Source organism: Streptomyces sp. NPDC005423, assembly GCF_040606415.1.
Taxonomy (GTDB): domain Bacteria; phylum Actinomycetota; class Actinomycetes; order Streptomycetales; family Streptomycetaceae; genus Streptomyces.
On the sequence record NZ_JBEXET010000011.1, the window covers coordinates 1 to 57,106 of the forward strand.

At 72.8% G+C, this 57,106-nt stretch carries 50 protein-coding genes (1 of these 50 cut by a window edge); 15 read left to right on the top strand and 35 right to left on the bottom strand.

Translation table 11 applies throughout. From position 1 onward, the window contains the following. Nucleotides 1-114: 114 nt before the first annotated feature. Nucleotides 115-1,350 carry a family 10 glycosylhydrolase gene (locus tag ABZT12_RS14645; protein WP_356382840.1) on the bottom strand — a complete coding sequence of 412 codons (1,236 nt, stop codon included), beginning with the start codon at nt 1,348-1,350 and terminating at the stop codon, nt 115-117. 177 nt (nt 1,351-1,527) lie between these two features. Here ABZT12_RS14645 and ABZT12_RS14650 point away from each other — a divergent pair, with 177 nt between their 5' ends. Beyond that, nucleotides 1,528-2,400, top strand: a complete 873-nt coding sequence (locus tag ABZT12_RS14650) for a 3-hydroxybutyryl-CoA dehydrogenase (RefSeq protein WP_356382842.1) — start codon at nt 1,528-1,530, stop codon at nt 2,398-2,400. Between the two features lie 205 nt (nt 2,401-2,605). Then, nucleotides 2,606-2,863, top strand: coding sequence for a hypothetical protein (locus ABZT12_RS14655; protein ID WP_356382844.1), 258 nt, complete (start codon nt 2,606-2,608; stop codon nt 2,861-2,863). Nucleotides 2,864-2,892: 29 nt separating this feature from the next. Here ABZT12_RS14655 and ABZT12_RS14660 read toward each other — a convergent pair whose 3' ends face one another. The 10 genes from ABZT12_RS14660 to infC all read right to left on the bottom strand — a co-directional run bounded on the left by ABZT12_RS14660 (nt 2,893) and on the right by infC (nt 13,884). Further along, entirely contained in the window at nt 2,893-3,468 is a 576-nt protein-coding gene (locus ABZT12_RS14660; protein WP_356382846.1) for an NUDIX hydrolase, read from the bottom strand. Nucleotides 3,469-3,553: 85 nt separating this feature from the next. Then, on the bottom strand, nt 3,554-4,894 hold the full coding sequence (locus ABZT12_RS14665) for a transcriptional regulator (RefSeq protein ID WP_356382848.1): 1,341 nt from the start codon (nt 4,892-4,894) through the stop codon (nt 3,554-3,556). Nucleotides 4,895-5,078: 184 nt separating this feature from the next. Further along, nucleotides 5,079-6,230, bottom strand: a complete 1,152-nt coding sequence (locus ABZT12_RS14670; RefSeq protein WP_356382850.1) for a PP2C family protein-serine/threonine phosphatase — start codon at nt 6,228-6,230, stop codon at nt 5,079-5,081. A 177-nt stretch (nt 6,231-6,407) separates the two neighbouring features. Beyond that, the gene (pheT, locus tag ABZT12_RS14675; RefSeq protein WP_356382852.1) at nt 6,408-8,912 is read right to left on the bottom strand and encodes a phenylalanine--tRNA ligase subunit beta; all 2,505 of its coding nucleotides are present in this window, start codon (nt 8,910-8,912) and stop codon (nt 6,408-6,410) included. Further along, nucleotides 8,912-10,036 carry a phenylalanine--tRNA ligase subunit alpha gene (gene pheS, locus ABZT12_RS14680; RefSeq protein WP_356382855.1) on the bottom strand — a complete coding sequence of 375 codons (1,125 nt, stop codon included), beginning with the start codon at nt 10,034-10,036 and terminating at the stop codon, nt 8,912-8,914. The genes pheT and pheS overlap by 1 nt, the downstream gene beginning before the upstream one ends. A 146-nt stretch (nt 10,037-10,182) precedes the next feature. Next, nucleotides 10,183-11,337: an ATP-binding protein gene (locus ABZT12_RS14685; RefSeq protein WP_356382857.1), complete on the bottom strand. Its 1,155-nt coding sequence runs from the start codon at nt 11,335-11,337 to the stop codon at nt 10,183-10,185. A 53-nt stretch (nt 11,338-11,390) separates the two neighbouring features. Next, nucleotides 11,391-12,239: an RNA methyltransferase gene (locus ABZT12_RS14690; RefSeq protein ID WP_356382859.1), complete on the bottom strand. Its 849-nt coding sequence runs from the start codon at nt 12,237-12,239 to the stop codon at nt 11,391-11,393. 124 nt (nt 12,240-12,363) lie between these two features. Continuing rightward, nucleotides 12,364-12,747 carry a 50S ribosomal protein L20 gene (gene rplT, locus ABZT12_RS14695; RefSeq protein ID WP_007495403.1) on the bottom strand — a complete coding sequence of 128 codons (384 nt, stop codon included), beginning with the start codon at nt 12,745-12,747 and terminating at the stop codon, nt 12,364-12,366. 110 nt (nt 12,748-12,857) lie between these two features. Further along, nucleotides 12,858-13,052, bottom strand: coding sequence for a 50S ribosomal protein L35 (gene rpmI, locus ABZT12_RS14700; protein ID WP_356382863.1), 195 nt, complete (start codon nt 13,050-13,052; stop codon nt 12,858-12,860). A gap of 106 nt (nt 13,053-13,158) precedes the next feature. Continuing rightward, complete coding sequence (gene infC, locus ABZT12_RS14705; RefSeq protein ID WP_356383274.1) at nt 13,159-13,884, bottom strand: translation initiation factor IF-3; 726 nt, start codon at nt 13,882-13,884, stop codon at nt 13,159-13,161. 363 nt (nt 13,885-14,247) lie between these two features. Between infC and ABZT12_RS14710 the strand changes: the two genes are divergently transcribed. Further along, entirely contained in the window at nt 14,248-14,619 is a 372-nt protein-coding gene (locus ABZT12_RS14710; RefSeq protein ID WP_356382866.1) for a DUF1844 domain-containing protein, read from the top strand. 56 nt (nt 14,620-14,675) lie between these two features. On the opposite strand, the gene ABZT12_RS14715 is transcribed toward ABZT12_RS14710, so the two are convergent. Then, nucleotides 14,676-15,410: an SseB family protein gene (locus ABZT12_RS14715; protein WP_356382869.1), complete on the bottom strand. Its 735-nt coding sequence runs from the start codon at nt 15,408-15,410 to the stop codon at nt 14,676-14,678. Nucleotides 15,411-15,560: 150 nt separating this feature from the next. Here ABZT12_RS14715 and ABZT12_RS14720 point away from each other — a divergent pair, with 150 nt between their 5' ends. Beyond that, nucleotides 15,561-16,547 (top strand): serine hydrolase, encoded by a 987-nt coding sequence (locus tag ABZT12_RS14720; protein WP_356382872.1) that lies wholly within the window; start codon nt 15,561-15,563, stop codon nt 16,545-16,547. A 25-nt stretch (nt 16,548-16,572) separates the two neighbouring features. On the opposite strand, the gene mycP is transcribed toward ABZT12_RS14720, so the two are convergent. Beyond that, complete coding sequence (mycP, locus tag ABZT12_RS14725; protein WP_356382875.1) at nt 16,573-17,748, bottom strand: type VII secretion-associated serine protease mycosin; 1,176 nt, start codon at nt 17,746-17,748, stop codon at nt 16,573-16,575. After that, entirely contained in the window at nt 17,745-18,584 is an 840-nt protein-coding gene (locus ABZT12_RS14730; RefSeq protein ID WP_356382878.1) for a hypothetical protein, read from the bottom strand. The genes mycP and ABZT12_RS14730 overlap by 4 nt, the downstream gene beginning before the upstream one ends. A gap of 2,328 nt (nt 18,585-20,912) precedes the next feature. Between ABZT12_RS14730 and ABZT12_RS14735 the strand changes: the two genes are divergently transcribed. Further along, complete coding sequence (locus ABZT12_RS14735) at nt 20,913-22,115, top strand: amino acid deaminase/aldolase (protein WP_356382881.1); 1,203 nt, start codon at nt 20,913-20,915, stop codon at nt 22,113-22,115. Between the two features lie 42 nt (nt 22,116-22,157). Here the strand turns inward: ABZT12_RS14735 and ABZT12_RS14740 are convergent, their stop codons facing one another. From ABZT12_RS14740 to ABZT12_RS14755, 4 genes are read right to left on the bottom strand one after another with little or no spacing between them, the layout of a single operon-like run. Continuing rightward, nucleotides 22,158-23,408, bottom strand: a complete 1,251-nt coding sequence (locus ABZT12_RS14740) for a haloacid dehalogenase-like hydrolase (protein WP_356382884.1) — start codon at nt 23,406-23,408, stop codon at nt 22,158-22,160. Between the two features lie 27 nt (nt 23,409-23,435). After that, nucleotides 23,436-24,260, bottom strand: coding sequence for a 3-oxoacyl-ACP reductase (locus ABZT12_RS14745; protein ID WP_356382887.1), 825 nt, complete (start codon nt 24,258-24,260; stop codon nt 23,436-23,438). Then, nucleotides 24,257-25,651, bottom strand: coding sequence for an aldehyde dehydrogenase family protein (locus ABZT12_RS14750; RefSeq protein WP_356382890.1), 1,395 nt, complete (start codon nt 25,649-25,651; stop codon nt 24,257-24,259). Before ABZT12_RS14750 ends, ABZT12_RS14745 begins: the two co-directional genes overlap by 4 nt. 11 nt (nt 25,652-25,662) lie before the next feature. Next, a complete protein-coding gene (locus ABZT12_RS14755) occupies nt 25,663-27,033 on the bottom strand; it encodes a glutamine synthetase family protein (RefSeq protein WP_356382893.1) in 1,371 nt (456 codons plus the stop codon). A gap of 85 nt (nt 27,034-27,118) precedes the next feature. Here ABZT12_RS14755 and ABZT12_RS14760 point away from each other — a divergent pair, with 85 nt between their 5' ends. Further along, complete coding sequence (locus ABZT12_RS14760; RefSeq protein ID WP_356382896.1) at nt 27,119-27,853, top strand: FCD domain-containing protein; 735 nt, start codon at nt 27,119-27,121, stop codon at nt 27,851-27,853. Between the two features lie 96 nt (nt 27,854-27,949). Then, nucleotides 27,950-28,678: a gamma-glutamyl-gamma-aminobutyrate hydrolase family protein gene (locus ABZT12_RS14765; protein ID WP_356382899.1), complete on the top strand. Its 729-nt coding sequence runs from the start codon at nt 27,950-27,952 to the stop codon at nt 28,676-28,678. On the opposite strand, the gene ABZT12_RS14770 is transcribed toward ABZT12_RS14765, so the two are convergent. The 4 genes from ABZT12_RS14770 to ABZT12_RS14785 form a co-directional block, all read right to left on the bottom strand. After that, nucleotides 28,675-29,610, bottom strand: coding sequence for a LysR family transcriptional regulator (locus tag ABZT12_RS14770; protein ID WP_356382902.1), 936 nt, complete (start codon nt 29,608-29,610; stop codon nt 28,675-28,677). The two genes, ABZT12_RS14765 and ABZT12_RS14770, sit on opposite strands and share 4 nt — an antisense overlap. A gap of 99 nt (nt 29,611-29,709) precedes the next feature. Then, nucleotides 29,710-30,276: an XRE family transcriptional regulator gene (locus ABZT12_RS14775; protein WP_356382905.1), complete on the bottom strand. Its 567-nt coding sequence runs from the start codon at nt 30,274-30,276 to the stop codon at nt 29,710-29,712. 431 nt (nt 30,277-30,707) lie between these two features. Beyond that, nucleotides 30,708-32,522, bottom strand: a complete 1,815-nt coding sequence (locus ABZT12_RS14780) for an ABC transporter permease/substrate binding protein (protein ID WP_356382908.1) — start codon at nt 32,520-32,522, stop codon at nt 30,708-30,710. Further along, on the bottom strand, nt 32,515-33,600 hold the full coding sequence (locus ABZT12_RS14785; protein ID WP_356382911.1) for a glycine betaine/L-proline ABC transporter ATP-binding protein: 1,086 nt from the start codon (nt 33,598-33,600) through the stop codon (nt 32,515-32,517). The genes ABZT12_RS14780 and ABZT12_RS14785 overlap by 8 nt, the downstream gene beginning before the upstream one ends. A 143-nt stretch (nt 33,601-33,743) precedes the next feature. On the opposite strand from ABZT12_RS14785, the gene ABZT12_RS14790 reads away from it, so the two are divergent. The 4 genes from ABZT12_RS14790 (at nt 33,744) to ABZT12_RS14805 (ending at nt 38,505) form a co-directional block, all read left to right on the top strand. Next, nucleotides 33,744-34,676, top strand: a complete 933-nt coding sequence (locus ABZT12_RS14790) for a 5'-3' exonuclease (RefSeq protein WP_356382914.1) — start codon at nt 33,744-33,746, stop codon at nt 34,674-34,676. 154 nt (nt 34,677-34,830) lie between these two features. Continuing rightward, nucleotides 34,831-35,673, top strand: coding sequence for a siderophore-interacting protein (locus ABZT12_RS14795; protein WP_356382917.1), 843 nt, complete (start codon nt 34,831-34,833; stop codon nt 35,671-35,673). A gap of 298 nt (nt 35,674-35,971) precedes the next feature. Then, nucleotides 35,972-37,528, top strand: coding sequence for an amino acid permease (locus ABZT12_RS14800; protein WP_356382920.1), 1,557 nt, complete (start codon nt 35,972-35,974; stop codon nt 37,526-37,528). Between the two features lie 29 nt (nt 37,529-37,557). Further along, a complete protein-coding gene (locus tag ABZT12_RS14805; protein ID WP_356382922.1) occupies nt 37,558-38,505 on the top strand; it encodes an RluA family pseudouridine synthase in 948 nt (315 codons plus the stop codon). Here ABZT12_RS14805 and ABZT12_RS14810 read toward each other — a convergent pair. The 6 genes from ABZT12_RS14810 to ABZT12_RS14835 all read right to left on the bottom strand — a co-directional run bounded on the left by ABZT12_RS14810 (nt 38,499) and on the right by ABZT12_RS14835 (nt 43,998). Continuing rightward, entirely contained in the window at nt 38,499-40,016 is a 1,518-nt protein-coding gene (locus tag ABZT12_RS14810) for a cytochrome P450 (RefSeq protein WP_356382925.1), read from the bottom strand. The two genes, ABZT12_RS14805 and ABZT12_RS14810, sit on opposite strands and share 7 nt — an antisense overlap. Before the next feature lie 34 nt (nt 40,017-40,050). Beyond that, entirely contained in the window at nt 40,051-40,671 is a 621-nt protein-coding gene (locus ABZT12_RS14815) for an ATP/GTP-binding protein (RefSeq protein WP_356382928.1), read from the bottom strand. After that, nucleotides 40,652-41,053: a DUF742 domain-containing protein gene (locus ABZT12_RS14820; RefSeq protein WP_356382930.1), complete on the bottom strand. Its 402-nt coding sequence runs from the start codon at nt 41,051-41,053 to the stop codon at nt 40,652-40,654. Before ABZT12_RS14820 ends, ABZT12_RS14815 begins: the two co-directional genes overlap by 20 nt. Continuing rightward, a complete protein-coding gene (locus ABZT12_RS14825; protein WP_356382933.1) occupies nt 41,050-41,460 on the bottom strand; it encodes a roadblock/LC7 domain-containing protein in 411 nt (136 codons plus the stop codon). The genes ABZT12_RS14820 and ABZT12_RS14825 overlap by 4 nt, the downstream gene beginning before the upstream one ends. Further along, nucleotides 41,457-43,046 (bottom strand): ATP-binding protein, encoded by a 1,590-nt coding sequence (locus ABZT12_RS14830; RefSeq protein WP_356382936.1) that lies wholly within the window; start codon nt 43,044-43,046, stop codon nt 41,457-41,459. Before ABZT12_RS14830 ends, ABZT12_RS14825 begins: the two co-directional genes overlap by 4 nt. A 316-nt stretch (nt 43,047-43,362) precedes the next feature. Then, entirely contained in the window at nt 43,363-43,998 is a 636-nt protein-coding gene (locus ABZT12_RS14835) for a TetR/AcrR family transcriptional regulator (protein ID WP_356382939.1), read from the bottom strand. Nucleotides 43,999-44,157: 159 nt separating this feature from the next. Here ABZT12_RS14835 and ABZT12_RS14840 point away from each other — a divergent pair, with 159 nt between their 5' ends. Genes ABZT12_RS14840 through atzF form a run of 4 tightly spaced genes read left to right on the top strand, consistent with a single transcriptional unit; the run spans nt 44,158 to nt 50,775 of the window. Then, nucleotides 44,158-44,982, top strand: coding sequence for an urea amidolyase associated protein UAAP1 (locus ABZT12_RS14840; RefSeq protein ID WP_356382942.1), 825 nt, complete (start codon nt 44,158-44,160; stop codon nt 44,980-44,982). Further along, nucleotides 44,979-45,584 (top strand): urea amidolyase associated protein UAAP2, encoded by a 606-nt coding sequence (locus tag ABZT12_RS14845; RefSeq protein WP_356382945.1) that lies wholly within the window; start codon nt 44,979-44,981, stop codon nt 45,582-45,584. Before ABZT12_RS14840 ends, ABZT12_RS14845 begins: the two co-directional genes overlap by 4 nt. Continuing rightward, nucleotides 45,581-49,093 carry a 5-oxoprolinase/urea amidolyase family protein gene (locus tag ABZT12_RS14850; RefSeq protein WP_356382948.1) on the top strand — a complete coding sequence of 1,171 codons (3,513 nt, stop codon included), beginning with the start codon at nt 45,581-45,583 and terminating at the stop codon, nt 49,091-49,093. Before ABZT12_RS14845 ends, ABZT12_RS14850 begins: the two co-directional genes overlap by 4 nt. 29 nt (nt 49,094-49,122) lie before the next feature. Then, nucleotides 49,123-50,775, top strand: a complete 1,653-nt coding sequence (atzF, locus tag ABZT12_RS14855) for an allophanate hydrolase (protein WP_356382951.1) — start codon at nt 49,123-49,125, stop codon at nt 50,773-50,775. Between the two features lie 33 nt (nt 50,776-50,808). Here atzF and ABZT12_RS14860 read toward each other — a convergent pair whose 3' ends face one another. The 7 genes from ABZT12_RS14860 to ABZT12_RS14890 form a co-directional block, all read right to left on the bottom strand. After that, a complete protein-coding gene (locus tag ABZT12_RS14860) occupies nt 50,809-53,670 on the bottom strand; it encodes a DEAD/DEAH box helicase (RefSeq protein ID WP_356382954.1) in 2,862 nt (953 codons plus the stop codon). A gap of 73 nt (nt 53,671-53,743) precedes the next feature. Then, nucleotides 53,744-54,691, bottom strand: coding sequence for a twin-arginine translocase subunit TatC (gene tatC / locus ABZT12_RS14865; protein ID WP_356382957.1), 948 nt, complete (start codon nt 54,689-54,691; stop codon nt 53,744-53,746). A gap of 47 nt (nt 54,692-54,738) precedes the next feature. Further along, nucleotides 54,739-55,017 carry a Sec-independent protein translocase subunit TatA gene (gene tatA, locus ABZT12_RS14870; protein ID WP_356382959.1) on the bottom strand — a complete coding sequence of 93 codons (279 nt, stop codon included), beginning with the start codon at nt 55,015-55,017 and terminating at the stop codon, nt 54,739-54,741. Nucleotides 55,018-55,278: 261 nt separating this feature from the next. Continuing rightward, the gene (locus ABZT12_RS14875; RefSeq protein ID WP_356382962.1) at nt 55,279-55,473 is read right to left on the bottom strand and encodes a hypothetical protein; all 195 of its coding nucleotides are present in this window, start codon (nt 55,471-55,473) and stop codon (nt 55,279-55,281) included. A gap of 36 nt (nt 55,474-55,509) precedes the next feature. Next, nucleotides 55,510-55,803, bottom strand: coding sequence for a hypothetical protein (locus ABZT12_RS14880; RefSeq protein WP_356382965.1), 294 nt, complete (start codon nt 55,801-55,803; stop codon nt 55,510-55,512). Between the two features lie 124 nt (nt 55,804-55,927). After that, nucleotides 55,928-56,953: a WYL domain-containing protein gene (locus ABZT12_RS14885; protein WP_356382968.1), complete on the bottom strand. Its 1,026-nt coding sequence runs from the start codon at nt 56,951-56,953 to the stop codon at nt 55,928-55,930. A gap of 18 nt (nt 56,954-56,971) precedes the next feature. Further along, nucleotides 56,972-57,106 carry the 3' end of a WYL domain-containing protein gene (locus tag ABZT12_RS14890; RefSeq protein WP_356382971.1) on the bottom strand. Its footprint extends 819 nt past the window's final position, so the window shows 135 of its 954 coding nt (coding positions 820-954); the start codon falls outside the window, past its right edge — the gene reads right to left on this strand; it ends in the stop codon at nt 56,972-56,974.

Below are 57,106 nucleotides of genomic sequence, written 5' to 3' on the forward strand. Positions count from 1 at the left end.
CGGCCGCGCGGCCGTACGCGCCGACTTGTGCGGCGGCCGGTTCGGGACAACGCGACCGGAGTGGTCTCCCCCGGGCCGGACATCATGGCCAACAGCCGTGCCCCGGGCGGTGGTTCAGCGGGGAGGGCGGGCCCGGTGGCGGTAGTGGTCGGCGACGACTCGGGCCATCGCGCCGATCGGGTCGGCCCCCACCTCCTTCGCGGCGAAGAAGACATGGCCGCGCACCTGCGGGTAGGCGTCGGCCAGTGTGAGGTGCCGGGAGAGCTCAGCCGGGTCCTGCCAGGCCGCCGGCTGTCCGGCGGCACCCGCCTTGTACAGCGCCTCACCGATGTGGAGCCGGGTCCGGGAGCCGCGCGCGACCTCCGCCCACCAGGGCACGAGCTTCGCGTAGTCTGCGGCGGCGAAGCCGATGTTCCAGTAGAGCTGCGGGACGATGTAGTCGATCCAGCCCCGCCGGACCCACTTCCGGGTGTCCGCGTACAGGTCGTCGTACGTCTGCACGCCCGCCCGGGTGTCGGAGCCGCGCGGGTCGGTCGCCGCGTTGCGCCACACCCCGAAGGGGCTGATCCCGAAGTCCGCGGCCGGCCGGATCCGCCGGACATGGGCCGCGGTCTCCAGGACCAGGCTGTCGATGTTGTGGCGGCGCCAGGCGGCCCGGTCGGCGAAGCCGCCGCCGTACCTGGCGTAGGCCTCGTCGTCGTCGAAGGTCTGGCCCGCCACCGGATACGGATAGAAGTAGTCGTCGAAGTGGACGCCGTCCACGGCGTACCCGCGTACCGCGTCGAGTATCGCGTCCTCCACGAAGGCGCGGACCTCCGGCAGCCCGGGGTTGTAGTAGAGCTTCCCGCCGTACGCCACCGCCCACTCCGGGTGCCTGCGGGCCGGGTGCGAGGGGATCAGCGTGGTGCGGTCGGTGGTGTTGGCGATCCGGTAGGGGTTGAACCAGGCGTGCAGCCGCAGCCCCCGTCCGTGCGCCTCCTCGACCGCCGTGCCGAGCGGGTCCCAGCCGGGGTCCTGGCCCTGGGTGCCGGTGAGGTACTGCGACCAGGGCTCGTACGGGGAGGGCCAGAGGGCGTCGGCGGTGGGCCGTACCTGGAAGATCACCGTGTCGAGGCGGTCGCGCACCGCCGCGTCGAGGTGGGCGATCAGTTCCGCGCGCTGCTCGGCCGCGGTCAGGCCGGGGCGGGAGGGCCAGTCACGGTTGGCCACCGTCGCCAGCCACACCCCTCGCATCCCGGTGACCGCGTGCCGGTGCCCGGCCGTCCCCGGAACGGCGTCCGTGTTCGCCGTCGCGCTGCCCGTGGCCGTCACCGTCGACAGCGCGGCCAGCGCGAACGCCCGACGTGACATCCGGCCCATCCGCCCACCCCCTACCTCGCCGGTCCGTGCCGTCACGGACCGTCCAGGGGCCCCAGAATGCCCGACCCCGGCGATCGATCATCGATACTTGGGAGTAACGTGCACGATCGGAGCAGACCCCGGACCACGGGGGCTCCGTCACCGCCGTAGGTCAGCGAAAGGGACGATGTGACCGGCTTCTCTGGAGATATCGCGCGCGTCGGAGTCGTCGGCTGCGGCCAGATGGGGGCGGGAATCGCCGAGGTGTGCGCCCGCGCCGGTCTGGACGTCAAGGTCGCCGAGACCACCGGGGAGGCCCTGGAGATCGGCCGCACCCGGCTGTTCAACTCCCTGTCCAAGGCGGCGGAGCGCGGCAAGATCTCCGCCGAGGAGCTCGACGCGACTCAGGCGCGGCTCGGTTTCACCACCGACCTCGGCGAGTTCGCCGACCGGGACCTGGTGATCGAGGCCGTCGTCGAGAACGAGCAGGTGAAGACCGAGATCTTCCAGGTGCTGGACCAGGTCGTGACCCGGCCCGACGCGATCCTGGCCTCCAACACCTCCTCGATCCCCCTGGTACGGCTCGCGGTCGCCACCTCGCGGCCCGACCAGGTCGTCGGCATCCACTTCTTCAACCCGGCGCCGGTGCAGCAGCTCGTCGAGCTGATCCCCGCCCTCACCACCTCCGAGGGCACCCTCGGCCGGGCCCAGCTCTTCACCGAGAAGGTGCTCGGCAAGCACGCGATCCGCGCCCAGGACCGCTCGGGCTTCGTGGTCAACGCGCTGCTGATCCCGTATCTGCTCTCCGCCATCCGGATGTTCGAGTCGGGCATCGCCAGCCGCGAGGACATCGACAACGGCATGGAGCTCGGCTGCGCCCACCCGATGGGCCCGCTGAAGCTCTCCGACCTGATCGGCCTGGACACCGTCGCGTCGGTCGCGTTCTCGATGTACGAGGAGTACAAGGAGCCGCTCTACGCCGCTCCCCCGCTGCTCCAGCGCATGGTCGACGCGGGCCGGCTGGGCCGGAAGTCCGGGTCGGGGTTCTACACCTACGGCTGACCGCCCCGCCGCGCGGCGACACACCGTGACGGCCGGGCGACGGCGGGCCCGGCACTCGGAAGAGTGCCGGGCCCGCCGCATTCACACGCCGTGTGCGCTCCGGGCCCGCATATGCCCCTCGCACACTCTCCCCGCGGGCCCACCAGGCGAGTTGACTCATCATGCGCATGCAAGGGATGTGACGACTACGGAAAGGAGTGGACCCGTGACCGCCGACCCCCAGCATCCCGTGGTCCATGGAGAACTCGCGGAGTTACGCCGCCGCCTCGACGTCGCTCAGGCGCGCGTCGAAGGAGGACTGGCGCTGCTCAGTCATCGCACCGAGGAGACGGACAAGGAAGTGGACGGACTGAGCGCTCGTGTCGTCGCCCTCGAACACACCCGCTGGCCGCTGCCGGCGATCGCGGCACTGACCGCGGTGGGCGCGCTCGTGGTGACGGTCTGGCAGGCCCTCGGGCGTTAGCGCCGCAACAGGCGGCATGCGCCCCGGCGCTAGCGCCGGACACCCGGGCGCGGGCGGGCGGGCCGGGGGCCGTCCTCGCCGAGCCTCATGTGGTGCAACAGCAGGAGCGCCGCCGCCATGTTGGCGGCCGGGACCTCGCCCCGGGCGACCATGCCGGGGACGAGTTCGAGCGGGACCCACTCCCTGCGGTCCGACTCGAAGTCGTCCACGGGATGGCCCGTGTACTCGCCCTCCTCGGCCCAGTAGATGTGGTGCCGGGCGTCGGTGAGGCCGTTGGACGGCTCCACGCTCATCAGGTGGTGCAGGGGCCCCGGCCGCCAGCCGGTCTCCTCCTCCAGTTCCCTGGCGGCGGCGCGGGCGATGTCCTCGCCGTCCTCGACGACGCCCGCCGCGAGCTCCCACCCCCAGCTGTCGGTGATGAAGCGGTGGCGCCAGAGGAGGAGCACCTCGTTGGCGTCGTTGACCACCGTGGCCACGGCGACGGGCCGGAGCCGCAGGAGGAAGTGGTCGAGGTGCCGGCCGTCCGGCAGCTCCACATCCGCGAGGTTGACGCGAAACCAGCGGTTTTCATACACAGTTTGTTCGTTCTTTTTCGTCCACTGCACGGTTCTGCCACCTTCCGTCGAGTAAGTGGCAATATCGCAGCAGGGACGAGGTCGTGCGGATCGGCGCGGCTCCCGTGGTCGCGGGCTACAGCGGCACGCGCAGTGCGCCGTCGATCAGTTCGGCCGCCTCGGCGGTGCCCGCGCCGCCGCTGCGCACCAGGTGTTCGCGTACCGCCCGGAGTCTGTCGCGCAGCCGCTGGGACTCCATGCCGCGGGCCTGTTCGGCCATCTGTACGGCGGTGGCCACCGCCTTGTCGGCGTTGCCCTGGCGCAGTTCGATCTGACTGAGCATGGCGAGCCGGTGCACCCGGCCCCGGTCGTGCGCCGGGGTGTCCACGGCCGCGGTGGCGTGCTCCCCCGCACCGGTCAGATCGCCGAGGCTGAGGAGCGCCTCCGCCACCTGGACGTTCACCAGCCCCGGCTGGACATAGCCGGTCTCGTCGGGTTCACGGCCGCGCCTGATGCGTTCGGCGGCCTGCTCGGCCCGCCGGATGCAGGACAGGGCGCCGGTGCCGTCGCCCAGGTGCGCGTACGCCTTGGCCTGCATCGCGTAGAGGTCGGAGGCGAGCGCCGGTGTGATGTGCTTGCCTGCGGCACGCAGCGCGGCCTCGGCGAAGGCGACCGCCTGGCGGAACTCCCGCATGAACAGCGACTGATTGACGAGCAGCGCGATGACGTAGGCGCCGAGTCCCCTGTCGTTGCTGGCCTTTGCCAGCCTGAGCGCCTGGTGGAAGTAGCGCTGGGCCAGGCCGTGGGCGTCGGAGTCGTAGGCGCAGATGCCCGCGATGGCCACCAACCCGCCTGTCGCGCGGTGGAGTTGGCGGCCGGTGGCGTTGGTGTAGCTGCCGCGCAGCAGGGGCGCGGTCTCGGAGTTGAGGAAGCCGACGATGCGGGAGCGGGTCGCGACGCCGCCGGCCTTGCGGTACATCTGCTCGTAGTGGGCGCGGGCCGCGCGCAGCATCTCGATGTCGGCCATGCTCACCCTGTGCCGGCCGCCGCGTGAGACGTCCATGTCGTCCGGCGGGTTCTCCCACTCCCAGACGGGCATCACCGCGGGGGTCCCGGTGACCGCGGGCGCGCCGAGGAGGTGCGGGCGCTGCTGTTCGTCGGAGCGCCACAGGGCGGTGGCCCGCTCGACGAAGCCGGAGAGCGAGGTGCCGTGCGGGGCGGACGGCTCACCGGGTACGCCGAGTCCGATGTCGTCGAGCGTGACGGGCCGCCGCAGCCGGGCGGCGAGCACCTCGCAGATCAGGTCGGGCACCTGCCCGCGCGGACGCTGTCCCTTCAACCACCGCGCCACGGCGGTGTGTTCGTAACGGAGGGCGAGACCCCTGGCCCGCCCGGCCTGGTTGACGTGGGCGGCGAGACCCGCGTGCGAGATCCCGGCTTCGTCCAGGATCGCGTCGAGCAAGGTGTTGGGCTGCATGATGCCCCCGGTGGCTCGGTGCGGACAGAGTAGTGCGGTTCCGTTCGCACGGGGTGTGAACGGAGTGCGCGCATCCGGACCGTGTGCGCGCTGTCGCGCAGAGTCCTCACCCGTTTGACTGAGGTGCCTCGCGAGAGGCAGGCCGGGCCGCCGGCTCCCCCCTCCTACAGTGCGGCGGTCCGGCTCAATGCCGGTGCGTGGTCGGCGAGGTGCGCGCCACGGTGTGCTCAGCGGTGTGTTCCGCGCCGGCGGCGGAGCCGCTGATGTCACCGCTGCGCGCGCCCGGTTGGGGGTGCGGTGGAAGGCGGTCGTTACGGAGGACCAGCATCGCCACGTCGTCGGCCGGGGTACCCCCGGTGTGGCGCAGCAGCGCCGTGAAGACCGAACCCAGTACCGACTCCGGCAGAGGGAGCGGGTGTTGGGCCACCGTCGCCAGCACCTCCGGCAGCGGGAAGAAGCGGCCGTGCTGGTCGCGCGCGTCCTCCGCCCCGTCGGTGTAGAGGAACAGCGCCTCCCCCGGCGGGAGTTGGCCGCAGGACAGGGCGGGGAGCTCGGGTGGCAGCGGGAACGGGCCCAGCGGGGGGAGCGGGCCGGCCCGGGCCAGGGGTTCGACGCCGGTCGCGCCGAGCCGGTACGGCCAGGGGTGGCCGCAGTTGAGGGCCTGGACACCGCCGTCCTCGTCGATCTCCAGCAGCAGGACGGTGACGAACTCCTCGGCGAGCGCGCTGTCGTGGTCCGGGCCGGCCGCCGCGGGGTGTTCGGCGCGGGCGCGTTCGCGCAGGTGCCGGGCGACGGCGCGGTCCAGGCGTCGCAGCACGCCCGCGAGGTCGGGTTCGTCGTGCGCGGCCTCGCGGAAACTGCCCAGGACGGCGGCCACCGTGCCGATGGCGGCGATGCCGTGGCCACGTACGTCGCCCATCACGACCCGTACGCCGTGCTCGGTGGCGAGCACCTCGTAGAGGTCACCGCCGACGACGGCGCCGCGCTCGGCGGAGAGCTGGGCGGCGGCCAGGTTCAGGCCGTCCAGCCGCGGCGGCAGCGGGCGCAGCAGCGCGTTCTGGGCGGCGCCGGCGATCTGGCGGATCTGCCGCAGTTCGCGCAGCAGGGAGCGCCGGACCTGGACGATCAGGCCGGTGCCGACCGCCAGGAAGACGGCGCTGGTGACGATCCGGGCGCCGAGCCCGTTCTGCTGGGCGAGCGGACACGCCAGCTTGTAGGTGATCGCTATGGCGCCCCAGGCGGTGGGCAGGCCCAGGGCGGCTCCCCGGCGCAGCGGACGGCGGGCACGCGTCCTGCGACGCGGACCGCGGGGCACCCCAGCCTTGCTGTGGATCATGCCGATGGCCCCCCAAATAGGCCCTGACAGCGCAATCGGACCGGCCCCGAAAGGCCGGTCCGATTCTGTCGAGCGCACGCCCCGGCCGGGCCGGATCACCCGTACTTCTCACCCGAACGAGTGAGAACGGGCAGGACGTGCGCAGGTATGCGGTTGGGGCGCAAAGGGCGCGTGGGGCTAGGCCCGGAGGACCGCGCCCACCCGGTCGGCGGCCAGGGCCACCGCCGCGTCACGGGCGGCGGAGGCCTCGTCCACGGTCAGCGTGCGGTCGGGCGCGCGGAACCGCAGCGCGTAGGCCAGGGACTTCTTGCCCTCGCCCAGCTGCGCGGCGTTGTCGTAGACGTCGAACAGCCGGATGGATTCCAGGAGTTCACCGGCACCCTCGCGCAGCGCCGCCTCGACGTCCGCGTGCGGGACCGGCGCGTCGACGACCAACGCGACGTCCTGTGTGGCGACCGGGAACGTGGAGATCTTCGGGCCCTTGGGGACGCCCGCGGAGGCCCGCTCCAGGAGGTCCAGGTCCAGCTCCATCGCGCAGGTGCGCGCGGGCAGGCCCAGGCTCTTCACCACCCGCGGGTGCAGCTCACCGGCGTACCCGATGACCTGCTCGGTGCCGTCGACGACGACCGCGAGTTCGGCGCAGCGTCCGGGGTGCCAGGGCCCGTACCGGCCACCCCGGACGAGGAGCCGGGTGCCGGCCTCGCGGGCGAGGACGCGGGCGGCCTCGACGGCGTCGGCCCAGTCGGCCGGGCGGCCCTGGCCCCACCAGCCGGCCTGCTCGCGGGCGCCCGCGAGGACGACGGCGGCGTGCCGGGGCTGGACCGGGAGCGCCTCGGTGAGGGAGGCGATCTCGGCGGCGGTCGGGCGCCGGTCGACGGGCAGCCGGACGGCGACCTTGAGCTCCTCGCGAGGGTGGAAGACCAGCCCCGTCTCGAAGAGCGCCAGATCGTGCGAGCCGCGGCCGTCGTTGCGCCGCAGGGCGGCGAGCAGGCCCGGCAGCAGCGTCGTACGGAGCGCCGGCTCCTCGTCGGAGAGCGGGTTGACCAGCTTGACGACCCGGCGCCGCGGGTCGTCGGCGGCCAGGCCGAACTGGTCGAAGACCTGCTCGCCGAGGAACGGGTAGTTCGGCGCCTCGACGTAGCCGGCGCCGGCCAGTGCCCGGCCGGCCCGGCGGTGCAGCCGCTGCCGGTCGGTGAGACCGAGGCCCGCGGGGGGCTTGGGCAGCGTGGAGGGCAGGTTCTCGTAGCCCTCCAGCCGGATGACCTCTTCCGCCAGGTCGTTGGGGTCGGTGAGGTCGGGGCGCCAGGACGGGACGGTGACGATCAGCTCGTCCTGTCCGTACACGTCGCAGCCGACCTGCTGGAGCCGGCGTACGACGGTCTCCCGGCCGTAGTCGACGCCCGCGACCTTGCCGGGGTGGTCGGCCCGGATGGAGATGGTGTGCGGGGCCGAGGGGGCGATGACCTCGGTGACGCCCGCCTCCGCCGTGCCGCCCGCGAGGAGGACGAGGAGGTCGACCGTGCGCTGGGCCGCCGCGGAGGCGGCCTGCGGGTCGACACCGCGCTCGAAGCGCTTGGACGCCTCGGAGGCCAGCTTGTGCCGGCGGGCCGTGCGGGCGATCGAGATCGCGTCGAAGTGGGCGGCCTCGACGACGACCTCGGTGGTGGTGCCCTCGGTGTCGTCGATCTCGGTGTCGGCGCCGCCCATGACTCCGGCCAGGCCGATGGCCCCGCGGTCGTCGGTGATCACCAGGTCGTCGGCGTCCAGCGTGCGCGTGACGCCGTCGAGGGTGGTGAGTTTCTCGCCCCGCTCGGCCCGGCGCACGCCGATCGTGCCCTGGACGCGGGAGCGGTCGTAGGCGTGCAGGGGCTGGCCGAGCTCCAGCATCACGTAGTTGGTGATGTCGACGGCGAGCGAGATCGGGCGCATGCCGGCCTTCTGGAGGCGGCGGGTCAGCCAGATCGGGGACCGGGCGTCGGGGTCGAGACCGGTGACCGTGCGGGCGGTGAAGCGGTCGCAGCCGAGCGGCTCGGAGACCTGGACGGGGTAGCCGAACGCGTTCGGTCCCGGTACGTCGAGCAGCGCCGGGTCGCGCAGCGGCAGACCGTAGGCGATGGCCGTCTCGCGGGCGACGCCGCGCAGCGAGAGGGCGTAGCCGCGGTCCGGGGTGACGGCGATGTCGAGGACCTCGTCGACGAGCTGGAGCAGCTCGATGGCGTCGGTGCCGGGCTCGTACTCGGGCGGCAGGACGATGATGCCCTTGGTGCCGTCGTCCCCCATGCCCAGCTCGTCGCCGGAGCAGATCATGCCGTGCGAGGTCCGGCCGTACGTCTTGCGGGCGGCGATGGCGAAGCCGCCGGGCAGGACGGCGCCGGGCAGGACCACGACGACCTTGTCGCCGACGGCGAAGTTGCGGGCGCCGCAGACGATCTCCTGGGGCTCGCCGGTGCCGTTGGCCCGGCCCACGTCGACCGTGCAGAAGCGGATCGGCTTCTTGAAGCCCTCCAGCTCCTCGATGGTGAGGACCTTGCCGACGACGAGCGGGCCCTTGAGGCCGTCACCGAGCTGCTCGACGGTCTCGACCTCCAGGCCGACCGAGATGAGCTTGGCCTGGACGTCGCGGCCGGTCTCCGTCGCCGGCAGGTCGACGTACTCCCGCAGCCAAGAAAGCGGGACCCGCATCAGATCTCCATCCCGAACGGCCGGGTGAACCGGACGTCACCCTCGACCATGTCTCGCATGTCTTCGACGTTGTGGCGGAACATCAGCATCCGCTCGATGCCGAACCCGAAGGCGAATCCGCTGTACTTCTCCGGGTCCACACCGCAGGCGACGAGCACCCGGGGGTTGACCATGCCGCAGCCGCCCAGCTCGATCCAGCCCTCGGAGGAGCAGGTGCGGCAGGGGCGGTCGGGGTTGCCGACGGACTCGCCCTTGCAGACGTAGCAGAGCATGTCCATCTCGGCGGACGGCTCGGTGAAGGGGAAGTAGTTCGGGCGCAGCCGGGTCTTCATCTCCGGGCCGAAGAGCGAGCGGACCATGTGGTCCAGGGTGCCCTTGAGGTCGGCCATGGTCAGGCCCTCGTCGATGGCGAGCAGCTCGATCTGGTGGAAGACCGGGGTGTGCGTGGCGTCCAGCTCGTCCGTGCGGTACACGCGGCCGGGGCAGACGATGTAGACCGGCGGTTCGCGGTCCAGCATCGCGCGGGCCTGCACGGGCGAGGTGTGGGTGCGCAGCACGACCCCGGACTCGTCGGACGCGGCCCCGGGGCCCTGGACGAAGAAGGTGTCCTGCATCTGCCGGGCCGGGTGGTCCGGGGTGAAGTTGAGGGCGTCGAAGTTGAACCACTCCGCCTCGGCCTCGGGACCCTCGGCGACCTCGTACCCCATGGAGACGAAGACGTCCGCGACGCGCTCCATGAACGTGGTCAGCGGGTGCCGGGCGCCGGCCGGTACCCGGTCGTGGGGCAGCGTGACGTCCACCGCCTCCTCGACCAGCACCCGGGCGTCGCGCTCGGCCTCCAGCTCGGTCTGGCGGGCGGCGAACGCCTTGTTGACGGCGCCCCGGGCCTGGCCGACGAGCTTGCCGGCCGCGGCCTTGGCCTGCGGGGGCAGCGCGCCGATCTCGCGGTTGGCGAGGGCCAGCGGGGAGGTGCCGCCGGTGTGGGCGACCTTGGCCGCCTGGAGCGCGTCGAGGTCACCCGCGGCGGCGAAGGCGGCGAGCGCCTCGTCCCGCAGGCGCTCGATCTCGTCCGGTTTCAGGGCCTCGACCTCTACAGGGTCGTACGACTTGTTCGGTGCCGACATCTCTTCCCGTGCTTCCGGTTGGCTGGCGGATGGTCCCCGTCTTCGACTCGGAGACGAATCGTCCACATCGAGGGGACGCAAAGGTGCCAAAGGCCGAGTCTAACGGGGGTGGGACAGGTGACCGCGCCCGTGGGCCCTCGTCGGCGCTACAGCAGGTACGCCGGGGTGCCCACGGGCAGCGTAAATCGGAACTCGGCGCCGCCGCCGGGGGCGCGGCCGACCGTGATGGTGCCGCCGTGGGCCTCGACGATGCCCTTGACGATGTACAGGCCGAGTCCGGTGCCGCCGCGCTTGCTGCCCCGCCAGAAGCGGGTGAAGACGCGGTTCATGGACTCCTCCGGGATGCCGGGCCCCTCGTCGCTCACCGTGACCGACGTGGCGGTGTTCGCCGTGTTCGCCTCCGCCTCCCCCTCACGCGGGGAGACCGAGGCCGTGATGTCGATGGTGACGGTTCCCTCGCCGTGGCGCACCGCGTTTTCCAGCAGGTTGCTCAGCACCTGGTCGATCTTGTCGGGGTCGGCCCAGAGGGCGGGCAGCGGCTGCTGGAGCCGGAGCAGGAAGCGGTCGGCGGTCTGGCCCGCGGCCACGTACGCCTGGATGTGGCGGCCCACGGCGGCGCCCATGTCGACGGGCTGGCGGCGCAGTTCGAGCCGGCCGGAGTCGATGCGGGAGATGTCCAGCAGCTCGGCGATGAGCCGGGTGACGCGGTTGGCGTCGGCGTCGACGGTCTCCAGCATCAGCCGCTTCTGGGCGTCGGTGAACCGCTCCCACTTGGCGAGCAGGGTGGCGGTGAAGCCCTTGACGGAGGTGAGCGGGGAGCGCAGTTCGTGGGCGACGGTGGCGATCAGCTCGGCGTGGCTGCGCTCGGTGCGGCGCCGGGCCTCGGTGTCGCGGAGGGAGACGACGACGCGGCGGACCGGTCCGGTGGGTTCGGTACGGACGTAGCGTGCCGTGACGAGCACCTCGCGGCCGCCGGGCAGCAGCAGGTTGCGCTCGGGCTGCCGGCCCCGGATGGCGAGGCCGCCGTAGGGGTCGGTCAGCTGCCACCAGCGCCGGCCCTCCAGGTCTTCCAGGGGCAGCGCCTTCTCCAGGCGGCGGCCGAGGGCGGCGGCGGCGGGGACGGCGGTGATGCGCTCGGCGGCGGCGTTGAAGCAGATGACGCGGCCGTTCTCGTCGGCGACGACGAGGCCGTCGGGCAGGTCGTCGGGGTCGATGCCGAGGTCTGCGGGCTCACCGGGGCCGGGCTCGGACCGCTGCCGTTCCTCTCGTGCTCCCGGCGCGCTGCTCGTGCCGACAGTCATCCCCGTACCCCACCTCTCAGACGGCGCAGGTGGCCCCCGAGCTGGTCACCCTACTAGCTGTAGGTGACGGAGCGGCACCCTCCGGAGGCGCGCTGTGCACGGGCTGACGCATAGAGACATACGGCCGCGGCGGTGGCGAGGTTCAGGCTCTCGGCCTTTCCGTGGATCGGGACGCGCACGACGGCGTCCGCGAGCGCGCGGGTCTCGGCCGGGAGCCCCCAGGCCTCGTTGCCGAACACCCAGGCGGTGGGGGTGCCCATGGTGCCCTGGTCGAGTTCGTCGTCGAGGTCGTCGGTGCCGGCTCCGTCGGCGGCGAGGATGCGCACCCCGGCGTCCCTGAGCCCGGCCACGGCCCGTTCGACCGGCACGCCGACGGCGACGGGCAGGTGGAACAGGGAGCCGACGGAGGCGCGGACGGCCTTGGGGTTGTAGAGGTCGACGGAGGCGTCGGTGAGGACGACGGCATCGGCGCCGGCGGCGTCCGCGCAGCGCAGCACGGTCCCGGCGTTCCCGGGGTCGCGGACGTTGGCGAGGACGGCGACCAGCCGGGGCCGGCCGCGCAGGATCTCCTCGAAGGGGGTGTCCAGGAACCGGCAGATCCCCACGAGTCCCTGTGGAGTGACGGTGGTGGAGATGTCGGCGACGACCTGCTCGTCGGCGAGGTACACCCGGGCACCGGCGTCCCGAGCCTCGCCGACGATGTCGGCGTACCGCTCGGCGGCCTCGACGGTGGCGAACAGCTCGACCAGCGTCTCCCCGTGCCCGGCGGCCTCCCGCACGGCCTGCGGCCCCTCCGCGAGGAACAGCCGCTCCTTGCCCCGGAAGTTCCGGCGGGCCAGCCGGCGGGCGGCGGAGACGCGGGGGGAGCGGGGGGAGATGAGGTCGGGGGCGACGGGGGGCATGCAACTCACCTTCGTTGACCGGGGCATGGGGACCGGAGCAGAGGGACCGGAGACACAAGCAGGACCCGCAGGCCCGAAGGCCTGCGGGTCCTCACCTCACGTCCGCTCTAGAGCCGGCGCGGCGTCACGCGGCCTTCGGCGCGTTGACGTCGCTCGGCAGCGCCTTCTGGGCCACCTCGACCAAGGCGGCGAACGCACCGGCGTCGTTGACGGCCAGCTCGGCGAGGATCTTGCGGTCCACCTCGACGTTGGCGGCCTTCAGACCCTGGATGAAGCGGTTGTACGTGATGCCGTTGGCGCGGGCAGCGGCGTTGATGCGCTGGATCCACAGCTGACGGAAGTCACCCTTGCGCTTCTTGCGGTCGTTGTAGTTGTAGACCAGCGAGTGGGTGACCTGCTCCTTGGCCTTGCGGTACAGGCGCGAACGCTGACCGCGGTAGCCGGAAGCGGCTTCGAGGATCGCCCGGCGCTTCTTGTGGGCGTTGACTGCCCGCTTGACGCGTGCCACTTGTTAACTCCTTGCAGCGGGGCCATGGGAGTACTCACACGGCCCGGAATCGATGGGGTCCCGGTCCAGACGTACGGCGCGCGCTGATCGGGCGATCAGGCGCCGGTACGTCACTTGCCGAGAAGCTTCTTGATCTTCTTGGCGTCGCCCGGGGCCATCTCGGCGGTACCGGTGAGGCGGCGCGTCAGTCGGGACGACTTGCGCTCGAGCAGGTGGCGCTTGCCGGCGCGCTCGCGGAGCACCTTGCCGGAGCCGGTGATCTTGAAGCGCTTGCGGGCACCGCTGTGCGACTTGTTCTTCGGCATAGCGCCGTATCTCCTCGTCGGTGGCGCTCCGGTGCCCGGTCGTGAAACCGGGCACGGTGGAGCGTCGCTCTTGTATCGGTTTGCATCCCTGGACGCGCGTCCGGGATCAGGCCTCGGCGGGCGCCTCGGCCGGGGCTTCGGCGGTCCTGACCTCGTCGTGGCCGGCCTCGTCGTCGATACCCTCGTGGTCGAGGTTCTCGCCGTCGATGCCCTCTTCGTCGAAGTCGCTCTCCGAGACGTTCTGCGACTTGCCCGGGTTGGCCTTCGCGTCCGCCTTGCGGGCGGCCTGCGCCTCACGGGCCTCGGCCATCGCCTCGGTCTTCTTCTTGTGCGGGCCGAGAACCATGATCATGTTCCGGCCGTCCTGCTTCGGGTTCGACTCGATGAACCCGAGGTCCTGGACGTCCTCCGCGAGCCGCTGGAGCAGTCGATAGCCCAGCTCGGGCCGGGACTGCTCGCGACCACGGAACATGATCGTGATCTTGACCTTGTCGCCCTGCTTGAGGAAGCGGACGACGTGGCCCTTCTTCGTGTCATAGTCGTGCGGGTCGATCTTCGGCCGGAGTTTCATCTCCTTGATGACCGTGTGCGCCTGGTTCTTGCGCGCCTCACGGGCCTTCATGGCCGACTCGTACTTGAACTTCCCGTAGTCCATGAGCTTGCAGACCGGCGGGCGTGCGCTCGCCGCGACCTCGACCAGGTCGAGGTCGTACTCCTGGGCAAGCTCCAGGGCCTTGGCAAGCGGAACAATCCCGACCTGCTCGCCGCTCGGACCGACAAGTCGCACTTCGGGAACGCGAATCCGGTCGTTGATACGGGGCTCGGTGCTGATGGATCCTCCTCGGTTAGCACCACACGGCCATCTGGCGGACGGCCGCGTTTGTCTTCTGTAGACGGACCTGACCGCGCCGGAACACAGAAAAGCCCCGGGACGATCACAAGACGGGGCTCCAAACACTGCCGGAGCACCGCCGCGATGGTCGCGGGGCGCGCTTTCGGGTGGACTCCATCGTCCGTACGGAACGATAGTGGCCGCCTGACCGGTGTGACCCGCCGTCCCGGAGGACAGTCGGGTGGGAGATCGGAGCCTCCACTTGTTGGCCGGGCACCACGGTGCCTGGCCGGTCATCACACAAGGTTAGCAGCTCCCCAGGGGCGGTGCGAACCGCCGTACACCGGGGCCTATCGTGTGGGCATGAGTGACACCCCTCCCGACTCCCCCGCTGCCGAGTCCCCCGACTTCGACGCCATGGCCCGCGACATCGCGGAGGTTCCAGCGGTCGAGGTGATCGTGACGGTCGCCGTCAACCTGATGAGCGCCGCCGCCGTGAAGCTCGGCCTGACCGAGGAGGGCGACAAGTACAAGGACCTCGACGAGGCCCGCAAGCTGGTGACCGCCCTCGCCGGACTGCTCGACGCGAGCACGACCGAGATCAGCTCGTTCCACGCGGCCCCGCTGCGCGACGGCCTGAAGTCGCTCCAACTGGCCTTCCGCGAGGCGTCGTTGGTCCGGGACGAGCCGGGCCAGGGTCCGGGCGAGAAGTACACCGGCCCGGTCTACGGCTAGCGGGCGCGTCCCCAGCGTCCCCCGGCCGCCCGGCGGACGGTACCCGTCCCGGCGGCTCATCCCCTCCGTACGTACAAGGGCTCGCCCGGAGGCGTCGACCCGGCCGGCAGCAGGGCCAGGTCGAGGCCGCGCACCAGGCGGGCCCTCAGCGTCTCGTCGGCGGCGAGACGGCGGGCCACGGCGCGGGCGGCCTCGGCGGCGGGCGCGGCCGGGTCCAGGACGAGCGCGAGGGTGCCGTCCGCGTCCCCGGGTCCGAGATACGCGCGGAGCACGGCCGGCTCGGCGGCGACCGCGGCCCGTACCGCCTCGGCCACGGCCGGGTCGGTGAGCGGGTCGGCCGTCGTCCGCCCCTCCGCCAGCGCGCGCAGCGCGGACCCGGTCAGCTCGAACGGCACCGGTCCGGCCAGATCCAGTACGACCGTGTCCGCCCTTTCGTGCGCGGCGGCCAGCAGTGCCTGGTGCAGTGGTACGGCCACGGGCCGCGCCGCGGGATCCCAGCGGGCCAGCGACGCGGTGGAGGTGAAGGCGGGCAGCGCGGTGCGGTCGCCGGCCTTCAGGGTCGGTACGGCCATGTCGCTGGTCTTCTCGCGGCGCAGCCCGTTCTCGTCCTCCTCCACCTCGCCGAGCACCGCCACCACGGGGACCAGCAGCCGGGCCCCCTTGAGGGCTTCCAGCACGGGTGCCACGGCGTCGCGGTCCTCGGCCCAGGCGGCGAGCGCCGTACTCAGCCGGGGGTCGGCGGAGCCGTCGTCGTCGGAGAATCCGGGGTCGGGAATGTTCTTGTTCGCCACGGTGACCGACCCTATCGGGGCGGTGGAGCCGGCCCTGTGCGGGTCCGGAAACACGGCGGACACCGCTTTCACGCGTTTCTCAGGAAGTGCTGACACGGCTTTCACATCCGTCTAACGGCGCGCACAGTCGCCGCCCGCACGATCGCGGGCATGGAGTCTTCCAGAGCCCGCCGAGATCACCGTGCCCGTTCGTCGCGCCGACGCCCGCTGCTGCACGTGGCGCTCGCCTCCGTGGCCGTCGTCGGTGTCACGGCGGCCGGCACCGTGTACGTGAAGGCGCAGGCGCACTCGGGCCCCGTATCGTCGGCGGCGGTGCCGTCGGTCTCGGCGGCGGCGAGCGGGGAGGCGACGGTGGAAGCGGTGGCGGAGCCGACGGTCGACCGGGACGCGCTGCTGGCGAAGGCGATGAAGAAGTTCGTGGCGGTCACCGGTGAGCAGAAGGTCTCCGCGGCCGTGTTCGCCATGGGCTCCGGCGAGAGCGCCGCCTACGGCCACGCGGCCTTCGACACGGCGAGCATCGTCAAGGTCGACATCCTGGCGACGCTGCTGCTCCAGGCGCAGGACGCGGGCCGGCAGCCGACGGCGACGGAGAAGGCGTACGCCACCACGATGATCGAGAACAGTGACAATGACTCCGCGTCGGCGCTGTGGAAGATCATCGGTACGGCGGACGGGCTCGACGCGGCGAACAAGCGCTTCGGGCTCACCGCCACGACGGGCGGCGACGGCGTGCTGTGGGGGCTGACCCAGACCACTGCGGCCGACCAACTCACCTTGCTGCGGCAGGTGTTCGGGGACGACTCCAAGCTGAACGCGGCCTCCCGGTCGTACCTCCAGGGGCTGATGGGCCGGATCGAGGCCGACCAGCAGTGGGGGGTGTCGGCGGCGGCCGACGGGGCGCGGTGGAAGCTGAAGAACGGCTGGCTGGCGCGGAGCACGACCGGGCTCTGGGACGTCAACAGCGTCGGGCGGGTGACCGCGGCCGACGGGCAGGTCTATCTGGTCGCGGTGGTGTCGAAGGGCAGCACCACGCAGGCCAAGGGGATATCCCTGATCGAGGCGGCGGCGAAGGCGGCGGTGTCGGTGTTCACCGGCGAGGGCGCGTCGGCATCGGCGTCAGCGTCGGCCGTCAACTGACCTTTCGGCAGGGGCCGTTCGGGATTCAGAAATCCTCGGCCTGTCTGCGGCGACCGCGCCAGAGCACCACGGCCATCACCAGCAGCACCCCGCCGAGGCTGCCCGCGAGGGGGCCCGCCCAGCCCGAGGTGTCGTGGGCGGAGGCGGGGGCGTCCGGGCCCGACCCGAAGTACTTCCTGCCGTAGGCGGCGGGCCGCAGGTTCTCGGTCTTCAGTCCGGCGGCGGTCCTGATGGCGGCGGCGGGGTCGATGAACCCGAAGCCGCGGGAGTCGTCGCGGCCGCCGCTGGGGGCGTCACGGGCGGTGTCTTCGAGCAGTTTCTTGATCTGGGCGGGCGCCAGGCCGGGGTGGGCGGCCTTGATCAGCGCGACCGCGCCCGAGACGAAGGCGGAGGCGGCGCTGGTCCCCCAGCCCTCGTAGTACTTGTGGTCGGGGTCGGCGATGACGACGTCGACGCCGGGCGCGCCGACCGTGGCGTACCAGCGGCGGGTGGAGAAGGAGGCGCGGGTGCCGAAGCGGTCGACGGCGGTCGCGGCTATCACGCCCGGGTAGGCGGCCGGATAGGAGACGTGGTCGCCCTTCTCGCCGCCGTTGCCCGCCGAGGCGACGACGGCGACGCCCTTCTTCAGGGCGTACTGGACCGCCTCGTCCTCGGTGGGTTCGGGGTGCGCGGAGGCAGAGTCGTCACCGAGGGAGAGGTTGATGACGTCGGCGCCGTGGTCGGCGGCCCAGCGGATGCCGTCGGCGAGCGCGTTGCCCCGGGTGGAGCGGGCCTTGCCGCGGGCGGTGTCGCCGTCTTCGAGGATGACCCGGACGGGCAGGATCCTGGCTTCGGGGGCGATGCCGATGATGCCGTCCGCGTCGCCGGTGCCATGTCCGTGACCGGCGATGATGCCCGCCATGGCGGTGCCGTGCCGGGCCCAGGCACGGTCACCGGGCCGGGCCCCGAAGCCGACCATGTCCTTGCCGGCGAGGACGTTGCCGACGAGGTCGGGGTGGTCGGCCTCGACGCCGGTGTCGAGGACGGCGACGGTGATGCCCTTGCCCTTGGTCGTCTGCCAGGCCTGCTGGGTGTGCATGGCGTCGAGGGCCCACTCCTGGGCGCGGATGCCGTCGGCGTGGGCGACCGTGGAGGGGACGAGCGCGACCGAGGCGGCGAGGAGGACGCTCAGGAGACCTGCCCGGCGGGTGGTGACGCTCATGAGGGCTTCTCCGTGGGCGATTCGACGGTCTCGCGCAGACTCCGTCCGACCCGGTCGGCGAGGCCCTGCGCCTCGTTGCCGAGGCCGGCCTGCGAGGGGGCGGTGGTGGTGCCGGACTGGATGGCCTGTTCGGCGGACTGGGGGGTGTCGACGGTCCGGCCGTCGGCCCAGCCGGAGACGGCGTAGACGACGACGGGGGCGTCGGTGAGGACGGAGACGGTCCAGGACGCGCGCTGCCGGTCGCCGAAGCCGGCGGCGGCGGTGCCCTTGGCCGCGTAGGGGCGGGGCATCAGGTCGGTCCGGTCGGCCAGTCCCTCGTCCTTGAACCGTCTGGCCAGCGCGCCCATGGTCGCGGCGTCGGCCTTGGTGAAGAGGAGCCCGACGGTGGTGACGAAGCTCTGGGTGGCGTCGGTGTAGGTGGCCCGGAGCAGCCGCCGGCAGCCGGCGGGGGCGAGGGTCGCGCGCAGCAGTGGGTCGAAGGCGTCGGCGCAGCCGCTGTCGGGCGCGACGCCGATCCGGGTCCAGGTGCGGTCGGCCCCGCCGGGTCCGGCGCCCCTGCCCCGCACGGTGGCGGGGAACAACTCGTCGACGGGCACGCTGTGCCACAGCGCGCCGGCCGCCGCGTAGGTGCCGGCGTCCTTGGGTGCGGTCGTCTCCCCGGTGAGCCAACTCCCGGTCACCGCACCGCTGATGAGCCCGAGCCCCAGGACGAGACAGAGGGCGATCACCGCGGTCCTGGGCCGTACCCGCCCCGCGAGCGGACGCCCGCGCCCGGCCCCGTCGTACCCCTCGGGCTCCCCGAACGACACGACGGGCCGCCCGTCACCGGGGCTCATGGGCGCGCTCCAGGAGAAAGCGGGATCAGGTGCTACGGCGCCGGGTGCCGCCGCCGGGCTCGCGGGCCGGGGCAGCTCGGACACGGGCCGCGTCGGCGTCCCCGGGGCCGACGGCGACCAGGCGGCGGGCTCCGCCGCCTCCACCGCGCCGAACCGGCGTGCCCCGTCCGACCCGTCGGACCGGCCCCGGTCCACGACGGGGACCGGCGTTCCCGGGGCGGACGGCGACCAGGCCGCGGGCTCCGGCTCTCCGAACCGGCGCTCGGCGTCCGCCCAGTCGGCACCCGAGAACGTCGAGTCCCCCCGGCCACGACCGTCCGGGGAGCTCGGTGTCCCGGTGGTGGAGGGGGACCAACCGCCCTGCGCGGGTGCGGAGTTGGTGGTACCGGGGCGGGGGTGGGCCGGGGGTTCCGCGGGGCGCGGCGGAATGTCGGTGGGGGTGGCGGGGGCGGCGCCCTGGCGAGCGTCGGGGGGTGCGGCGGGGCGCGGGTGCTGGGGGGTGGTGGGCTCGGCGCCGGGGTGGGGAGCGGCGGGCGCGGGTCGCGGGCGGGAGCTTTCGGGCACGGTCGGGCGGCCCGGGGCGCTGGGGGTGGTGTCCGGCCGGGGAGCGCCAAAGGCGTTCCGCTGCCGGGGAGTTGAAGGCGCCGCGTCTCCCGGGGACGGCTCGGGCACCTCCTGCCGCCGAGCGGTCGAAGGCGCCGCCTGGCGCGGGAAGGGCTCGGGCGCCCCCTGCCGCGCGGACGCGTCGGGCAGGCCCTGGTGCCGGTGGACCGGATCGCCGACAGCCGGGTCGTGCAGGGGCGGCTCAGGCCTCGCACCCGGTGCGGACGAGGGCTCGGGCGAGGTGTCGTCGGCGGCGTGCGGCGGGGGGCCCGGGGTGGGTCGGGTGGTCGGCCCGGCGTTGGACAGTTCCCGCCAGGAGAGGCTGTCCGGCCCCTCGGAGGAACCGGTCGCTGCCGAAACGAACGGAGTGGCGGCTGTCGGCCGCGGCTGCTGTCGCGCGGGCGCGTCCGGGTGGACGTCGGCGGCCGGACGCGACGGAGCCTCGGTACCGGGGCCACCGCCGGACAACGGCTGCCAGGGCATCCCCTCCGCGGTCCACCCGGGGGCGGCGGACCCGGGCGAGGCCGCCGGGCGGTCCGGACGGGCCGGCTCCGACGAAGCGCCGGGGTTGGGCCGCGGCTGCGCGTCGGGCGTTCGTGGGGGCGGATCCGACTGAGCCGGCGGCTCCGGACTCGTGTCGGCGCCGGTCCAGGCCTCCCAGGACAGCCCCTCGAACGGTACGTCGGAGGCGCCGGGGCCCGGTTCGGCGGATGTCGCGGGGCGACCCGGTCCCGGCCGGCTCGCGGCTCTCTCCGGCGGGGTCCCCTCGGCGGTGCCCGGCGCCGTGCCGACGCCGTCGAACGGGTGGAGGGCACCGGGTGTCGTGTCCGGCGGGGTCTCCCGCCATGACCGCGGGCGGTGCGGCGGCCGGGGCGGGACGCCCTCCGGCGGTACGCCCCCGGTGGTCACACGCCGCGGGTCGCGGACCGTCGCCGGGGGCGCGTCCGGGAAGCGGGCCGAGGCGGGCGGCGGGGGCGGGTCCGCGGCGTCGGCGGCCCGGGGCGAGAAGGGCCGGACACCGGGGAAGGAGGGGCGGCCGTCGACGGGGCCGGGCGCCCTGCGCGCATCCCCGGCGGCACCGCCCCCACGGCCGCCGTCCGGAACCCCGCCGGAACCGGGACCCGTAGCGGACGACGACGAACCGACGCCTCCGGAAACGGTCGTGCCCGCACCGGACGAGGACCCGGCGCGTCCCGTCCCGGTCCCGCCGCCGGACCCGGTGGGATCCGGGCCGGGTGCCGCTCCGCCCTGGGGCTGTCCGGTCCCGCGTCCGCTGGGCCGCAGGCCGAAGGCCGAGAAGGGGCGTTCACCCAACGGCTCCCCCGAAGTCGGCCTGGAGGACGGCCTGTTGGACGGTGGGGTGGGTTCGCCGTGCGGGGCTTGCTCGCCCGGACCGGCCGGTTCGGAGGGGCGGCGCGGCGGGACGGGGGCGCGTCGCGCTTCCGTGCTCATGCACCCCCCGTTTCCTCGTGCCCGGGCCGTTTCCTCGTACGTGGCCGGAGTAGTTCGTACCCCCGCCCGGTCTGGATTGGTCCGTCCGGGCACGCATACCCGCGGCGGCGGAGCACCATCCCGGACGCGGTCGAACGGCCGGGGGCGTTCCTCCGTGCGTGCGCGTCACTCTACGGGTTGCCCCCACGCGAACGGGAACCAGTCCGCGAGCCCGGGGCATCTGCCCGGAACATCCCCCTACCCTGCGGTAATCCTGTCTGGCAGGCTTCGTTCATGACTGCGCGCGCTGCCGACCGGGCCCGTTACGACCGGGCCACCGCCCATCTCGACGCCCCTGTCGCGATCGTGGACCTGGACGCCTTCGACGCCAACGCGGACGACCTGGTGCGCCGGGCCGGCGGCAAGCCGATCCGCGTCGCCAGCAAGTCCGTACGCTGCCGGGCCCTGCTCGAACGCGTCCTGGCCCGGGACGGCTTCGCGGGCCTCATGTCCTTCACCTTGGCCGAGTCGCTCTGGCTCGCCCGGTCCGGCTTCGAGGACGTCCTCCTCGCCTACCCCTCCGCCGACCGGGCCTCCTTCGCCGAACTGACGAGTGACCCCAAGCTCGCCGCCGCCGTCACCGTCATGATCGACGACCCGGCGCAGCTCAATCTCATCGACGACGCCCGGGCCGGCGGCCGCGAAGTGGTGCGGGTCTGCCTGGAGTTGGACACCGCGCTCCGGATGTTCGGCGGCCGGCTGCGGGTCGGCGCACTCCGCTCCCCGCTGCACTCCCCGGCCGAGGTCGCCGGCCTCGCCCGTGCCGTGGCCCGCCGCCCCGGCTTCGAGGTCGTCGGGATCATGGCGTACGAGGGGCACATCGCCGGGGTCGGCGACTCCGTCGCCGGGCGCCCCCTGCGGTCGCGGGCGATCCGGCTGATGCAGGCCACCGCCCGCCGCGAACTCGCCGAGCGGCGCGCCGAGGTGGTGCGCGCGGTGCGGGCCGTGGTGCCGGAGCTGGAGTTCGTCAACGGCGGTGGCACCGGCAGCGTGCAGCACACCGCCGCGGAGGACGCCGTGACGGAGATCGCGGCCGGCTCCGGGCTGTACCTGCCGCGGCTCTTCGACAACTACACGTCTTTCACGGGCCGTCCGGCCGCCCTCTTCGCCCAGCCCGTCGTACGGCGCCCCGGTGTCGGCGTCGTGACCGTCCTCGGCGGCGGCTACCCGGCCTCCGGCGCACCCGGACCGGACCGGCTGCCGGTGCCGTACCTGCCGGAGGGGCTGCGCTACGACCCGCAGGAGGGACCCGGCGAGGTGCAGACCCCGCTGCTGGGCTCCCCCGCCGACGACCTCCTCATCGGCGACAGGGTGTGGTTCCGGCACGCCAAGGCCGGGGAGCTGTGCGAGCGGTTCGACACGCTGCACCTGATCGAGGGCGACGCGGTGACGGCCGCCGTCCCGACCTACCGGGGCGAGGGCCGCACGTTCCTCTGACCCCCGGACGCTCCCGCCGGCGCGGGCAGGTGCGGCCGGGCCTCAGTACACGGTGTCCGCCCGGTCGGGGACGAGCGAACCGTCGGCGCGCAGCAGCGGTGTGCGGGCACCGTCCGGCGCGTTGTAGGCGGTGGTCGAGCACGGGTAGGGGGCCGGCCGGTGCGGCAGCGGGTCGATGAACATCGGGTTGACCAGCCAGCGGCCGTCGGCGTCGTCGTAGGCCCGGCACATCAGCTCGCTCTTGTTCCGGTTCACCACCAGGTGGGCGCCGGTCGCGTCGCCGACGAAGGTGACGTCGGTGTCGGCGTCGCCGGCCGCGATGGCCGGCCGGTGCCGCCCATCCTGCCGCTGCCAGGCGGCGGCGCCCCGGACGCCGTAGATCCGCTGGTTGATCCAGCAGCGTTTGCCGTCGATGTAGGGGATCGTCCCGCCCCGGGTAGCCGGGGTGGCGCCGCAGCCGGTGGTCCAGGGGGTGAGGCGGCCGTGGCGGTCGAGGAGGGAGCGGATGGCGATGGTGTGGGCGGGGTCCACGCCGACGCCCCGGGACCAGACCTCGGTGACGGGTGCGGAGCCGGCCGAGACAATGTAGACGTCGAAGCCGGCCCGTCGGAGGGTGCGGATCAGGTCGCGTTGCTGGTCGTAGTAGCGGACGTACGCCGGGACGGTGTGCGTGCCCACGCGCTGGGTCGCGCCGATCGGGGCGGCGAGGGCCTCGCGGCGGGCGGCGCGGGCGTAGGAGGCGAGTTGGGCGGGGGTGCGGCCGGTGAGGAGCTGGGGCACCCAGGCGTACTGGGGGACGGTGCGCCGGTGGTTCCAGCGGCCGGCGAAGGCCGGGGCGCCGCTCATGGTGGCGCCGGTGTCGCGGATGCGGACGATCTCGTCCGTGCAGCGGGGGGTGGTGGAGGTCGGCAGCGGCGCGCCCACCGGTACGGCCGTGCCGCAGGCCCCGGTCAGGGCCCGGTCGGCGGCGCCGGTCAGCCACTCGCTGGTCTCCGTCCAGCGGGCCGGGCGCAGGATCTTGTCGTGTCTCAGGGTCCAGGCGAGGGTGATGTCGGTGACGTCGTTCTTGGTGACCGTGTTGTCCCAGTCGAAGACGGCGACCGGGCGGCGTCCGGGCCTGCCCGAGCAGCTGCCGCGTTCGTCGATCACCCGCTGGAGGCGGGCGCGATTGTCGCCGTACCAACTCGCGGTGAGGCGCGGGCAGTTCGGGGTGGCCGGCCGGGCCGGAGTGGTGGTGGGTGCGGCCGCCAGGGCGGCGGCCGTCACCAGGGTCCACGCGAGAAGTCGTCGCATACGACGTGGACCGTACCGGTATGTCCGCTAGAGGGGCGTGACGTACGCGCCGGAGATGCCGCCGTCCACGAGGAAGTCGGCGGCGTTCACGAAGGAGGAGTCGTCGCTGGCGAGGAAGGCGACGGCGGCGGCGATCTCCTCGGCCTCGGCGAAGCGGCCCACCGGGATGTGGACGAGGCGGCGGGCGGCGCGCTCGGGGTCCTTGGCGAAGAGTTCCCGCAGCAGCGGGGTGTTGACCGGGCCCGGGCAGAGGGCGTTGACCCGGATGCCTTCGCGGGCGAACTGGACGCCCAGCTCACGGGACATGGCGAGGACGCCGCCCTTGGACGCCGTGTACGAGATCTGCGAGGTGGCCGCGCCCATCCGCGCCACGAAGGACGCGGTGTTGATGATGGAGCCCCGGCCCTGGCGGCGCATGTAGGGGATGGCGGCCTTGCAGCACAGGTAGACGGAGGTGAGGTTGACGTCCTGGACGCGCTTCCAGGCCTCCAGGCCGGTGTCGAGGATGGAGTCGTCGTCGGGCGGGGAGATGCCCGCGTTGTTGAAGGCGATGTCGACGCTGCCGTAGGTGTCGTGGGCGGCCTTGAAGAGCGCCTCGACCTGGTCGGGGTCGGTGACGTCGACCTTCACGAAGAGCCCGCCGACCTCGTCCGCGACCGCCTTGCCGTGGGTCTCGTCAATGTCGCCGCAGACGACGTGGGCGCCCTCGGAGGCGAGCCGGCGCGCGGTGGCGAGGCCGATGCCGCTGCCGGCGCCGGTGATGACGGCGGTACGGCCGACCAGCCGTCGGCAGACGTTCTCCTCGGCCCGGGGCCGAGGGTGGGACTGGGGCTGGGGCTGGGGCTGGGTCACTGTGCGGGGCCCTCCGTGCTGATGAAGACGTTCTTGGTTTCGGTGAAGGCGGTGAGCGCGTCCGGGCCGAGTTCCCGTCCGATCCCCGACTGCTTGAAGCCGCCGAAGGGGGTCCAATAGCGGACGCTCGCATGGGAGTTGACGGAGAGGTTGCCGGCCCGGACCGCCTGGGAGACGCGCAGGGCGCGGCCGACGTCACGGGTCCAGATGGAGCCGGCGAGGCCGTAGTCGGTGGCGTTGGCGAGCCGGATGGCGTCGGCCTCGTCCTCGAAGGGCAGGACGACGGCGACGGGCCCGAAGACCTCCTCCACGGCCACCCGCGCGCGGGCGTCGACGCCGGTCAGGACGGTGGGCGGGAACCAGAAACCGGGGCCCTCGGGCGCCTTGCCGCGGATTCCGGCGGCACCGGCCGGGACGTACGAGCGGACCTGGTCGAGCTGGGCGCGGGAGATGAGCGGGCCCATGTCGGTGCTCTCGTCCGCGGGATCGCCGACGGACACGGCCTCGATCGCCGGGGTCAGCAGTTCCAGGAAGCGGTCGTGGGCGGAGCGCTGGACGAGGATGCGGGTGCGGGCGCAGCAGTCCTGGCCGGAGTTGTCGAGGAAGGACATCGGAGCCGCCGCGGCGGCGGCCTCGATGTTCGCGTCGGCGAAGACGATGTTGGGGCTCTTGCCGCCGAGTTCGAGGGTGACGCGCTTGAGCAGCGCCGCACCCTTCGCCAACACCTGTTTGCCCACGGCTGTTGACCCGGTGAACACGAGCTTCGCGACACCGGGATGCTCGACGAGGGCGTTGCCCGCGACCGGGCCGTGGCCGGGCAGCACCTGGAAGAGGCCTTCGGGAAGTCCTGCCTCCAGGGCGAGTCCGGCCAGCCTGAGCGCGGTCAGCGGGGTGGTCTCGGCCGGTTTGAGGATCACCGCGTTGCCCGCCGCGAGCGCGGGGGCGGCGCCCCAGGCGGCGATCGGCATGGGGAAGTTCCAGGGGGCGATGACGCCCACCACCCCCAGCGGTTCGAGGATCGTGAGGTCGAGGCCGCCGGGGACCGGGATCTGACGACCTGTCAGTCGCTCCACTCCCCCGGCGGCGTAGTCGAGCAGGTCGCGGACGTTGCCCGCCTCCCAGCGGGCGTTGCCGATGGTGTGGCCGGCCTCGCGCACCTCCAACTGGGCCAGTTCCTCGCGGTGTTCGTCGACGGTGGTGGCGAACCGGCGCAGCAGCCGGGCGCGGTCGGCGGGGGCCAGGGCCGCCCACGCCGTCTGCGCCCGCGTCGCACGTACCACGGCGGCGTCCACGTCGGCCGCCGTGGCGGCGGGGACGGTGGCGACGACCTCCTCGGTGGCGGGGTCGAGGACGCGGAGTTCGGGAGCGGACTGGTCGGACCGGTCGGACACGTGCGGACCTCTCACAGGCGTTCGAAGGAGCGGCGCAGCTCCCAGTCGGTGACCGCGGCGTCGAAGGCGGCCAGTTCGACGCGGGCCATGTTGCGGTAGTGCGCGACCACCTCGTCGCCGAAGGCTGCCCGGGCGATCGGGCTCGCCTCCCACAGCTCGGCGGCCTCGCGCAGGGTGGTGGGGACGTGGGCGTAGTCGGCGGCGTAGGCGTTGCCCGTGCAGGGCTCCGGCAACTCCAGCTTCTGCTCGATGCCGTAGAGGCCGGCCGCGACCAGTCCCGCGACGGCGAGATACGGGTTGACGTCACCGCCGGGCAGCCGGTTCTCGAACCGCATCGACCGGCCGTGGCCGACCACGCGGAGCGCACAGGTGCGGTTGTCGTGGCCCCAGGCGACGGCGGTGGGCGCGAAGGAGCCGGGCTGGAACCGCTTGTAGGAGTTGATGTTGGGGGCGTAGAGCAGCGAGAAGTCGCGCAGCGCGGCGAGTTGGCCGGCGAGGAAGTGCCGCATGACCTCCGACATCCCGTCGGGGTCGGCGGCGGTGCCGGCCATGACGTTGGAGCCGTCGGCGTCGGCGAGCGAGAGATGGATGTGGCAGGAGTTGCCCTCGCGCTCGTCGTACTTGGCCATGAAGGTGATCGAGACGCCTTCCTGGGCGGCGATCTCCTTGGTGCCGGTCTTGTAGACGGCGTGCTGGTCGCAGGTGACGAGGGCCTCGTCGTAGCGGAAGGCGATCTCGTGCTGGCCCGGGTTGCACTCGCCCTTGGCGGATTCGACGGTGAGCCCGGCGGCGGCCATCTCGTTGCGGATGCGGCGGAGCAGGGGTTCGATCCGGCCGGTCCCGAGCACCGAGTAGTCGACGTTGTACTGGTTGGCCGGAGTGAGCCCGCGGTAGTTGGCGTCCCAGGCCTGTTCGTAGGTGTCCTTGAACACGATGAACTCCAGCTCCGTACCGACCTGCGCGGTGAGACCGCGCTCGGCGAGGCGCTCCAGCTGGCGGCGCAGGATCTGGCGGGGCGCGGCGACCACCGGCGACCCGTCGTCCCAGGCGAGGTCGGCGACGAGCAGAGCGGTGCCCTCGTTCCAGGGCACCCGACGGAGGGTGGACAGGTCCGGGTGGAGGGCGAAGTCGCCGTAACCGCGGTCCCAGGAGGACATCGCGTATCCGTCGACGGTGTTCATCTCGGTGTCGACGGCGAGCAGGTAGTTGCAGCCCTCGGTGCCGTGCTGGAGCACCTCGTCGAGAAAGAACCGGGCCGCGAACCGCTTGCCCTGGAGCCGGCCCTGCATGTCGGGGAAGGCCAGGACGACGGTGTCGATCTCACCGGCCGCGACGAGGACGCTCAACTCCTCGACGCTCAACGGTGGTGTGCGGTCTGCCACGGGGAAAGCCTCCTTCGGCCTCTACGGTCAGCCGGAGCCATAAGGTATTGCGGTGAACCATTGCTTGGGAAGGGGGTGCCCCCATATGCCGCTTGACGCGGAGGACGCCCCGCGGGACCGATTGACCCCGGTACTGCGGCCGGTGCGGGCGGGCAACGGATTCGAGGAGGCGCTGGAGCAGATCCTCCAGGTGGTGCGCCTCGGCCTGGTCCCGGGCGGCGGGCGGCTGCCGGCCGAGCGGGAGCTGGCCGAGCGGCTGGGGATCAGCCGGGTGACGCTGCGCGAGGTGCTCAAGGTGCTCCAGGACCAGGGGCTCGTGGAGTCGCGGCGCGGACGCTACGGGGGGACCTTCGTCCTGGCCCGCACCGACGCGGGTGGCGAGGACGAGCTGCGGCGGCGGATCAGCTCGGTCGACATCGAGGACGTCCTGCGCTTCCGGGAGGTGCTGGAGGTCGGGGCGGCCGGGCTCTGCGCGACCCACGGGCTGACGCCCGACCAGGCGGGGCGGCTGCGGAAGGCGCTCGCCGCCACCCACGACGCGCCGCTCAGCGACTACCGCCGGCGGGACACCCTGCTCCACCTCACGCTGGCCCAGCTGTGCGGGTCGCCGACGCTGACCGCGCAGTACGCGGGGGTACGGGCCGCGGTCAACGACCTCCTCGACTGCATTCCGCTGCTGGTGCGCAACCTCGAACACTCCCAGCGCCAGCACATCGCGCTGGTCGAGGCGGTGCTCGACGGGGACGCGGACGGGGCGCGGGAGATGATGCGGGAGCACTGCGGGGGGACGGCGGCGCTGCTGCGCGGCTTCCTGGCCTGAACCCCCGGGCAGCGGGGGTCCTTGCCCTTCGGGTGCCCGGTCGGCAAAGGTATGGACGCAGACCATTACCGTGGTGGGACCGGGGTCGGAGGACGTATGACGGGCAGACCGTTGATCGGCATCAGTACGTATCTGGAGGCCGGGGCGCGCTGGGGCGCGTGGGAGCTGGAGGCGGCGCTGCTGCCGGCCGGCTACCCGCGGCTCGTACGGCGGGCCGGCGGTCTGGCCGTGATGCTGCCCCCGGACGAGGCCGAACATGCCGCCGCGACCGTGGCCCGTCTCGACGGTCTGGTGATCGCGGGCGGCCCCGACGTCGAACCCAGCCGCTACGGCGCCGACCGCGACCCCCGCACCGGCCCGCCCGCACCGGCCCGCGACGCCTGGGAACTCGCCCTGATCGACGCGGCGTTGACGGCCGGTCGGCCCCTGCTGGGGATCTGCCGGGGCATGCAGCTGCTGAACGTCGCCCTGGGCGGCACCCTGACCCAGCACCTCGACGGGCACGCGGAGGCACTCGGCGTCTTCGGCCGCCACCCGGTGAAGCCGGTCCCCGGCACGCGCTACGCGGACGCCGTACCGGAGGAGTCGTCCGTACCGACCTATCACCACCAGGCCGTGGACCGGCTGGGCGAGGGGTTGCTGGTGTCGGCGTACGCGTCGGACGGCACCGTCGAGGCGATCGAACTGCCCGCCCCCGGGTGGGCGTTGGGCGTGCAGTGGCATCCCGAGATGGGTGACGACCCGCGCGTGATGCGGGAGTTGGTCCGCGCCGCCGGCCCACCGGCGACCCCGGCGGCGGGGCCCGCCCCGGACGGAGGGCCCTAACCCCTTGTCAGGGCGAGCAGTTCGCGCGCCGGGCCGGTGGGACGGTGGCCCGTCGGCCAGACCGCTCGCAGGGCCCGGGCGAGGGTCGGGCCGTCCACCGGGACGGCGACCAGGCGCCGGGTCGAGAGCTCCTCGCCGACCGCGAGTTCGCTGAGGACGGCCGGGCCCGCGCCGCCGACCGCGGAGGCCTTGACCGCCGTGGTGGAGGAGAGTTCGATCAGCGGGCGGGCCAGGCCGCCGAGCGCCGCGTCGAGGACCTGACGGGTGCCCGACCCCTTCTCCCGCAAAATCAGCGGGGTCGAGGCCAGTTCGGGCGCGGTCACCGGGCGGCGGCGCCGGGCCCAGGGATGGCCGGGCGCCGTCACCACGATCAGGTGGTCGTGGCCGATGACCGCCGAGTCGAGGCCGGCCGGCACGGTCAGCCCCTCCACGAAGCCGAGGTCCGCCTCGCCGGAGAGCAGCCGCTCGGCGACCGTCGCCGAGTTCCCGGCGAGCAGGGAGACCGCCGTGTCGGGCCGCTGGGCGCGCAGCGCGAGCAGCCAGCCGGGCAGCAGGTACTCGGCGATCGTCATGCTCGCTGCGACCCGCAGCCGCGAGTCGCGCCGGTCCCGCAGCGCCTGCGCGCCCGCGTCGAACGCCGCCGCCGCCTCCACCACCCGCCGCGCCCAGTCGGTGACCAGCGCACCGGCGTCGGTGAGCCGGGACCCGCGCGGTGAACGGTCCACCAGGGCGACCCCCAACTGCCGCTCCATGGAACGGATCCGGCTGCTCGCCGCGGGCTGGGTGATGCCCAGCTCGCGCGCCGCCCGGCCGAGACTGCCCAGCCTGGCCACCGCGAGCAGCAGCTCCAGACCGCCCAGGTCCGGCACCCGGTGGGCCAGCGAACCGCCCGCCGGCCGGGCGTCCCGGCGCTGCTCCTCGATGCCGCTCATAAATCCAGTTTATGTCCGGACAGACCCAAACTCCCCGGCCGCCCGTCCCGGTCAGCGGGACGGTGCACGTGCGGGAGGGCTCCAGCGGGAGGATGCGCGTCAGCGCGAGCGGTCCTGATGGGCCTCGATGTGCTCCGCCACCGCCACCACGATCACCCGGGTGTCGGGCACGGTCGCGCGCCAGCGGTGCCGCACCCCGCCGGTGAGATACAGGGTGTCGCCGCGGCCCAGACGGTAGGCGCGGCCCTCCGCCTCCACCTCGACGGCGCCGTCCGCGACGTACATCAACTCGTCGTTGCGGTGCTGGAATTCGCGCCCCGCGTCATGGTCGCCGGTGAACTCCGAGGCGTGCAGCTGATGGTGGCCACGGATCAGGGGGCGCACCCGCGGCGCCCGGTCCGCGCCGTTCTCCTCGGCGCGCACGACGTCGACGCTGCACGCCGGATCGGCGGCGGCGAGGAGTTCGACGGCCGTGGTGCGCAGCGCGTCGGCGACCTTTTCGAGGGAGCTCCGGCTGGGCCGGGCCCGGTCGTTCTCGACCTGGCTGAGGAAGGGGACCGAGAGACCGCTGCGTTCGGCCACGACGGCGAGGGTGAGCTCCAGCGCACGACGCCGGCGCCGTACGGCCGCGCCCACCCGTAGGGGCTGTTCTTTGTGGTCGCCCATCGCTCCGGCTCCCTCCTTCGCTCGTCGGTCCGCCGTCCGGTCCCGGTGCCGGGAGGCGCTCCCTCGCGGGAGTTCCCTGCACCCTACGCATGTTCGGCAAACCGTTTCATGCGCCTGTCACATCCGCCCGGCACCGCGTGCGCCGCGACCCCACAGTTCTCGCCAGTGGAGCGCCGCGCCGGACCCGTCCGCTACGGCACCGCCGGCCCCCGCCGGCGGCGGACCGGTCCACTTCGGTTCAATGCGCGGGAGGCCGCCGGTGTTCCCGCCCGCCGCCCCGGCCGGGCCCGGAGGGATTCGTAGTGCTCTGTGGTTGGCCGGATCCCTACGGTGGAGGGACACGGTCCGGACAGGCCACGAAGGGCGGGCTCCGCCGGGCGCGGGAACGCGCGGCGGGGCCCGCCCCTCGGGCGGCGGCCGGGACGGTCAGGTCATCCGGCTGCCTGGCTCTTGGTGACGGGGGCCCACTTGGCGGCCAGACCCGGGTGCCGCTTCAGCCAGGTGCGGACGGCGTCCTGCTCGTGGCCCTTGCCGGACTTCTGGATCTGCGCCTCCAGACCGGTGAGCTGCCCCTCGGTCATGCGGAAGTCCTTCAGCCAGGCGCCGACCTCGGGGTTGTCGGCGGCGAAGCCCTTGCGCGCGACGGTGTGCAGAGCGTCGCCCTTGCCCCAGGCGCCCTTCGGGTCCTTGAGCTTCTTCAGCCCGTAGTCGCTGTACGCCCAGTGCGGCGACCAGAGCGTGACGACGATCGGCTGCTTCCTGGCGTACGCGCGCTTCAGCTCGGCCAGCATCGCCGGGGTCGAGCCGTCCACGACGTCGTAGTCGCCTTGCAGGCCGTACTCCTTGAGGACCCTGCTCTTGAGCGCGCCCATCATGCCGGCGCTGGGCTCGATGCCGACGATCTTCCCGCCGAACTCGGAGGCGTGCGCCTTGAGGTCCGCGAGCGAGTTCACGTCCTTCACATACGACGGGACGGTGAGCTCCAGGGAGGTGGAGCCGTACCAGCCGCCGAGGTCTTCGAGCCGCTCACCGTACTTCTTCCAGTACTCCGCGTGGGTCGTCGGCAGCCAGGCGTCGGTCTGGAAGTCGAGCTGGCCGGAGGCGACTCCGGTGTACAGCGGGCCGGCCGCGTACTGGGTCGTGTCGACCTTGTAGCCGCGCTCCTCCAGCAGTTCCTTCCACAGGAACGTGGAGGCGATCCCCTCGTCCCAGGGGATGTAACCGATGTTGATCTCCTTGCCCTTGCCGATGTCGTCGGCGGCGTTCACCTCGGTACCGGACGACGGGCCGAAGACGCCCATGCCGCCGGCGACCAGGGCGAGGACGACCACGCCGACCACGGCGACCGCCGGGCGGGGTCGGTGATTCCAGGGCTTGGCGCCGCCGGCCGCGCGGGCCTTGGCGGCGGCGCGGCGACCCAGCGGGGAGATCTGGGTGCCGAGGGCGCCCGTCATCCGGTCCAGGTAGATGGCGAGGACGACGATGCCGACGCCCGCCTCGAAGCCGAAGCCGATGTCGAGCTGTCCGATGGCCTCGTTGACGGCGCCGCCGAGGCCGCCGGTGCCGACCATGCCGGCGATGACCACCATCGACAGGCCCAGCATGATGACCTGGTTGACGCCCGCCATGATGGTCGGCAGGGCGAGCGGCAGCTGGACGCGGAACAGGGTGTCGCGCGGTGAGGTCCCGAACGCCTCGGCGGCCTCGACGAGTTCGGCGTCGACCTGGCGGATGCCCAGCTCGGTCATCCGGACGCCGGGCGCGAGCGCGAAGATCAGGGTGGCGATGACACCGGCGGAGGTACCGAGTCCGAAGAAGAGGATCGCCGGAATCAGCAGCACCATCGACGGCATCGTCTGGAGCAGGTCCAGCACCGGGCGCACGGTCGCGCTGACCGTGCGGGAACGGGCCGCCCAGATGCCCAGCGGCACCGAGATCACCAGGGCGATGACGGTCGCGACGAGCACCAGGGCCAGGGTCGACATGGCCCGGTCCCACAGGCCGAGCGAGTCGACCAGCAGGAATCCCGCGAAGGCGAGGACCCCCGCGGCCAGGCCGCGCAGCCACCAGGCGACAACGGCCAGGACGGCGGCGAGCAGAAGGGGTTCGGGGGCGGTGAGGACCGCGTTGATCCCGTCGTACATGCCCTCCACCACGGTCTTCACCGCGTCGAAGAACCACGACATGTGGGCGACGAGCCAGTCGACTCCGGAGTCGACCCAGTCGCCGAGCGGAAGCCTAGGCACGGGCGGTCACCTCCTCGCCGCCGTCGCGCGGAGCACCGCAGGGAACGGGCTCGCCCCGCTGGTCGCCGAGGAAGGCGACCAGACGCCGCTCGGGTACGACACCGACCACCGCGCGCCCCTCGTCGAGCACCGCCACGGGGTGGGTGAGGCGGGCGCTGAGCGCGCACAGGTCGGTGAACGGCGTGTCCGGCGTGGCGGTCTCGCAGTCGCAGTCGGCCTCGTCACCGCGCACGTCGGTGTCCATGACGGCGCTCGCGGTGAGCACCCGGGAACGGTCGACGTCCTGGATGAAGGAGGACACGTAGTCGTCGGCCGGACGGATGAGGATGTCCTCCGCCGTGCCGGTCTGGACGATACGGCCGTCCCGCATGACGGCGACGCGGTCGCCCAGGCGCATGGCCTCGTTGAGGTCGTGGGTGATGAAGACGATCGTCTTCCGCAGGGACTTCTGCAGCTCCAGGAGCTGGTCCTGCATGTCCCGCCGGATCAGCGGGTCGAGCGCGCTGAACGACTCGTCCATCAGCAGCAGGTCCGCGTCGGTGGCGAGGGCGCGGGCCAGGCCCACGCGCTGCTGCATACCGCCGGAGAGCTCGTCGGGCCAGGAGGCCTCCCAGCCGGCCAGGCCGCACAGGGCGAGCGCCTCGTCGGCGCGGCGTTCACGCTCGGCGCGGGGCACGCCCTGCACCTCCAGGCCGTAGGCGGCGTTCTCGCGCACGTTGCGGTGCGGGAAGAGCGCGAAGTGCTGGAAGACCATGCTGATCTTCCGGGCCCGGACCGCGCGCAGCTCACGGTCGGTGAGCGCGGTCAGGTCCTGCCCGTCGAAGAGGACGCGGCCCGCGGTCGGCTCCAGGAGTCCGTTGAGCATCCGCAGCAGGGTGGACTTGCCGGAGCCCGACAGGCCCATGACCACGAAGATCTCGCCCGGTGCCACCGAGAAGGAGGCGTCGACGACGGCCGCGGTGGTGCCCTCGGCGCGCAGTTCCTCCCGCTGCGCTCCCTGCCGTAGCCGTTCGACTGCCTGGTCGGGTCGTCTGCCGAACACCTTGTGCAGGTGCTCGGCTTCTAGCCTGGCTGACACGCGTACCTCTCGATCGACGGCATGGTCCGGAGGGGGGTCGCAGTCCGTCGACACGCGACCCGGCCCTCTCCGACGCCGTGCCTTCCCAGGGTTCCCGTACGCAAACGCGCAAGTGGTTCAGGTCACTGTCAGTGGGGTGCGGCATGATGCGAGGCGTGACCGGACGACTGATGCTCCTCGACACCGCCTCGCTCTACTTCCGCGCCTACTTCGGCGTCCCGGAGTCCGTGAAGGCCCCGGACGGCACGCCGGTGAACGCCGTGCGCGGACTGCTGGAATTCATCGACCGCCTGGTAAGGGACCACCGTCCCGGACAGCTGGTGGCGTGCATGGACGCGGACTGGCGGCCCCAGTGGCGGGTCGACCTGATCCCCTCCTACAAGGCGCACCGCGTCGCCGAGGAACGCGCGGCGGGCCCGGACGAGGAGGAGGTGCCGGACACGCTCTCCCCGCAGGTGCCGATCATCGAGGCCGTCCTGGACGCGATCGGCATCGCCCGGGTGGGCGTCGAGCGGTACGAGGCGGACGACGTGATCGGCACGTTCACCGCGCGCGCCGAGGGGCCGGTCGACATCGTCACCGGCGACCGCGACCTCTACCAACTGGTCGACGACGTGCGCGGGGTGCGCGTCCTGTATCCGCTCAAGGGCGTGGGCTCCCTCCAGCTCACCGACGAGGCGTTCCTGCGGGAGAAGTACGGCGTGGACGGCCGGGGGTACGTGGATCTCGCGCTGCTGCGCGGCGACCCCAGCGACGGGCTGCCCGGTGTGCCCGGCATCGGAGAGAAGACGGCGGCGAAGCTGCTCGCCGACTTCGGCGACCTGGCCGGGATCATGGCGGCGCTCGACGACCCCAGGGCGAAGCTGACGCCCTCGCAGCGCAAGCGGCTGGAGGAGTCGCGGCCGTACCTGGCGGTGGCGCCGAAGGTCGTACGGGTGGCCGACGACGTCCCGCTCCCCTCGGTCGATCCGGCGCTGCCGCGCGCGCCGCGCGACCCGGAGGCGGTGGCGCTGCTCGCGGCGCGCTGGGGCCTGGGGGGATCGATGCACCGGCTGCTGCACACGCTCGGCGCGTGATGCGCGCCTCCGGTCGCCTCCCGTCGCTTCCCGTCGGTGCCCTCCGGCCCGTGGTGGCCTGTCAAAGGATTGGCCAAACTCTTGAGCGCGGGGAGCCCTCACAGGACGGGGTGTTAACTTAGGTAAGCCTAAGAAGAGGATATGGGAGGCCGTCATGGCAGAACGTCCGGCTCGGAAACCGCGGAAGCCCCACACCGCGCGGGTCGTCCGCACCGAACGCCTCACCCCGCACATGCAGCGGGTGGTGCTCGGCGGTGCCGGCCTGGCCGAGATCTCGGCGGACAGTTGCACCGACCACTATGTGAAGCTGCTGTTCCCGGCCGCGGGCGTGACCTACCCGGACCCCTTCGACCTGGAGCGCATCCGCGAGGACTTCCCGCGCGACCAGTGGCCCGTGACGCGGACGTACACCGTGCGCGCCTTCGACGCCGTGAACCTCGAAATGACGCTGGACTTCGTCATCCACGGCGACGAGGGCCTCGCCGGGCCGTGGGCGGTCCGCGTCCAGCCGGGCGAGACCGTGCGTTTCATGGGTCCCGGCGGCGGCTACTCCCCCGACACGAGCGCCGACTGGCACCTGCTGGCCGGTGACGAGAGCGCGCTGCCCGCGATCGCCCGGGCCCTGGAGATCCTCCCCGAGGGCACCAGGGCGCACGCGTTCGTGGAGGTCTCCGGGCCCGAGGAGGAGCAGAAGATCGACTCGGACGTCGAGGTCACCTGGCTGCACCGCGGGGACCGGCCGGTCGGCGAGGCGCTGGTCGAGGCGGTAGAGGCGCTGGAGTTCCCGGCGGGCCGCCCGCACGCGTTCGTGCACGGCGAGGCGGGCCTGGTGAAGGAGTTGCGCCGGCTGCTCCGCGTCGAGCGGGCGATCCCACGCGAGGACCTGTCGATCTCCGGGTACTGGCGGCTGGGCCACAACGAGGACGGCTGGCAGGCGTCGAAGCGGGAGTGGAACGCGAAGGTCGAGGCGGAGCAGGAAGGCACCGCGGCGGCCTAGACCGCCGGGCCCGCGGCCCGGAACGCCGGGCGCGCGGAGAGGCGCCGTACGGGAAGGGCGGGCGGGGGAGGGCCGGGCTCGCGGAGAGCCGCCGTACGAGAGGACCGGACTGAGAGCCGGGCAGGGGCAGCACCCTTCGGGGTACTGCCCCTTCGGCGGGTTTCCGCCGGGGCGGCGGCCCCGGCGCGGGCGTGAGCACATGGGCCCCGGGCGGACACGGCGGCGTGACGCGGGTGAAACAGACGCTCCCTAATTTCTGTCACCCGACAGGAATCCCGCGCCGAAGGCAGGTGCCGCCGTGACCACAACCGCCCCCTCCGACGTACGCCCCGACCCGCCCGGCTCCCCCGCGAGCTCCGGCGATCAGTCGCTCGCGGAGTTCGGCTACCGCCAGGAACTCCACCGCAGTCTGGGCCGGTACGCGTCGTTCGCGGCCGGGTTCTCCTTCATCTCCGTCCTGACGACCGTCTTCCAGTTCTTCGCCTTCGGGTACGCGTTCGGCGGCCCCGTCTTCTTCTGGGCTTGGCCGGCGGTGCTGGCCGGGCAGTTGATGGTGGCCGCGTGCTTCGCGGAGCTGGCGGCGCGCTATCCGATCTCGGGCGCGATCTACCAGTGGTCCTCGCGCCTGTCCACCGCGGCCTTCGGCTGGTTCGCCGGCTGGATCATGGTGATCGGGCAGATCGTGGTGGTCGCCGCGGCGGCGCTCGCGCTGCAGATGGTGCTGCCCCCGATCTGGTCCGGCTTCCAGCTGGTCGGCACCGACCCGTCGCCCGCCTCGGCGGACGGCGCGGCCAACGCGGCGGTCCTCGGCGTCGTCCTGCTGGTCCTGACGACCGTGGTGAACCTGCTCGACAACCGGGTGATGTCGGTGGTCAACCGGGTCGGCGTCACCGCCGAGATCATCGGCGCGGTACTGATCGTGGTGCTGCTGCTGACCCACTCCCGGCGCACCCCGGGCATCACCTTCCACACCGGCGGCGGCGCGCAGGGCGGTCTCTTCGGCGCGCTGCTGGTCGGATCGTTCACGGCCGCGTACGTGATGATCGGCTTCGACAGCGCCGGCGAGATGAGCGAGGAGACCCACAACCCGCGCCGCACCGCGCCCCGCACGATCCTCACCGCCCTCGCCGCCGCCGGTCTGCTCGGCGGTCTGGTGATCCTCGGCGGCCTGCTCGCCGCGCCCAGCCTGACCGACGGACACCTGGCGGTCGACGGCCTCGGCTACGTCCTGACGAGCAGCCTGGGCGACGGGGTGGGCAAGGCCCTGCTGGCCGACGTGGTGGTGGCGATCGCGGTGGCGACCCTCGCCATCCAGACGGCGGCCGGCCGCATGCTCTTCTCCATGGCCCGCGACGGCCGACTCCCCTTCTCCGCCCGCCTGTCCAGGGTCGACCCGCGCACCGGCATGCCCGGCGCCCCGGCCCTGGTCGTCGGCGTCCTCGCCGCCGCACTGCTCCTGCTCGACTTCGCCTCCCCGGACGCCTTCCTGGCCATCGGCACCACCTGCATCGTGCTGCTCTACCTCGCCTACGCCATGGTCACCGGCCCCCTCCTGGTCCGCCGGCTGCGCGGCGGCTTCGCCACGGGCGGCACCGACGAGCAGGGCGCACCGCTCTTCTCCCTCGGCCGCTGGGGCGTCCCGGTCAACGCGCTCGCCCTGCTCTACGGCCTCTTCATGTGCGTCAACCTGGCGTGGCCGCGGGCGGCGGTGTACGACCCGGCCGGCGGCCACTGGTACTTCCAGTGGTTCACCGTGCTGTTCCTGGCCGCGACGCTCGCCCTGGGTGCCGGCTACCGGGCGTACGCGTCCCGCGCGCGGACCGGGCGGGAGGCGGCCGAAGCGGTCGCGGCGTGAGCTGAGCCGACCGCCTAGGCTGGGTCCCGATGAGACGCAAGGCGGCTGTCCCGCCCTCCCCGCTCCCCCAGCGCGACGGAGTCGACCCGGTACGGGTACGGCTGCCCGGCGGAGGGTCCTGGTCCACCGTGGGCGAGTACTTGACGGCCCGGCTGTCGGGGGCGGCGGACGGGGCGGTCGGCGCGATGCTGGACGCGGGGCTGGTCGTCGGGGCCGACGGGCGGGCGGTGGCGGGGGACGCGGCGTACGAGCCGGGGATGTTCGTGTGGTTCCACCGCGAGATGCCCGCCGAGGTGCCGGTGCCGTTCGCGGTGGAGGTGGTTCACCGCGACGAGCACATCGTCGTCGCCGACAAGCCGCACTTCCTCGCCACCACCCCGCGCGGCGGCCATGTCGCCGAGACCGCGCTGGCCCGGCTGCGGCGGGAGTTGGGGATTCCGGCGCTCGGGGCCGCGCACCGGCTGGACCGGCTCACCGCCGGACTGGTGCTGTTCACCGTGCGGCCCGAGGAGCGGGGCGCCTACCAGGGCCTGTTCCGCGACCGGCGGGTGCGCAAGGAGTACGAGGCGGTCGCCGCGTACGATCCCGGGCTCGGTCTGCCGCGTACCGTGCGCAGCCGCATCCTCAAGGAGCGCGGGGTGCTCGCCGCCCGGCAGGTCGAGGGCGAGGTCAACGCGGTGAGCCGGGTGGAACTGGCCGAGCGGCGTGACGGGCTCGGCCGGTACCGGCTGCTGCCGAGCACCGGGCAGACGCATCAACTGCGCGTCCACATGAGCGCGTTGGGCGTTCCGGTGCTCGGCGATCCGCTCTACCCGGTGGTGACCGACCCGGTGCCGGCCGGTGATTTCCGTCGTCCGCTCCAACTGCTGGCGCGCGCACTGGAGTTCACCGATCCGGTCACCGGGGCCGAGCACCGCTTCCGGAGCGGCCGGGTGCTCGCGGCGTGGGACTCCCCCGCCGAGTGGGCGGCTCAGTAGCCGCGCCACCAGAGCAGGAACCGCTGCCAGGCGCCGAGCGGGCGGTCCGGTACGGCGACCGGCGCGGGCTGCGTCTCGGCCGGCGGCGGGGGTGCGGCCGCGGCCGGCGGTGTCGGCCGCGCCTGCGGCTGCGACTGCGATGCAGGCTGGGGCTCCGGCTGCGGGGTGCCGATGTGCCAGGCGGTGCGGGGCGGCCGGGCCGGGCCGTGGCCGGGCAGTTGGGAGACGTCCTGCGGCGGCCTGGGCTCGAAGTGCGAGGGCAGCGCCACCAGATGGCGCGAGGCGATCGACGACGTCCAGCGCAACTCGTCCTCGTGGCATTCGAGTTCGATGTCCGGCAGCCGCATCAGCAGCGCGTCCACCCCGGTGTCGGCGATGGCCCGGCCGATGTCCTGGCCGGGGCACTCGTGCGGGCCGCCGCCGAAGGCGAGGTGCGAGCGGTTGCCCATCATGTTGGCCTTGAGGTCGGGGCGCACCCGCGGATCGATGTTCCCCGGCGCGGGCGCGAAGAGCAGGCCGTCGCCCTTGCGGATCCGTCGGCCGCCCAACTCCGTGTCCTGCTTGGCGAAGTAGGCGAAGACGGTGCTGAACGGCGGCTCGTCCCACAGGGTCTGCTCGACCGCCTCGGGGACCGTCATCTGGCCGCCGTTGAGCCGGGCGCGGAAACGCGGGTCGGTGAGGACCATGCGCAGCGCGTTGGCCAGCAGGTTGGTGGTGGCCTCGTAGGCGGCGAAGAGGACGAGCCGCAGGTGCTCCCTGACCTCGTCGTCGCTGAGCCCCGCCGGGTGGTTGACGAGGTGGCTGGTGAAGTCGTCCTCGGGCAGCGCGCGGCGCCGGGTGGTGAGCCGGCTGAGCGCGTCCATGACGTACTGGTGGCTGACGATGGCCGTCTCGGTGCCCTTCAGCGCGTCGCGGGTGGAGTGCACCAGCCGTTCGTCGTACTCGTCGGGCATACCCAGGATTTCGCAGAGCACGGCCATCGGCAGGTGCTCGGCGAACTGGCTGACCAGGTCGGCCCGGCCCTCCTCGCAGAAGCTGTTGACGAGGATCTGGGTGTAGCGGTTGATGTGCCGGCGGATCCCGCGGTGGTCGATCGTCGACATGGCGCCGGTGACAGCGCCGCGCAGCCGCAGGTGCTCGTCGCCCTCGGCGTGCGAGGCGATGGGCTGCCAGGCGATGTGCGGCATCAGCGGGTGGTCGGGCTTGACCATGCCCTCCCGCAGGGGCGTCCACATCCGGCTGTCCCGGCAGAACTGCGAGGGGGTGCGCACCATGTGCAGGTTCTCGGTGTGGCCGAGGACCACCCAGACCGGTACGTCGTCGTGGAGCAGGACCGGCGCCACCGGGCCGTGCTCGGCGCGGAGCCGCTCGTAGAGGGCGCCCAGGTCCTCCGCGTCGGGGCCGTACAGCCGGTGCAGCCCCCCGGGGCCGGTCGGGTGGGCGGGGCAGCCGGGGGGCGGGCCGAGTGTCAACTCGTCCGTACCGGCCGGGGAATGGTGTTCAGACGTCACGGTGATCGCTCCGAAAACTGTGGTGGTTGCGCCGTCAGGTGAGTGAGCCCGTCATCGCGAGCGAGTGCAGGAAGCGCATCAGGGTCATCAGGACGTCCCGGCTGGAGGCGCGGCGGCGCGCGTCGCACTCGACGATGGGGATCTCGGGGGCCAGGTCGAGCGCGGTCCGCAGCTCCTCGACCGGGTAACGGGGGCCGTCCGGGAAGGAGTTGACGGCGATCACGAAGGGCACGCCGCGTTCCTCAAGGCGCCCTATGACGTCGAAGCTGACTTCGAGGCGGCGGGTGTCGATCAGCACCACCGCGCCGAGCGCGCCCTCGAACAGGCCGTTCCACAGGAACCAGAAGCGTTCCTGTCCGGGGGTGCCGAAGAGGTACAGCACCAGTTGGTCGGTGATGCTGATGCGGCCGAAGTCCATCGCGACGGTGGTGGCCGTCTTGCTCTCCGAGCCGTAGTTGTCGTCGACCCCGACACCGGCCTGCGTCATGGTCTCCTCGGTGGTCAGCGGCCGGATCTCGCTGACCGAGCCGACCATGGTCGTCTTGCCGACTCCGAAGCCGCCCACGATCACGATCTTCACCGCGGCCCGGGCCGTGTGCGGCAGGTGGTCCTCGGTCCGTGGACCCGTGCGGGTGTCAGAGCTTTTGAAGTCCATGCATCACCGCTTCGAGGAGGGAACGGTCGGGGAGCGCCTGGCGGACGATCGGGGCCCGCGCCTGCACCAGTCCGGCCGTCAGCAGTTCGGTGAGCAGCACGGTCACCACGCTGTACGGCAGGTCGAGATAGGCCGACAGCTCGGCCACGGAGAGGGGGGCGATACAGAGCCGGAGCAGCGCCGCCTGCTCCGGGGTGGCGGCGGCCGGCACGTCGGCGTGGGCCACGATCAGCGTCACCAGGTCGAGTTCGGCCCGGTCGCCGTCCTCGCCGGCGCCGGTGAGCACGTAGAGGCGTTCGGGGTTCTTCCCCTCGCCCTTCTCGGGGGGCCGGGGCGGGGGTTCCTCCCTGGCTTGGCGCCGTCGGCGCTGCGGAGGAGTCATACGGTCTGCCCGTTGCTGCGCCGGGGCGGGCTGGTGAGGTGGGCGCCGATCCTGACCACGAGGTCGCGCATGCGGTTGCTCATCAGGCCGGGTTCGGCGACGACGTCGGAGAGGACCGCGAGATAGGCGTTGGCGCCGGCCGCCATCAGGTAGAAGTAGCCGCCGTTGATCTCGATGATGACCATGCGCATCCGGCCGTCGCTGCCCGGGATCTCGGAGGCGACGGCGCCGGCCAGGCTCTGCAGGCCGGCGCAGGCCGCGGCGACCCGGTCGGCGCCGTCCGGGTCGCCGCCGAAACGGGCGATCCGCAGGCCGTCGGCGGAGAGCACCACGATCTGCTGGACGCCGGGAACGCCGTCGGCGAGCTCCTTGAGCATCCAGTCGAAGTTCGCGCGCTGCTGGATCACGTGAGGTTCCCCTCGTCGTCGGCCTCGACTCGGGCCGGCTCGGTCTTCTGGGTGATTGCGGCGGGGTCCGGGCCGCCCTTGAGGCCGTTCATGAACGCCTCGACCCACAGGCCCGGTTCGGGCTCCTTCTGCTCCGGTTCGGGCGCGGGCCGGGGGGCCGGCCAGGCGGGGCGGCCCGCCTCGCGGGCGGCGGCATCGGCGCGTTCGGCGGCGGCCTGCTCGGCGTACCGCTGGGAGAGCGGGGTCTTGACCCGGCTGCGCCGCTGCGGCAGTCCGCCGGCCGTCCACTCGGTCACCTCGGGGACCTCGTCCTCCATGGTGAGCGGGACGGGGATGCGCGGGCTGGTGGGGCGGCGCCGCTTGACGGTGCGCTTGGGGCCTTCGAGCGCGCCGAGTTCGGTCTGCGGCGCGGCGGCGCCGATGCCGTGGGCGAGCCCGGGCGCGGGATCGGAGGTCAGCATGGCGCTGGGCACGACGAGGACGGCGCGTACGCCGCCGTAGGCGGAGGCGCGCAGCGAGATCTGCATGTTGTACGTCTGGCAGAGCCGGCCCACGACGGCGAGGCCGAGGCGCGGGCTCTCGCCGAGGTCCTGGAGGTCGTTGCCGGCCCGGGCGCGCTCCAGCATGCCCTCGGCCCGCGCGCGGGACTCCTCGCTGAGGCTGACGCCGCCGTCCTCGATCTCGATGGCGATCCCGGTCTGCACCTCGACGGCGGTGACGTGCACCTTGGTCTGCGGGGGCGAGTAGCGGGTGGCGTTGTCGAGGAGTTCGGCGGCGGCGTGGATGAGCGGCTCGACGGAGATGCCGTTGACGTTGACCTTGGCGATGGAGTGCAGCTCGATGCGGCGGTACTCCAGGATGCGGGACATGGCGCCGCGCAGCACGCTGTAGAGCGGTACGGGTTCGGGCCACTGGCGTCCGGGCCGGCCGCCGCCGAGCACGGAGATGGAGTCGGCGAGACGGCCGATCAGCGCGGTGCCGTGGTCGATGCGCAGGAGGTCGTCGAAGACCTCGGGGTTGCGGCCGTGGTCCTCCTCCATCTCCCGCAGTTCCTTGGCCTGTTGGTGGACGATGGCCTGGACCCGGCGGGCGATGCTGACGAACGAGCGCTCCGCCGAGTCGCGCAGCGTCTCCTCGCGCTCCACGATGTTCAGCACGGTCCTGAGCAAGTCGCGCTGCGGTGTGGGGAGGTGGCGCCACTCGGGGTCGGCGTCGACGACGAGGCGGATCACCTCGCGGGGGGAGACTCCGCCGCTGAGCCGGTGCAGGGTGGCGGGGAGGATCTCCTTGCCGAGGCGGACCATCTCCTGGTCCTGGGCCGCGATGCGCCGTTCCAGATACTCGGCGTGACGGGCGTGCCGGGCGCGGGCGTCGCGGAGGTCGCGCCCGCGGCGGACCGCTTCGGCCGCCGTGGCGATCACCAGGAGCGTGGCGACGGCTCCGCACCAGCCGACAGCGATCCGGGCCGGTCCCGCCACCAGGGCGACGGCGGCTCCGGTCGCCGCGGCCATGACGAGGGCCGGCAGCAACAGCACACGCGCGTAAGGGAGTTCGCGGCCACCGGGAGGGGATTGAACACTCACCATGTATGCCTTCTGAGACAGGTCGGCTGGGGGGTCGGGGGGCTTGTGGGGGGGTATGTCAGGGAAGTACCGCTGGTTTCCGTACCTTTGGGGAACAAGCGCCCGAATACCTCTCAACTCGGCACGCTGCGGGCGAGCCTAGTCCGACCGGATCACCGCCGGGACATATTCGGCAAGCGCCTGAAAGGGGACACGAGGAAGGAGTACGCTCGGCTCCATTTACACGCAGAGCCCCCAATCGGACACCATGCGTAACGGCGTACGGGCGTACGGGCATCACTCACCGTGACAGGTGAAGTCCGGCCTTCGGGACCCGCGTTCAGACTCCGGCGATCCGCAGCGCCGCGTCGGCGGTGGCCTCGGCGAAGGCCGCCACGGGGCGCTCGGGGTCGGAGCGGTGCACGAGGATGACGCCCTCGATCAGCCCGAACAGCAGGTCCGTACGGAGATCGAGGTCGCTCTCGGCGAGCGCCCCGCCGGCCGCCGTGGCCGCGAGCAACCGCCGGTAGGCGCCCTTGAGTTCGGTCCGTACGGCATGGAAGCCGGCGAAGCGGTCGGCGCGCACCTCGGGCAGCAGGTAGAGCGCGCCCAGGTTGTGCGGGCCGCCGCAGAGCAGCTCGACGTCCGTGCGGCACAGCTCCCAGAGCCGGTCCGCGGCCGGGGCCGTGTCGTCCGCGAGCAGCTCACGGGCGCGGGCCAGCGAGGGCGTGACCGTGGACTCCAGCAGGTCGGCGAGGAGTTCCTCCTTGCCGGAGACGTAGTGGTACATGGACGCCTGGCGCATCCCGGCGCGCTCGGCGACGGCCCGGGTGGTGGTGGCCGCGTAGCCGCGCGTGGTGAACAACTCGGCTGCGGCGGCGAGCAGTTCGGCCCGCGGGGAGAGTCCGCTGTCCGGCCGCTGCGCGGCCCGTGGCCGGCCGACCCTGCGGCTGGGCCGCGCACCCGTCGTCACCATGCGAGCGATCCTCGCACACGGCCGCCCGCGGTGATCCGCGTGAGGGATCGGTAACCGGCGGGCAACGCACGGGCAATCACGCCGACCCGGCCCGCCCCTAATTTCTGTCGGGCGACAGAAACAACCAGGCGCCCGACACCCCAGCCGGAGGTCCCCGCGATGGCGACAGCGACCACTTACGGAGCCCGCGCGCACGCCCGCGCCCAGCAGGGCACCCGCGCCGAGGCCATGCCCGTCGTCCCGGCGGCCGACTGGCCCGCACCGCCGTGCGAGGCCGGCCACCTGGTGTGGGCCGAGACGGTGGCGGGCGGCAACTACACCCACCGCGTGCTCGCCCGCGGCACCGAACTGCGCCTGACCGACCTGCGCGGCGACGCCTGCGCCCATCTGCTGCTGTACGCGGCCGACCGGCCCTGGGAACGGCTGAACGTCGCCGACACGGTCAAGGTCCAGTGGAACGCCTACCTCGGCGAGGGCGTCCTGCTCCTCTCCGACCAGGGCCGGGTCCTCGCCTCGCTGGTGGCCGACACCTCCGGCCGGCACGACGCGCTGTGCGGCACCTCCACCCTGGTCCGCAACACCGAGCGGTACGGCGACGGCACCCCGCACTCCGCCTCCCCCGCCGGGCGCGAGCTGTTCAAGCTGGCCGCCGCGAAGAACGGCCTCGAACCACGGGATCTGCCGCCCTCGCTCTCCTTCTTCCAGGGCGTGGCGGTACGCGACGACGGCACCCTCGACTTCACCGGCTCGGCGGGACCGGGCGCCGGCGTGACCCTCCGCGCCGAGCAGGACGTGACCGTACTGATCGCGAACGTGCCGCACCCGGCCGACCCGCGCCCCGACTACGTCAGCACCCCGCTGGAGGTGCTCGCCTGGCGCGCCGCGCCCACCGGGCCGGGCGACCCCCGGTGGGACGCCACCCCCGAAGGCCGCCGCGCCTTCCTCAACACCACCGAATTCCTCGCCGCGAGGGGGCTCGCGTGAGGACCGTGACCGTACCGGCCCGCGCCGCCTGGTCGTCCGTCGTCCACCGCGGCGAGCGGCTCACCCTCACCGACCTGCACGGCAACCAGGCCGTGGACTTCCTCCTCTACGACGCCCACGACCCGTCGGTCCGCTACAGCGCCCCGGACACGATCCACGCGCAGGGCTCGCTCTTCCTGACCACCGGCAGCGTGCTGCTGTCGAACGAGCACACCCCGCTGATGACCGTCACCGACGACCAGGTCGGCCGGCACGACACGGTCGGCGGAGCCTGCTCCAAGGAGTCCAACACCCTCCGGTACGGCCACCACACCTGGTCGCAGCACGCGTGCGTGGACAACTTCCTCGCCGAGGGCGCCAAGTACGGCCTGGGCAAACGGGACCTGGTCTCCAACATCAACTGGTACATGAACGTGCCGGTGGAACCGGACGGCACCCTCGGCATCGTCGACGGCCTCTCCGCGCCCGGCCTGGAGGTGACCCTGCGCGCCGAGCGGGACGTGCTGGTCCTGGTCTCCAACTGCCCCCAGATCAACAACCCCTGCAACGGCTTCGCCCCGACGGCCGTGCGGATGACGATCACCGGAACGGAGAACGCATGACCTTCGACACGCTGCTCGTCGCCAACCGGGGCGAGATCGCGGTCCGGATCATCCGCACCGCCCGCCAACTGGGCCTGCGCACGGTCGCCGTGTACTCCGACGCGGACCGCTCGGCCCCTCATGTCCGGCTCGCCGACGAGGCGGTACGGCTCGGCCCGGCGCCCGCGAAGCAGTCGTACCTCGACGCCGACCTGGTGCTGAAGGCGGCCAAGGACACCGGCGCGGGCGCCGTCCACCCCGGCTACGGCTTCCTCTCCGAGGACGCGGCCTTCGCGCGCCGCTGCGAGGACGCCGGGATCGTCTTCGTGGGCCCGACACCCGGCCAGCTGGAGCTGTTCGGGGCGAAGCACACCGCGCGGGCGGCGGCCGAGGCGGCGGGCGTGCCGCTGGCACCGGGCACCGGACTGCTGCCGGGTCCGGAGCGGGCCTTGGCGGAGGCGGAACGGATCGGCTACCCCGTGATGCTCAAGGCGACCGGCGGTGGCGGCGGCATCGGCATGTCGGCCTGCCGCTCCGCCGAGGAACTGGCCGAGGCGTGGGACCGGGTGCAGCGGGTCGCCGCCGCCTCCTTCTCCTCCGCCGGCGTCTTCCTGGAACGCCTCGTCGAGCACGCCCGCCATGTCGAGGTCCAGGTTTTCGGCGACGGCACCGGCCGGGTGGTCACTCTCGGAGACCGCGACTGCTCCCTCCAGCGCCGCAACCAGAAGGTCGTGGAGGAGGCCCCGGCACCCGGACTCCCCTCCCGCGTACGCGAGCAACTCGCGACCAGCGCCCGCGAGTTGTGCGCCTCGGTCGGCTACCGCTCGGCCGGCACCGTCGAGTTCGTCTACGACCCCGTCCGCGAGGAGGCGTACTTCCTGGAGGTCAACACCCGCCTCCAGGTGGAGCACCCGGTCACCGAGGAGATCTACGGCGTCGACCTGGTCGCCTGGATGCTGCGGCTGGCGCGCGGCGAGAGGGAGGTCGTCCGCGACCCGGGCGCCCCGCGCGGCCACGCCGTCGAGGCCCGTCTCTACGCCGAGGACCCGGCCCGCGAACACCGGCCCAGCGCCGGCCTGTTGACCCGGGTCGAGTTCCCCGCGGGTGTGCGCGTCGACGGCTGGGTGGAAACCGGCACAGAGGTCACCACCTCCTACGACCCGATGCTCGCCAAGGTCATCGCGTACGGCACCGACCGGGCGCACGCGCTGGCCCGGCTGGACGAGGCGCTGGCCCGCACCCGGGTGGACGGCATCGAGACCAACCTGGGGCTGGTGCGCGCCGCGCTCGCGGACCGGGACTTCCGCTCCGCCGCGCACTCGACGGCGACCCTCGCGGGCGTCAGCGACCCGACGCCCCGCGTCGAGGTGGTCTCCGGCGGCACGCTCACCACCGTGCAGGACTGGCCCGGCCGCACCGGCTACTGGCAGGTCGGCGTCCCCCCGTGCGGCCCGATGGACGATCTCTCCTTCCGGCTCGGCAACCGCGCGCTCGGCAACCACGAGGGCGCACCGGGACTCGAATGCACCCTCCAGGGGCCCTCGTTGAGGTTCACCCACGCCACCACCGTGTGTGTGACGGGGGCCCCGGCCTCGGTGACCGTGGACGGCGGGGAGGCCGCGGCCTGGGAGCCGGTGACGGTGCCCGCGGGCGCCGTCCTGGAGATCGGCGCGCCGACGGCGGCCGGCCTGCGGACGTACGTGCTCTTCGCGGGCGGTCTGGACGTCCCCGCCTTCCTGGGCAGCGCGAGCACCTTCACGCTGGGCCGGTTCGGCGGCCACGGCGGCCGGGCGCTGCGCACCGGCGACGTGCTGCACGGCGGCACCGTAGCCGTGGGCGAGCCGGTGCCCGTGGCCGACCGGCCCGTCTTCGGCACCGAGTGGCGGGTCGGCGTGGTCGAGGGCCCGCACGCGGCACCGGAGTTCTTCACCGAGGACGACATCCGCGCCTTCTACGCGGCCCAGTGGCGGGTGCACTTCAACTCGGCGCGGACGGGCGTCCGGCTGGTCGGCCCGAAACCGCGCTGGGCCCGGACCGACGGCGGCGAGGCTGGGCTGCACCCGTCCAACATCCACGACACTCCGTACTCCGTGGGCGCGGTCGACTACACGGGCGACATGCCGGTGCTGCTCGGCCCGGACGGTCCGTCCCTGGGCGGGTTCGTCTGCCCGGCGACCGTCCTCAGCCGGGAGCGCTGGAAGCTGGGCCAGTTCCGGCCGGGCGACACCGTACGGTTCGTGCCGGTGACCGTCGACGGCTCGGCCCGCCCCGCCCTCGTGGACGGCGGTGTACTGGCCCGGGACGGTGACGTCACCTTCCGCCGCAGCGGCGACGACAACCTGCTCGTCGAATTCGGCCCCATGCAGCTCGACCTGGCACTGCGCATGCGGGTCCACGCGCTGATGGAGGCGGTCGCCGAGGCCGGCTTCGAAGGTGTCACCGACCTCACACCGGGCATCCGCTCCCTACAGATCCGGACGGACCCGCACCGACTGCCCCTCCACGAACTCCTGTACCAGGTAAGGGAGTTGGCAGCAGCGCTGCCCCCCACCGGTCAACTCGTGGTCCCCTCCCGCACCGTGCACCTCCCGCTCTCCTGGGACGACCCCGCGACCCGCGAGGCGATCGCCCGCTACATGGCCGGCGTCCGCGACGACGCCCCGTGGTGCCCCTGGAACATCGAGTTCATCCGCCGGGTCAACGGCCTGGAGTCCGTGGCGGACGTCCACCGCACCGTCTTCGACGCCGAATACCTCGTACTCGGCCTGGGCGACGTCTACTTGGGCGCCCCCGTGGCCACCCCGCTCGACCCGCGCCACCGCCTGGTCACGACCAAGTACAACCCCGCCCGCACCTGGACGGCCGAGAACTCGGTCGGTATCGGCGGCGCCTATCTCTGCGTCTACGGCATGGAGGGCCCCGGCGGCTACCAGTTCGTGGGCCGCACCACCCAGGTGTGGTCGGGCTGGCAGCAGCGCGGCGCGTTCGAACCGGGCTCGCCCTGGCTGCTGCGGTTCTTCGACCGGATCAGGTGGTACCCGGTCGACGCGGACGAACTCCTTGAACTGCGGGCCGACATCATCTCGGGCCGGTTCGTGCCCCGGATCGAGGAGGGCACGTTCTCCCTCGCCGAGTACGAGGAGTTCCTCAGCGAGAACGCCGACGCCGTCGCGGAGTTCAGGACCCGGCAGCGGACCGCCTTCGCCGCCGAGCGCGACGCGTGGGAGGCCGCGGGGGAGTTCACGCGGGCGGAGGCCGTGACCGCGCCGAGCGCCGCCCCGGCCGTGGTGACCGTCCCGCCGGGCGGCCGGCTCGTCGAGGCCGAATTCGCCGCGTCCGTCTGGCAGTTGAACGTCGCACCGGGTGACTTGGTGACGGCGGGGCAGCCACTGCTCGCCCTGGAGGCGATGAAGATGGAGTCCAGAGTGCCCGCGCCGATGGCCGGCTTGGTGACCGAGGTCCTGGCCAAGCCGGGCGACCAGGTGGAGGCGGGGACGGCACTGCTGGTCCTCGCGCCCGCCGCGACCTGAACCGCGACCCGAACCGCGAGGAGCACTCCATGTCGACCACCCTGTCCCGAGTCCGCGCCGCCTACGCGCGCGTCGAGTCCGTGGACCGCCCCGAGATCTGGATCGGACTCCGCCCGCGGGCCGAGGCCGAAGCGGAGGCGCGGACGATCGACGCCCGCGCCGCGGCGGGCGAACGGCTCCCGCTCGCGGGCCGTCTCTTCGCCGTCAAGGGCAACATCGACGTGCACGGGCTGCCCACCACCGCGGGCTGCCCGGCGTACGCCTACGAGCCCGAGGCGGACGCACCCGTTGTCGCCCGGCTCCGCGCGGCGGGCGCGCTGGTGCTGGGCACCACCAACCTGGACCAGTTCGCGACCGGCCTGGTGGGCACGCGCTCCCCGTACGGCGCGGTGCGGTCCGCCGTCGACCCGGCCCGGATCAGCGGCGGCTCCAGCGCCGGTTCGGCCGTCGCCGTGGCGCTCGGCATCGTCGACTTCGCGCTCGGCACGGACACCGCGGGCTCGGGCCGGGTCCCCGCCGCCTTCAACGGCATCGTCGGCCTCAAGCCGACCCGGGGCCTGGTCCCCACCGCGGGCACCGTCCCGGCCTGCGCCTCGCTCGACTGCGTCACCGTCTTCGCCCGCACCCTCCGGGAGGCCGAACAGGCCCTCGCCCTCATGACGTCCCCGCCCGGCCGCGACCTCCCGCCCCTCCCCCAGCGCACCCCCGGACCCTGGCGCATCGCCGTCCCGCCCACCGCCCAGCTGGGCGAACTCGACGCGGGCTGGGCGACGGCCTACGAGGCGGCGGTCACCGGGCTGCGGGACGCGGGAGCCGAGATCCTCCCGATCGACCTCGCCCCCTTCACCGAGGCGGCGGCGATGCTCTACGAGGGGGCGTTCGTCGCGGAGCGCTACACGGCCGTGGGTTCCTTTGTCGACAAGGCGATCGCGGACGGCGTCGAGGGGCTCGACCCCACGGTCGCCGGCATCATCTCCCGGGCCGGCACCGTCCCGGCCCACCGGCTCTACGCCGACCAGGACCGCCTCGCGGCCCTGCGCACCCGCGCACTCGCCGAACTCGCCGACGCCGACGCCCTGTTGCTGCCGACCACACCCGGCCACCCGACCTTCGACGAGGTGGCCGCCGACCCACTGGGCAGCAACGCCCGTCTGGGCCGCTTCACCAACTCCACCAACCTCTTCGACCTCGCCGCGGTCGCGGTCCCGGCCGGCGAGGTGAACGCCCTGCCCTTCGGCGTGATGCTGATCGGCCCGGCCTTCACCGACCACCGCCTGGCCCGGATCGCCCGCGAACTGCGACCGTGGACGAGCGTCGCGGTCGTCGGGGCCCACCTCACCGGCCAGCCCCTGAACCCCCAACTCCTGTCCCTGGGCGCCCGCTTCGACCGGACGACCACGACGGCCCCGGTCTACCGCCTGCACGCCCTGACCACCGTCCCGGCCAAGCCCGGCCTGGTCCGCGTGGGCGAGGGCGGAGCGGCGATCGAGACGGAGGTGTGGCGGCTGCCCGCGGAGGGGCTGGGCCGCCTGCTGGCGGCCCTCCCCCGCCCGATGGCCCTGGGCAGCGTGGAGCTGGCGGACGGCACCCGGGTCCCCGGGTTCCTGTGCGAGCCGACGGCCCTGACGGACGCCGAGGACATCACGGCCCACGGCGGCTGGCGCGCCTACCTCGCCCGCTGACCGGACGACGCGGGACGCCGCCGCCGGGCGGCCTCACCCCACCGACGAGTAGGCCACGACTCCGCGCAGCAGCAGATCGACCGCCTTGCGCGCGTTCTTCGGCACGGTGGAACCCTCGCCGCCGGAGACGGGCGCCGCCGCCGAGATCTGCCCCAGGACGTCGATCACCTGCTTGCACCACCGTACGAAGTCCCCGGCCGGCATCTCCGCCTCCCGCAGCACCTCGTCCAGCCCCTTGCCACTGGCCCAGCTGTACGCGGCCCAGGCGAACCCGAGATCGGGCTCCCGTTGCCCGACCCCCTCGGTCTGGGTGATCCGGAAATCCTCCTCCAGCGCGTCCAGCCGCCCCCAGATCCGCACCATCTCACCGAGCGCGGCCTTCGCCTTCCCGGACGGCACCTTGGGCGCGGTCGCGTCGTCACTGACCCGCGCCTCGAAGACCAACGCCGAGACGCAGGCGGCGAGTTCGGCCGGGGCGAGCCCCTCCCAGACGCCCTCCCGCAGACACTCGCTGGCCAGCAGGTCGAGTTCGCCGTAGAGCCGGGCCAGCCGCTTGCCGTGCTCGGTGACCTCGTCACCGCGCAGATAGTCCAGCTCCGTCAGGAGCGCCACGATCCGGTCGAAGGTCCGGGCGATGGTGTTCGTACGGCCCTCGATACGCCGCTCCAGCTGCGAGGTGTCGCGCTGGAGCCGGTGGTACCGCTCGGCCCAACGGGCGTGGTCCTCCCGGTCGGTGCACCCGTGGCACGGATGCGCCCGGATCGCCGTACGCAGCCGGGCGATCTCGCGGTCGTCGGCGGCCTGCGACCTCTTGTTGCGGGCCCGCTCCGGCGGAATGTGCCCGGCCTTGGTCCGCAGGGCGGAGGCCAGGTCCCGACGCGACTGCGGGGAACGGGGGTTGAACGACTTCGGGATCCGCATCCGCTCCAACGCCTCGACGGGCACCGGGAAGTCCATCGACGCCAGCCGCTTGACCTGCCGCTCGGCGGTGAGCACCAGGGGACGCGGGCCGTCGTGGTGCTCGAAGCCGCGGTGGCCGTTGGACCGCCCGGCGGGCAGACCCGGGTCGAGGACCAGCGCCAGACCGGCGTACTTGCCCGTCGGGACCTGGATGACGTCACCCGGCTTGAGCTTCTCCAGCGCGACGGCCGCCTCGGCTCGCCGCTCCACCGCGCCCTGCCGGGCCAGCTCGTTCTCCCGGTCCTTGAGCTCCCGGCGCAGCCGCGCGTACTCCTCGAAATCGCCCAAGTGGCAGGTCATGGAGGCCTGGTAGCCCTCAAGGCCCTCCTCGTTGCGCTGCACCTGCCGGGAGATCCCGACCACCGACCGGTCGGCCTGGAACTGCGCGAACGAGGTCTCCAGCAGCTCGCGCGAGCGGTGCCGCCCGAACTGCTCGACCAGGTTGACCGCCATGTTGTACGACGGCTTGAAGCTGGAGCGCAGTGGATAGGTGCGGGTGCCGGCCAGTCCCGCGAGGTGCTCGGGACTGAACCCGCGCTGCCACAGCACGACCGCGTGGCCCTCGACATCGATGCCACGCCGGCCGGCCCGCCCCGTCAACTGGGTGTACTCGCCGGGGGTGATGTCGGCGTGCTGCTCGCCGTTCCACTTGACGAGCTTCTCCAACACCACCGAGCGGGCGGGCATGTTGATGCCCAGGGCGAGCGTCTCGGTCGCGAACACGGCCTTGACCAGGCCGCGTACGAAGAGCTCCTCGACGACCTCCTTGAACGTCGGCAGCATGCCCGCGTGGTGGGCCGCGATGCCGCGCTCCAGTCCCTCCAGCCACTCGTAGTAGCCCAGGACGTGCAGGTCCTCGTTGGGGATGGAGGTGGTGCGCTCCTCGACGAGGGCGCGCACCTTCTCCCGCGCCTCGTCGTCGTTGAGCCGCAGCCCGGCGTAGAGGCACTGCTGGACGGCGGCCTCACAGGCGGCGCGGCTGAAGATGAAGGTGATGGCGGGCAACAGGCCCTCGGCGTCCAGCCGTTCGATGACTTCCGGGCGGCCCGGGGTCCACATCCGCGAGCGCTGTCGGCGCTCGCGCTCCCGGTCGGCCTCGCGCATGGCACGGCCGCGCCTGCGGTCCTGGTACGACGGCCGCTGCGCCTCCATCCGGGCCATCCGCGTGAGGTCGGGGTTGACGGCCTTCTTCTGGCCCTCGCCCTCCTCGAAGAGGTCGTACATCCGGCGTCCGGCGAGCACGTGCTGGAAGAGCGGTACCGGCCGGTGCTCGGAGACGATCACCTCGGTGTCGCCGCGCACGGTGTCGAGCCAGTCGCCGAACTCCTCGGCGTTCGACACCGTCGCCGAGAGGGAGACCAGGGTCACCGACTCCTGGAGGTGGATGATCACCTCCTCCCACACCGCGCCCCGGAAGCGGTCGGAGAGGTAGTGCACCTCGTCCATCACCACGTAGCCGAGGCCCAGCAAGGTCTGCGAGCCGGCGTACAGCATGTTCCGCAGCACTTCGGTGGTCATCACGATCACCGGGGCGTCGGAGTTGACGCTGTTGTCACCGGTGAGCAGGCCGACCTTGTCCGCGCCGTAACGGCGGCTCAGGTCGGCGTACTTCTGGTTCGACAGTGCCTTGATGGGCGTCGTGTAGAAGCACTTCTTGCCCTGCTCCAGAGCGAGGTGCACGGCGAACTCGCCGACGATCGTCTTGCCCGAACCGGTGGGCGCCGCGACCAGCACGCCCTTCCCCGCTTCGAGCGCCTGACAGGCCTCGATCTGGAAGGGGTCGAGACCGAAGTCGTACATCTCGCGGAAGTCCGCGAGCGCGGTGGCCTGCTCGGCTGCCCGCAGGCGGGCTGCCGCGTACCGCTCGGCCGGGGAGAGATCCTCTGTCATCGTGCTTTCGAGCGTACCGGGCCGCACTGACAACAGGACGATCATTATCCGGTACTTACGGAGAAACCGGCCGCCCGCGATGCGGGAACGGCCGGCTGCGCCGGGGGCCGGGCGGTGCTCAGGTCACGTCGTCATAGCCGTTGACCCGGTCCGGTCCGGCCTGCTCGGGCACGCGCCCGGCCGTCACCGTCTCGACGTCACCGATCGCCTCGGGGGTGAGGTCCAGCTCGGAGGCCTCGTCGTCGTCCGGGCCCTCCGCGGCACGGCGGCGCTTGCGCCGGTCGTTCAGCAGGGAGAAGACGACGGCGGCGAAGTACAGCACCCAGATCGGTCCGGCCAGCGCCAGCATGGTCAGCGGGTCGGTGCTGGGGGTGGCGACGGCCGCGAAGACCGTGATGCCCAGGATCATGCCGCGCCACCAGCCGAGCATGCGGCTGCCCGTCAGCGCGCCCGTGAGGTTGAGCATGATCAGCAGCAGGGGCAGCTCGAAGGAGAGACCGAAGACGAGCACCATGCGGGTGACCAGGTCGAGCAGGTCGTCCAGCGGCAGCAGGTTGTCGACGCCGCTCGGCGTGAACCCGATCAGGACCTTCGCCGTGGTGGGCAGCACCTTGTAGGCGAAGTAGGCGCCGCCCAGGAAGAGCGGGACACCGGTGCCCACGAAGGCGAGCGCGTACTTCTTCTCGTTCTTGTGCAGGCCGGGGGCGACGAAGCCCCACAGCTGGTACAGCCAGACCGGGGAGGCCAGCACGACACCGGCCATCAGGGACACCTTCAACGCCAGTGTGAACGGCGTCAGCAGACCGTTGATCGTGATCTGCGCGCACTGCTGGCTCTTGGCGGACGCCTTCGCCAGCTGCTCGAAGTTCTGCGAGCAGCCGACCGAGTGCAGCACCGGCTTGGTGATGATGTTGACGATGTCGTTGTAGAAGAAGGCGGCCACGCAGGTCACCACGATGATGGCGAGCATCGCCTTCGCGAGCCGGTTGCGCAGCTCACGCAGATGGTCCGCGAGGGGCATCCGCCCCTCGGGGTCCTTCTCCTTCTTGCGGGCAGGCTTGAGCAACCCACATCCTCATCTCGTGCGGCAGGCCGGGGGCGTCCGGCCGTGCGTCAGCGCTTGGTCGTGTCCGACGGCTCGGTGACCGGGCGCGAGCTGGTCACGTCGCCGGGGGCGGACTGGATGGTGCGCTGCACGGACTCGTCGGTGGTGGGCGGGCCGGCCGGGGGCGGGGTGTTGCCCTCTTCCTTCATCGCCTTGGCCTCGCTCTTGAGGATGCGAGCGGACTTGCCGAGCGAACGGGCCATGTCCGGAAGCTTCTTCGCGCCGAAAAGAAGCACGATGACGACGAGGATGAGAATGATCTCGGGAGCTCCGAGCCTTCCGAACATAAGTCTTTACCTTCTCACCGAGGCGGCTGGGGGTGGGACGCTGGGGCGGTCGACCGGACAGCTGTCCGACCGGGGTGCTGCCAGCGATCGTAACGCTCAGGGGTAAACGTGAGGCAATCCCCGTGCGTACTCCCGGTCCGCGCTCCGGGCCTCGTTAGCCGGACCGCGACCAGCAGCGTACCTGCCCGCACCGACAACGTGACAGGGCAGAGCGCCGCGAAGCACAGCGGCCGCCAGACTCACACCGGACCCATAAGTGACTCACAGTGCGTCCACGGAACGTGCTGTCGACGCCGCCGCCCGCTCCAGCTCCTCGGCGGCCCGGCCGATGCGCCGCGCGGAGTCCGTGACCTGCGCGCCTAGCCGCCGTACCGCCACGAAGACCCGGACGGCGAGCACACCGAGGACGGCGAGACCCAGGAAACCCAGCACTACCGCGAACATCGCCCAGAACATGGGCCGAGCCTAGCCCCTCGCCGTCCCGCCCCCGTCTCAGAGGGTCGAGTGCAGCCGCAGGGTCCTGACCCCGCCGCCGCTGAGCAGCTCGACGATCCGCTCCCCGGCCGGCTTGCGGACCGCGGAGCCGCACTCCGGGCAGGTGAAGGAGTAGAAGGTCGTACGGCTGGAGCCGCCGATGGCCAACAGCAGGGCGCCCGCGGCGAGTTCGAAGCGGCCCCGGCACTCCGGGCAGCCCGCTCTGAACCTCACCGGCGACACCCCCCTCATCCCGGCGAACGCCGCCGCCACCGACACTCGCCGCACCCCGGACGCCGCCGACTCGCTCACAACCCCTGCTCCCCTTCTCTGGCCGTGCACCTGCGAGGCGCCGGGACCGGCGCCGAGGGGGCGACCGTGCCGAGTGCTCAGCACCTCCGCGCGCCCCGCCCCCTCGACCACGCGCGCTCCCCGGTCACTCCCGTATGCCGTCCCCCGCGCGCACCGCGTACCCGTCCCGCGGCGCGTCGTACGCGGCCAGCGCCTCGCCGGCCGCCCGGCGGGCGCTCTCGGCGAGCTCGGGCGGCGACACGATCCGGCCGTCGCGCCCGAGCCGCAGGGCGAGGCGCCGCAGCGACGCCGGTTCGGGGGTGCGCAGGGTAATACGCAGCCCACCGTCGGGAAGCTCATCCGCGCTGTCATGCGGGTAGTACTCGGCGACCCAGCGTCCGCCCGGACCGACCTCGACGACGACCTCGGGGTCCTCGGCGGCCGGCTGCACCAGCGCCTCGGAGAGGTCCCTCAGCTCGATCTCGGGCGGCGCGGACGGCTCGTCGAGGATCCGGATCTCGGCGACCCGGTCGAGGCGGAAGGTGCGCCGCGCCTCGGAGCGCCGGCACCAGGCCTCCACATAGGTGTGGCCGACGCTGACCAGGCGGATGGGGTCGATCTCGCGCTCGCTCAGTTCGTCGCGGGCGGGCGAGTAGTAGCGGATCCAGAGGCGGCGGCGCTCGGAGATCGCCCGGTCGACGTCCGCGAAGACACCGCCCTCCGACTCGAAGGTCACCGACAGCCGGGCGCTGGCACCGGCGGCCTCACCGGCCGCCGCCTCCAGCTTGGCGGTGGCCCGCAGCAGCGCCTGCCGGTCGCTCTCCCGCAGCCCGGGCAGGGTGGAGACGGCGCGGGCGGCCACCAGCAGCGCGGTCGCCTCGTCGGCGGCGAGCCTGAGCGGCTCGGCCGTCTCCGCGCCGAGGGCGGCGGGGTTGTGCCACCAGATGCGTTCGCCGTCGGTGTCGATGTCGAGCAGGTCGCCGCCCCGGAAGCTGGTGCCGCACATGGGCAGGACGTCGAGGTCGGAGACGAGCTCGTCCTCGGTGATCCCGAAGGCGCGGGCGACGTCCTCGACGCGCGCCCCGGGCCGCTCCTTCAGATAGGTCACCAGGGAGAGCATCCGCCGGGTCTGGTCGATGGCGTTCGCGGGCCTGACCGGTTTGCCTGCCACTGTGTTGTCCGCTCCCCCTCAGCCCTTGGCCACGGCACGCAGCCGGTCCACCACGTCGGCCCGCAGCTCGGCCGGCTCCAGGACCACCACGTCCGGCCCGAACTCGACCAGCCAGGCGTCCAGTCCATGGCCGTACGGAATCTCCAACTCGTC

Excerpts from the sequence above, each read along its gene's own strand:
- ABZT12_RS14645 (WP_356382840.1), bottom strand. The coding sequence starts at position 1,350 with ATGTCACGTCGGGCGTTCGCGCTGGCCGCGCTGTCGACGGTGACGGCC.
- ABZT12_RS14665 (WP_356382848.1), bottom strand. The coding sequence starts at position 4,894 with ATGCAGCCCAACACCTTGCTCGACGCGATCCTGGACGAAGCCGGGATC.
- ABZT12_RS14670 (WP_356382850.1), bottom strand. The coding sequence starts at position 6,230 with ATGATCCACAGCAAGGCTGGGGTGCCCCGCGGTCCGCGTCGCAGGACG.
- pheT (WP_356382852.1), bottom strand. The coding sequence starts at position 8,912 with ATGCGGGTCCCGCTTTCTTGGCTGCGGGAGTACGTCGACCTGCCGGCG.
- pheS (WP_356382855.1), bottom strand. The coding sequence starts at position 10,036 with ATGTCGGCACCGAACAAGTCGTACGACCCTGTAGAGGTCGAGGCCCTG.
- ABZT12_RS14685 (WP_356382857.1), bottom strand. The coding sequence starts at position 11,337 with ATGACTGTCGGCACGAGCAGCGCGCCGGGAGCACGAGAGGAACGGCAG.
- ABZT12_RS14690 (WP_356382859.1), bottom strand. The coding sequence starts at position 12,239 with ATGCCCCCCGTCGCCCCCGACCTCATCTCCCCCCGCTCCCCCCGCGTC.
- rpmI (WP_356382863.1), bottom strand. The coding sequence starts at position 13,052 with ATGCCGAAGAACAAGTCGCACAGCGGTGCCCGCAAGCGCTTCAAGATC.
- ABZT12_RS14710 (WP_356382866.1), top strand. The coding sequence starts at position 14,248 with ATGAGTGACACCCCTCCCGACTCCCCCGCTGCCGAGTCCCCCGACTTC.
- ABZT12_RS14720 (WP_356382872.1), top strand. The coding sequence starts at position 15,561 with ATGGAGTCTTCCAGAGCCCGCCGAGATCACCGTGCCCGTTCGTCGCGC.
- mycP (WP_356382875.1), bottom strand. The coding sequence starts at position 17,748 with ATGAGCGTCACCACCCGCCGGGCAGGTCTCCTGAGCGTCCTCCTCGCC.
- ABZT12_RS14730 (WP_356382878.1), bottom strand. The coding sequence starts at position 18,584 with ATGAGCCCCGGTGACGGGCGGCCCGTCGTGTCGTTCGGGGAGCCCGAG.
- ABZT12_RS14735 (WP_356382881.1), top strand. The coding sequence starts at position 20,913 with ATGACTGCGCGCGCTGCCGACCGGGCCCGTTACGACCGGGCCACCGCC.
- ABZT12_RS14740 (WP_356382884.1), bottom strand. The coding sequence starts at position 23,408 with ATGCGACGACTTCTCGCGTGGACCCTGGTGACGGCCGCCGCCCTGGCG.
- ABZT12_RS14760 (WP_356382896.1), top strand. The coding sequence starts at position 27,119 with ATGCCGCTTGACGCGGAGGACGCCCCGCGGGACCGATTGACCCCGGTA.
- ABZT12_RS14765 (WP_356382899.1), top strand. The coding sequence starts at position 27,950 with ATGACGGGCAGACCGTTGATCGGCATCAGTACGTATCTGGAGGCCGGG.
- ABZT12_RS14770 (WP_356382902.1), bottom strand. The coding sequence starts at position 29,610 with ATGAGCGGCATCGAGGAGCAGCGCCGGGACGCCCGGCCGGCGGGCGGT.
- ABZT12_RS14775 (WP_356382905.1), bottom strand. The coding sequence starts at position 30,276 with ATGGGCGACCACAAAGAACAGCCCCTACGGGTGGGCGCGGCCGTACGG.
- ABZT12_RS14790 (WP_356382914.1), top strand. The coding sequence starts at position 33,744 with ATGATGCGAGGCGTGACCGGACGACTGATGCTCCTCGACACCGCCTCG.
- ABZT12_RS14795 (WP_356382917.1), top strand. The coding sequence starts at position 34,831 with ATGGCAGAACGTCCGGCTCGGAAACCGCGGAAGCCCCACACCGCGCGG.
- ABZT12_RS14805 (WP_356382922.1), top strand. The coding sequence starts at position 37,558 with ATGAGACGCAAGGCGGCTGTCCCGCCCTCCCCGCTCCCCCAGCGCGAC.
- ABZT12_RS14815 (WP_356382928.1), bottom strand. The coding sequence starts at position 40,671 with ATGGACTTCAAAAGCTCTGACACCCGCACGGGTCCACGGACCGAGGAC.
- ABZT12_RS14820 (WP_356382930.1), bottom strand. The coding sequence starts at position 41,053 with ATGACTCCTCCGCAGCGCCGACGGCGCCAAGCCAGGGAGGAACCCCCG.
- ABZT12_RS14830 (WP_356382936.1), bottom strand. The coding sequence starts at position 43,046 with ATGGTGAGTGTTCAATCCCCTCCCGGTGGCCGCGAACTCCCTTACGCG.
- ABZT12_RS14835 (WP_356382939.1), bottom strand. The coding sequence starts at position 43,998 with ATGGTGACGACGGGTGCGCGGCCCAGCCGCAGGGTCGGCCGGCCACGG.
- ABZT12_RS14840 (WP_356382942.1), top strand. The coding sequence starts at position 44,158 with ATGGCGACAGCGACCACTTACGGAGCCCGCGCGCACGCCCGCGCCCAG.
- ABZT12_RS14850 (WP_356382948.1), top strand. The coding sequence starts at position 45,581 with ATGACCTTCGACACGCTGCTCGTCGCCAACCGGGGCGAGATCGCGGTC.
- atzF (WP_356382951.1), top strand. The coding sequence starts at position 49,123 with ATGTCGACCACCCTGTCCCGAGTCCGCGCCGCCTACGCGCGCGTCGAG.
- ABZT12_RS14860 (WP_356382954.1), bottom strand. The coding sequence starts at position 53,670 with ATGATCGTCCTGTTGTCAGTGCGGCCCGGTACGCTCGAAAGCACGATG.
- tatA (WP_356382959.1), bottom strand. The coding sequence starts at position 55,017 with ATGTTCGGAAGGCTCGGAGCTCCCGAGATCATTCTCATCCTCGTCGTC.
- ABZT12_RS14875 (WP_356382962.1), bottom strand. The coding sequence starts at position 55,473 with ATGTTCTGGGCGATGTTCGCGGTAGTGCTGGGTTTCCTGGGTCTCGCC.